Source organism: Magnetospirillum sp. WYHS-4 (genome assembly GCA_039908345.1).
In the GTDB taxonomy this organism is placed as follows: domain Bacteria; phylum Pseudomonadota; class Alphaproteobacteria; order Rhodospirillales; family GLO-3; genus JAMOBD01.
The window spans coordinates 54,510-100,027 of record JAMOBD010000004.1 but is presented as its reverse complement, the minus strand read 5'-3'; the positions used below and the strand labels follow the sequence as shown (position 1 = coordinate 100,027).

At 65.8% G+C, this 45,518-nt stretch carries 27 protein-coding genes and 3 pseudogenes (1 of these 30 only partly in view); 18 read left to right on the top strand and 12 right to left on the bottom strand.

Going from position 1 to position 45,518, the window contains the following annotated elements:
* Positions 1-200, bottom strand: a 200-nt coding sequence (locus H7841_02970) for a hypothetical protein (GenBank protein MEO5335843.1), incomplete at its 3' end; no start/stop codon positions are given.
* A 1,311-nt stretch (positions 201-1,511) separates the two neighbouring features.
* Between H7841_02970 and H7841_02965 the strand changes: the two are divergent.
* The 4 genes and pseudogenes from H7841_02965 to H7841_02950 all read left to right on the top strand — a co-directional run bounded on the left by H7841_02965 (position 1,512) and on the right by H7841_02950 (position 18,731).
* Positions 1,512-1,691, top strand: a pseudogene (locus tag H7841_02965) (hypothetical protein).
* An 891-nt stretch (positions 1,692-2,582) separates the two neighbouring features.
* Positions 2,583-11,411, top strand: a pseudogene (locus H7841_02960) (pre-peptidase C-terminal domain-containing protein).
* Between the two features lie 4,632 nt (positions 11,412-16,043).
* Positions 16,044-16,142 (top strand): annotated as a pseudogene (locus H7841_02955) (calcium-binding protein).
* On the top strand, positions 16,128-18,731 hold the full coding sequence (locus H7841_02950; protein MEO5335842.1) for an FG-GAP-like repeat-containing protein: 2,604 nt from the start codon (positions 16,128-16,130) through the stop codon (positions 18,729-18,731). The pseudogene H7841_02955 and the gene H7841_02950 overlap by 15 nt, the downstream one beginning before the upstream one ends.
* Before the next feature lie 88 nt (positions 18,732-18,819).
* Here the strand turns inward: H7841_02950 and rnhA are convergent, their stop codons facing one another.
* Positions 18,820-19,272: a ribonuclease HI gene (gene rnhA, locus H7841_02945; protein ID MEO5335841.1), complete on the bottom strand. Its 453-nt coding sequence runs from the start codon at positions 19,270-19,272 to the stop codon at positions 18,820-18,822.
* On the bottom strand, positions 19,272-20,234 hold the full coding sequence (gene thrB / locus H7841_02940) for a homoserine kinase (protein ID MEO5335840.1): 963 nt from the start codon (positions 20,232-20,234) through the stop codon (positions 19,272-19,274). Before thrB ends, rnhA begins: the two co-directional genes overlap by 1 nt.
* Before the next feature lie 58 nt (positions 20,235-20,292).
* Between thrB and H7841_02935 the strand changes: the two genes are divergently transcribed.
* The 4 genes from H7841_02935 (at position 20,293) to H7841_02920 (ending at position 23,745) form a co-directional block, all read left to right on the top strand.
* Positions 20,293-22,017 carry a peptidoglycan-binding protein gene (locus H7841_02935; GenBank protein ID MEO5335839.1) on the top strand — a complete coding sequence of 575 codons (1,725 nt, stop codon included), beginning with the start codon at positions 20,293-20,295 and terminating at the stop codon, positions 22,015-22,017.
* 55 nt (positions 22,018-22,072) lie between these two features.
* A complete protein-coding gene (locus H7841_02930; protein MEO5335838.1) occupies positions 22,073-22,294 on the top strand; it encodes a CDGSH iron-sulfur domain-containing protein in 222 nt (73 codons plus the stop codon).
* Complete coding sequence (locus tag H7841_02925) at positions 22,291-22,872, top strand: hypothetical protein (protein MEO5335837.1); 582 nt, start codon at positions 22,291-22,293, stop codon at positions 22,870-22,872. The genes H7841_02930 and H7841_02925 overlap by 4 nt, the downstream gene beginning before the upstream one ends.
* A 384-nt stretch (positions 22,873-23,256) precedes the next feature.
* Positions 23,257-23,745: a nucleoside deaminase gene (locus H7841_02920; protein MEO5335836.1), complete on the top strand. Its 489-nt coding sequence runs from the start codon at positions 23,257-23,259 to the stop codon at positions 23,743-23,745.
* Between the two features lie 56 nt (positions 23,746-23,801).
* Here H7841_02920 and H7841_02915 read toward each other — a convergent pair whose 3' ends face one another.
* The 8 genes from H7841_02915 to H7841_02880 form a co-directional block, all read right to left on the bottom strand.
* The gene (locus tag H7841_02915) at positions 23,802-24,953 is read right to left on the bottom strand and encodes a glycosyltransferase (GenBank protein ID MEO5335835.1); all 1,152 of its coding nucleotides are present in this window, start codon (positions 24,951-24,953) and stop codon (positions 23,802-23,804) included.
* Between the two features lie 10 nt (positions 24,954-24,963).
* On the bottom strand, positions 24,964-26,367 hold the full coding sequence (locus tag H7841_02910; GenBank protein ID MEO5335834.1) for a hypothetical protein: 1,404 nt from the start codon (positions 26,365-26,367) through the stop codon (positions 24,964-24,966).
* 34 nt (positions 26,368-26,401) lie between these two features.
* Positions 26,402-28,588, bottom strand: coding sequence for a flagellar hook-associated protein FlgK (gene flgK, locus H7841_02905; GenBank protein MEO5335833.1), 2,187 nt, complete (start codon positions 28,586-28,588; stop codon positions 26,402-26,404).
* A gap of 28 nt (positions 28,589-28,616) precedes the next feature.
* Positions 28,617-29,066, bottom strand: coding sequence for a hypothetical protein (locus tag H7841_02900; protein MEO5335832.1), 450 nt, complete (start codon positions 29,064-29,066; stop codon positions 28,617-28,619).
* The gene (locus H7841_02895; protein ID MEO5335831.1) at positions 29,053-29,385 is read right to left on the bottom strand and encodes a rod-binding protein; all 333 of its coding nucleotides are present in this window, start codon (positions 29,383-29,385) and stop codon (positions 29,053-29,055) included. Before H7841_02895 ends, H7841_02900 begins: the two co-directional genes overlap by 14 nt.
* Entirely contained in the window at positions 29,385-30,509 is a 1,125-nt protein-coding gene (locus H7841_02890) for a flagellar basal body P-ring protein FlgI (protein MEO5335830.1), read from the bottom strand. The genes H7841_02895 and H7841_02890 overlap by 1 nt, the downstream gene beginning before the upstream one ends.
* 260 nt (positions 30,510-30,769) lie before the next feature.
* The gene (locus H7841_02885; GenBank protein ID MEO5335829.1) at positions 30,770-32,059 is read right to left on the bottom strand and encodes a flagellar hook-basal body complex protein; all 1,290 of its coding nucleotides are present in this window, start codon (positions 32,057-32,059) and stop codon (positions 30,770-30,772) included.
* A 14-nt stretch (positions 32,060-32,073) separates the two neighbouring features.
* Positions 32,074-33,627 (bottom strand): flagellar hook-basal body complex protein, encoded by a 1,554-nt coding sequence (locus H7841_02880; GenBank protein MEO5335828.1) that lies wholly within the window; start codon positions 33,625-33,627, stop codon positions 32,074-32,076.
* Positions 33,628-34,176: 549 nt separating this feature from the next.
* Here H7841_02880 and gcvT point away from each other — a divergent pair.
* From gcvT to H7841_02835, 9 genes are all read left to right on the top strand, one after another.
* Positions 34,177-35,217 (top strand): glycine cleavage system aminomethyltransferase GcvT, encoded by a 1,041-nt coding sequence (gcvT, locus tag H7841_02875; GenBank protein ID MEO5335827.1) that lies wholly within the window; start codon positions 34,177-34,179, stop codon positions 35,215-35,217.
* Between the two features lie 18 nt (positions 35,218-35,235).
* Entirely contained in the window at positions 35,236-35,604 is a 369-nt protein-coding gene (gcvH, locus tag H7841_02870) for a glycine cleavage system protein GcvH (protein MEO5335826.1), read from the top strand.
* Entirely contained in the window at positions 35,604-36,938 is a 1,335-nt protein-coding gene (gene gcvPA, locus H7841_02865) for an aminomethyl-transferring glycine dehydrogenase subunit GcvPA (GenBank protein ID MEO5335825.1), read from the top strand. Before gcvH ends, gcvPA begins: the two co-directional genes overlap by 1 nt.
* Complete coding sequence (gene gcvPB / locus H7841_02860) at positions 36,938-38,431, top strand: aminomethyl-transferring glycine dehydrogenase subunit GcvPB (protein MEO5335824.1); 1,494 nt, start codon at positions 36,938-36,940, stop codon at positions 38,429-38,431. Before gcvPA ends, gcvPB begins: the two co-directional genes overlap by 1 nt.
* Before the next feature lie 121 nt (positions 38,432-38,552).
* Positions 38,553-40,085 carry an ATP-binding protein gene (locus tag H7841_02855; protein MEO5335823.1) on the top strand — a complete coding sequence of 511 codons (1,533 nt, stop codon included), beginning with the start codon at positions 38,553-38,555 and terminating at the stop codon, positions 40,083-40,085.
* Between the two features lies 1 nt (position 40,086).
* Complete coding sequence (locus H7841_02850) at positions 40,087-40,683, top strand: response regulator (protein MEO5335822.1); 597 nt, start codon at positions 40,087-40,089, stop codon at positions 40,681-40,683.
* Positions 40,684-40,759: 76 nt separating this feature from the next.
* Positions 40,760-42,577: a SulP family inorganic anion transporter gene (locus H7841_02845; GenBank protein MEO5335821.1), complete on the top strand. Its 1,818-nt coding sequence runs from the start codon at positions 40,760-40,762 to the stop codon at positions 42,575-42,577.
* Positions 42,574-43,080 carry a universal stress protein gene (locus H7841_02840; protein ID MEO5335820.1) on the top strand — a complete coding sequence of 169 codons (507 nt, stop codon included), beginning with the start codon at positions 42,574-42,576 and terminating at the stop codon, positions 43,078-43,080. The genes H7841_02845 and H7841_02840 overlap by 4 nt, the downstream gene beginning before the upstream one ends.
* A gap of 167 nt (positions 43,081-43,247) precedes the next feature.
* The gene (locus H7841_02835) at positions 43,248-44,522 is read left to right on the top strand and encodes a TolC family outer membrane protein (GenBank protein ID MEO5335819.1); all 1,275 of its coding nucleotides are present in this window, start codon (positions 43,248-43,250) and stop codon (positions 44,520-44,522) included.
* Between the two features lie 8 nt (positions 44,523-44,530).
* Here H7841_02835 and ubiA read toward each other — a convergent pair whose 3' ends face one another.
* Positions 44,531-45,439 carry a 4-hydroxybenzoate octaprenyltransferase gene (gene ubiA / locus H7841_02830; GenBank protein ID MEO5335818.1) on the bottom strand — a complete coding sequence of 303 codons (909 nt, stop codon included), beginning with the start codon at positions 45,437-45,439 and terminating at the stop codon, positions 44,531-44,533.
* A 19-nt stretch (positions 45,440-45,458) separates the two neighbouring features.
* Between ubiA and H7841_02825 the strand changes: the two genes are divergently transcribed.
* A protein-coding gene (locus H7841_02825) for a 16S rRNA (uracil(1498)-N(3))-methyltransferase (protein MEO5335817.1) crosses the window boundary here: on the top strand, positions 45,459-45,518 show its start. The gene runs 693 nt beyond the window's last position; only the first 60 of its 753 coding nucleotides appear in the window; its start codon is at positions 45,459-45,461; its stop codon lies off the right edge, out of view.

Genomic DNA, 45,518 nt, shown 5'->3' with positions numbered 1-45,518 from the left:
CCGTGACGGTCGACCTGGCCCAGGGAACCGCCAGTGGCGGGGCCGGAACCGATAGCCTGTCGAACATCGAGGATATCGAAGGATCGGCCCATGCCGATACCCTGATCGGCGATGCCGGCAACAACAATTTCCATCTGGCGGCCGGACACGTCCAGGCGGGGGAGGTCATCGACGGTGGGGCGGGCTACAACAACCTGCATATCGCCGGGGACAACGACCTGCGCGGCGCCTCGCTTGCCAATCTCCAGGGGTTCGGCTTCCAGGGGGAGAATACCCAGGGAACCGTCAATCTGTCCCAATTGACCGCGCTGGGCGGGAATCTAACCATCGGTTCGCTGGACGGTGCCGCCGGGCAGAAGCTGGTGGTCAAGCTGGATGGCGAGGGCTGGGAATCCGCCTTTGCCTCTGGCGACGGAATCGCCTCGATCATCCTGGATGGGTCGGAGCGCGGCGACGACCTCACCCTCGATCCGTATTCATACTATTGGTGGGGCAATACGAACCTGATCGGCGGGACGGGAAACGATACCCTCATCGCCCAGGATGCATTGCCCGTCATGCTGGGCGGCGCGGGGAACGATATCCTTCAGATCTCGGGAACCTCCACCGCCACCCAGACTCTCGACGGCGGCAGCGGCACCGATACGCTCCTGGCCTCGGGCTGGGCGGACATCCGGAACGTCGGCTCCTTCTCGGGAGTCGAGCAGATCGCCTTCACGGGAAGCAGCGCCACCCTTTATGCCACGGCGGCGCAACTCGCCGGCATCGCCATCGATGGGGCGGGAAGCGCGGTGACGCTTGGCGTCAACGACCTGTCGGGACTGAATCTGGTCAACTGGGGAACGGACGACACGATCATCCTGGCCGGGGGCGGCGGCGACGACACGATCACCGGCACCACGGGCGACGACACCTTGCAGGGCGGCGCCGGCAACGACGTTCTCAACGGCGGCGTGGGCTATGACCATGCCTATTACGTCGGCCATTCCGGGTACGCGGATGTCGATCTGGCGGCGGGAACCGCCAGCGGCAGCGGCGGCAACGACACCTTGTCGGGCATCGAGGGCATCGTCGCGGACGGCAATGTGCGGAGCATCACCGGCGATGGCGGCGACAACATCTTTGTCCTCCGGAATGGCAGTCCTCAGACGCTGGTGGGCGGCGCCGGCACCGATACCGTGCTCGTCCGGGACAGCTTCGACCTGACCCCGGCGACGACCTTCGATACCATCGAACAGCTGAAGATCGATGCTCCTTCCACCAGTTCGTCACCCATGGTGACCCTGTCGAAGGCCCAGTTCGACGCCCTGACGACCATCGATGCCGGTGGCGACATGACCGGCACAAGTTCCTGGATTGACTTCGACGGCGGCAGCGTGTTCAACCAGGGCGCGGTCATCAAGGTGAAAGGCTTTACCGATACCTACACGGGCCTGACCCTGGATGCCTCCAGCGGCAAGACCTACCTGGATTGGGGCGACGGTCCCGGCTGGACCGGTGGCCATGGCGCCATGCTGTGGCTGTATGGCACCTACGCTTCCACGGCGGTGAATTTCACCGGTTCGAGCGTCGCCGATGTGCTGAGCGGCGGCTCCGGGGCCGATATCCTGGCGGGCGGCGCCGGCAACGACGTGCTGTCCGGCAACGCCGGCATCGATACCCTCAGCGGCGGAGCGGGAACGGATCGGCTGCTCGGCGGTGACGGCAACGACATCTTCCTGTTCAACACGGGCGATGTGGCGGCGGGCGAGACCATCATCGGCGGCACCGGCATCGACACGCTCCGCGTCACCGCCGATACCGATTTCCGGAATACCACCGTGTCCGGCATCGAGCGGATCGAATTGCAGGGCCATACCGTCGATATGACCCTTTCCCAGGCGGACTCGGGCGAGACCGGCGGCGGCTATTTGACCCTGGTGGGCGGAACCGGTAGCGACGTCCTGCGCATTCATGCCGACTCGGTGAACGAGGACTTCCGCGCCCAGATCGGGGGCATGCTCTCTCCCGCCACCCTCGACGGCACCTCGGGAATTGACCGCGTCGAGCTGATCGGAAGCTCCGGCAACGACACGATGCGGGACTTCTACAACATTTACAGCGTCCTGGACGGCGGCGCGGGCAACGACCTGTTGCAGGCCACCTACGGCAACGGCGTCTACCTGGGCGGAGCCGGCGACGACGTCTTCGATTTTTCCATGGCCCTGGCCGCCGTGTCCGGCACGGTGGATGGCGGCGACGGCTACGACCGCATCGCGATGACCTCGGGGACCCTGACCAGCCTCGGTGGCGCCGATGTCCTCAACGTCGAACAGGTTGATTACGGCGACTCCACGACCCTGCGGGCCTATGGCTACAATGCCGGGGACTTCGGCGGCACCGCGACCCAGTTCAACGGCCTGGCCGCGGTGAACTCCCTTACCTTCCAGGCGACCACGGGTGGCACCTTCGACCTGTCGACCCTGGTGTTCACGGGCGTCCTTCCTCCCTCCGTAACGATCAACGACGGCGGCATAAACACCACGTCCTCGCGCGACATCGTCGGTACCGCCTTCCGCGATACCATCACCGGCAGCACCGCCATGGACTGGATCGAGGGCGGGGCGGGCAACGACATCCTGAACGGCGGCAACGGCCTCGACATCGTCTCCTACGCCCATGCCGGGTCCGGGGTGAGTGTTACCCTCACCGAGGGCGCCGCCACGGCCTATACCCCTTCTGGCACCGTGGTCAGTTCACAGGGCACCGATAGTCTTGTCGGCTTCGAGGGGGTGTTGGGCTCGCTTCACGACGACACCTTCACCATGGTCGGCACCAACAACTATTACGCCGGCATGAACATGCTGGATTACTCCAACGCCACCGCCTCGGTAACCGTGAATCTGGCGTCCGGTACGTCCAGCGGCGGCGCGGGCAACGATACCTTCTCGGGCTTCGAGATGGTCGCGGGCTCGGCTTTTGACGACGTCTTCACCGGAAGCACCGGCACCAACTGGCTGTTCTACGGTCATGCCGAGAGCGGCGTCACCGTCGACCTGGGTCTGGGTGCCGCCACGGGCGGCGGCGAAGGCAGCGACAGCTTCACCGGCTTCGAGGCCATCTGGGGCTCGCAGTATGACGACACCCTCATCGGTGGCACTGGCAACGATAGCTTCCTGGGCGGCTACGGCAATGATGTCATCGATGGCGGCACGGGCACCAACACCGTTGATTACAGTTTGCAGCCAACCATTAACGCCATTACCGCCAACCTGACCACGGGCGTTGTCGATGCCGGTGTCTACGGCACGGATACCCTCATCAACATCCAGTCCATCAAGGGCACCGGCACCGCCGACTCCATTACCGGCAGCGCCGGCAACGACACCATCGTAAGCTCGGGGGGCCAAGATCGCATTTATTCCGGCGCTGGCGACGACACCATCGTCTTCGGCATGAGTGGGGGAACCGGCGGCACCATCGATGGCGGGGCCGGATTGGATATCCTCGATCTGAGGACGGTCACCACCTATGTCTACCTGCATCTGTACGGAGATGCGGGCAATAACGAGCTGTACTTTGGCACCTATGCCCGTCTCTTCGGCATCGAGGCGGTGTACGGCCCCAATGCCGGAAGCCTTCTTTTCGCCAGCATGAATGCGGACACCATCGTCGGCGGGACGGGAGGCGACTACATCGCCGGCCTGGGCGGAGACGACTTCCTGGACGGTGGCGCCGGCACGGACCTGTTGTGCTACTCCGCGCCCAATAGCAATGCGGCCAGCACCTCGGTGCCGACGTCCTACTGGGCGACCGCCTCCATCACGGTCGATCTCTCCCTGGGGACGGCCTCGGGCGGCGCCGGCAACGATGTCCTGGCAAATTTCGAAAATGTCCAGGGATCGGCCTACAACGACACCCTGATCGGCAATTCCGGCGTGAACCTCATCAAGGGCGCCTCCGGGGACGATACGATCATCGGCGGAGCCGGGAGCGACACCCTTGAAGGCGGCACCGGCAACGACACGCTTGTCCATGACGCGGCCGACGTCTCGGTCGCGGGCGGCTCGGGCACCGATCTGCTGAGCGTCACCACGGCCACCAGCCTGAACCTGGCCACTGCCACGGGCCTTTCCGGAATTGAAAAGATCGCGCTGGAGACGGCCGGTGGGGCCACTCTCGGCGTCAATGCCGCATCGATCGTGGCCCTGTCCGACAACGACACCCTGATCGTCACCGGCTCGGCCGACGACACGGTGACCTTGGCCTCGGGCACCGCCGCCGATTGGACAGCCGGAGCCGACCAGACCATCGACGGCACCCTGTTCCGGGTCTACACCAGCGGCACCGCGACCCTGAAGATCGCCTCGACCGTCAATCAGACGGGCATGTTCCCCTCCGTCACCCTGACCGGGACCGCGGGCAACGACACCCTGACCGGCGGGATGGGCGACGATATCCTGACCGGCGGCGCTGGCAACGACGTCGCCGTGTTCTCGGGAAACCGCGCCGACTACACCGTCGCTACCGACGCCGCCACCTGTGTGACGACGGTGACCGGCGCCGACGGCACCGACATCCTGTCCGGCGTGGAGAAGCTGCGCTTCGCCGACCAGGACTTGGCGGTGGTCACCCCCGTCTCCTGGATCGGCGGCTCGGGGAGCTATTACACGGCCGCCAACTGGGACTCGGGCTATGTCCCCAACTTCATGAACGACGTGACGATTTCCAGCGGCAGCGTGACCTATCCGTCTAATTGGATGTCGTGGACGGTCCACTCCCTGGCCCTGTCGGGCGCGGGCACCTCGCTCACCCTCGGCCTCGGCGGCAGCCTGACCGTAAATAATGAAGCGACCGTCGGGGCCGGCAGCACGCTCACGGTCGGCAGCAGCGGAGTCCTGGCGGGCACGCTTGCCAACAGCGGGACATTGTCCCTGGGAAGTTACAGCGACAGTCCCGACTTGGTCCTGACCAACCTTGCCGGCGGGTCCGTAACCACCTCGGGATTCAATATCCAGGTTGGAAGCTTCGCCTCCAATGCCGGCACGGTGACCGTCAGTGCGGCCGCGACGACGGTCAACGTGTCAACCCTGATCGTCGCCGGCGACATGGTCAACACGGGAACCATTCACCTGAGCGCGGGAGGCTCCAATTCCACCCTGGAGATGTCGACCGGGACCCTGACCAATGCGGAGGGGGCCACCATTTCCTCCTCGGGGGCCTCCGGTACGGCGGGCCTGATCGGCCAGTTCGTCAATCAGGGGACGATGACCCTCGATTGCCAGTCCGACTATCTCTATGGCGCGTCGACAGGCATGGTCAACAGCGGCCAGATAAGCGGGGGCCTTTGGATCAGCAACTCGACGCTGACGCTGGCCGCCGGAGGGACGGCGACCTATTACTTGAGTAGCGGCGGAACGCTGAATGTGGCGGATGGGGCGACGCTCGGCAGCGTGGGCCAGACGTATTCGGGAAGCTTCATCGATGTCGTCGGCGCCATCGACCCGGGCGGGGCGGGAGCCACGGCGACGCTGAGCGCGTCATCGGCCGTCACCTTCCTGGATGGCGGCGACCTGGCCATCGACGTTTCCGCCTCCGGCAACGACCGCCTGACGGCGTCGGGCGCCCTGAACCTGAGTGCGGCCGGCAACGTGCTCAGCCTCAACTTCCTGAACGGCCACGTTCCCACCGACGGCCAAGTCATCACGGTGGCCAGCGGCGGCAGCGTTACCGGCACCTTCGAGTCCATCACCCACAACCTGGGGGCTGGCTACGATCTGAGCACGGCCTATACGGCGACCGCCGTCACCGTCACCTTCGACGTCGTCGGTCTCGTGCTGACGGGGACCGCCGCCAACGACACCCTGACCGGCGGCACGGGCGACGATACCCTGACCGGCGGCCTGGGCAGCGATTCGCTGGACGGCGGCGCCGGAATCGACACGGCCGTCTTCGCCGGCAACGCGAGCAACTACCTGATCGGCGCCAGCGGCGGCGCCGTCACGGTCACCAGCGCGACTTACCCCAGCAGCGAGGGGGACGACACGCTGTCCAACATCGAGAACCTGCAATTCGCGGACGTTACCTTCGGTGTTCATGTCGCCGCCGGGCAGGTTTCCCTTGCCGGCACCGCCGGGAACGACATCCTGCAGATGCAGGAAGGCATCGCGGCGGTTCTCGGTGGCGCCGGCAACGACGTCCTGTCCGCCACCGGAGAGGGCATGTACCTCTCGGGCGGCGACGGCAACGACCACCTGAGCGGCTGGTCCTGGGGGCAGACCCTGGACGGCGGCGCGGGATTCGACATCGTCGACTATTCGGTCTTCTCCAATACGATCGTCAACCTGCAGACCGGCGTCGCCGAGAACAACGGCACCTATTATGGCGAGCATGCCCTTGTCGGCATCGAGGGCGTGATCGGCGGCGATTCCTTCGATACCTTCATCGGCACCGGGGCGGACGAATTCTTCCAGGGTGGTTTTGGTGGCGACGACATCACCGGTGGCGGAGGCAACGACGTCTTCGCCATCCGGGCCGGGGATTCCGACATCGCCTCGGACTTGATCACCGATTTCACCACCGGCCAGGACAAGATCAGCTTCGTCGGCATGACGGGCATCGAATACGACGCGGCTCAGGCGCCGATCTCGGGCCCGACGGTGGAGACGGTGACCGCCCAGATCGACACTGCGGGCGTCGACAACCGCCTGCATTTTATCACGGTGGGGACGGACGGCTACCTCTACGTCAAGGACGGCGATAATTCCTCCGGCTTCAACCAGACCCTGGTCAAGCTGGCCGGCGTCACCGCCGCGCCGGCCATGAGCGACATCCTTGGCGTCACTGGCGTCGGCGGCCTGACCCTGACGGGCACGACCGGGAACGATTCCCTGGTCGGCGGCGACGGCGAGGACGTGGCGATCTTCGCCGGGGATTCCGCCGGCTACCGGATTTCCGTCTCGGGAGGCGCCCTCACGGTAACCGACATCGACTCCGCCGACGGGAACGAGGGTACCGATACTCTGCGTTCCGTCGAGGTCCTGCGTTTCGCCGACGGCGACATGCGCGCGGCACCGATCCTCACCGGCGGAACCCTGGTCAATTCCTACACCGATAGCAATCAGGACCAGCCCTCGATCATCGCTCTGGAGGACGGGGGCTACCTGGCCACCTGGGTCTCTTCCGGACAGGATGGGGAATACGGCGGCATCTTCGCCCAGTTCTACGATGCCGATGGGCAGGCGGCGGGCACTGAGTTCTGGATCAACTCCAGCACGGCCGGGGACCAGACGGCCCCCGTGGCGACGGCCCTTGCGGACGGCAATATCGCCATCGTCTGGGAGACCGACGCCTACGGCGAACGCGAGGTCAAGGGGTGCATCTACAACCAGAACTATGGACGCGTGAAGGACGAGTTCACCATCAATACAACAACGACCGGCATCCAGAACAAGCCGGCGCTGTCGGCGCTGTCGGACGGCGGCTTCGTCGTCACCTGGACCTCCGGCAGCACCTACGAGGTCTTTGCCCAGCGCTTCGACGGCACCGGCGATCCGGTGAGCCGGGATGGGGCGACGCCGGGCGCCGACGAATTCCAGGTCAACGCCACGACCGGCGACAGCCAGAGCCAGTCCTCGGTGACGAGCCTCGCGGACGGCGGTTTCCTGGTGGTCTGGCGCTCCTACGCCCAGGCGGGCGACGGCAGCTACGGTGGCATCTTCGGCCGGCGCTACGACGCCGACGGCGTCGCGCAGGGCGGCGAATTCCAGGTCAACAACCTCGTCACCCAGAACGACCAATCCGGACCGCAGGTGACGGGCCTGGCCGGTGGCGGCTTCGTCGTCACCTGGACCTCGCCCGACGGGCCCGGCGTGGGAGCCGATGGAAGCATCCGGGGTCGTTGCTACGATGCTTCGGGGGTGGCGCTGGGTGACGAGTTCCAGGTCAGCACCGCCGACGCCGGGCAAGGGGACGTCTCGGTGGCGGCCCTGGACGGCGGTGGCTTTGTCGCGGTCTGGTGCGACGATGCCGACGGCGACGGAAATGGCGACGTCCAGGCCCAACTCTACTCGGCCGCCGGAAGCCCGGTCGGCGATCCCATCCTCGTCGATGTGCCGGGTTCCGCCTGGGGAATGCAGCCTTCGGTGGCCGCCCTGGCGAATGGCGGATTCACGGTGACCTGGGCCGCCTGGACCGACAGCATGTCCGATGTCTACCTGGCCCGCTACGACGCCGACGGCAACGCGCTCGACGTGGTGGGCGTGGCCCTGACGGGTGGCAGCCAGGCCGATGCCATGAACGCCGGCGCCGGAGACGATATCCTGACCGGTGGCGCCGGCGACGATACCCTGGCGGGCGGCGCCGGCGAAGACGCGGCGGTCTTCGCCGGCGACATGGCCGGCTACCGGATTTCCCTCGTGGACGAGGCGCTGACGGTCGAGGATATCGATACCCAGAACGGTGACGAAGGCACGGATACCCTGCGGTTCGTCGAGACTCTCAGCTTCGCCGATACCAATATCGCGGTGTCGAGAAGCGGGGAATTCCGGGTGAATGCCACCGTCGCCAACAGTCAGTACGAAGCCTCGATGACGGCGCTTTCCGGAGGGGGCTTCATCGTCACCTGGACTTCCTACGATCAGGACGGCAGCAGCGCCGGCATCTACGGCCAGCGCTATGGCGCCGACGGCGCGGCCATCGGCGGGGAATTCCGGGTCAACACCACCACCTTCGACGAGCAATCCGAACCCACGGTGGCCGCGCTGGCCGACGGCGGCTTCGTGGTCGCCTGGACTTCCTTCGATCCGGACTCTAAGGATATCTACGGCCAGCGCTATGGCGCCGACGGCGTGGCGCAGGGCGGTGAATTCCAGGTCAACACCACCTGGAGCGGCGATCTGAATGTGCCCTCGGTGGCCGCGCTCTCCGACGGCGGCTTCGTGGTCGCCTGGGGGGATTACCATTACGATATCGAGACCGATACCGATGTGTATACCTCCCATGGACAGCGGTTCGACGCGACGGGAATCGCGGTCGGCGACGAATTCGAGATCACTTCTTCGGATGAACCCGCGGTGGCCGGATTGAAGGGCCAGGATGGCGGATTCGTGGTCACCTGGACGTCCTATGAGACGGACATGGAAGGCATTTACGGCCAGCGATACGCCGCCGACGGAACGACGGTGGGCGACGCGTTCCAGGTCAGCACCGATCATCCCGACGCCGAACAGGCCCATCCGGTGGCGGCGGCGCTGGCGGACGGCGGCTTCGTGGCCGTCTGGCGATCGTACAATCAGGACGGCGAGGTCGGGGGGATCTACGGCCAGCGTTTCGATGCCGCCGGGGCGGCGGCCGGAAGCGAATTCCGGATCAACACCTATGTGACGGACGACCAATACCAGCCCACGGTGGCGGCGCTGGCCGATGGCGGCTTCGTGGTCGCCTGGGCGTCCTGGTACCAGGACGGCGAGGCGGGAGGCATATACGGGCAGCGCTACGATGCCGCCGGGGCGGCCGTGGGCGGCGAGTTCCGGGTCGCCGGGGCCACTGCCGGCGATCAATCCGAACCCACGGTGACGGCGCTGGCGGACGGCGGCTTCGTGGTGGCATGGATGTCGTACCTCCAGGACCGCCAAGAGGGCGACATTTATTGCCAGCGTTTCGATGCCCACGGCGAAGCCTTGGGAACCCTGACCCTGACCGGCGGGCCCGGCGACGACACCATCATGGTCGGCGACGGCGACCAGATCCTCATTGGCGGCGAGGGTTTCGACACCGTCGGCTATGATTCAGCGACATCCGGCGTGGCGGCGGACCTGGCGGCGGGGACCGCCAGCCATGGCGGCGACACCGATACCCTGGTCGGCATCGAGGCGATCGTCGGTTCCGGCCACGCCGACAGCCTGCTGGGCAACAACGACGACAACGAATTCAATGGCGGCGCGGGCAACGACGTTCTGGTCGGCAACGGCGGCAACGACAGGCTGAAGGGCGGAGACGGCAACGACGTGCTTCAGGGCGATGCCCGCCTGGCGCCTGAAACCGCCGTCGAGACGGAAGCCGCCTACCAGTCCGGCCTCAACGACACCCCGTCCGGGGCCCTGGATCTGGGCGTCCTGACGGCGGCCGGGCCCATCGCGGTGGGCGGCGCCATCAATCCGGACGACTGGAACGACGTGGACTTCTACAGCTTCACGCTGGAGGCGGACGCGACCCTGTTCCTCGATACCGACGGCTTGGAGATCGACACCGTGCTTTCGGTCTTCGACGCCGAGGGACGCCTGATCGCCTACGGCGACGACGATCAGAGGTTCAGTACGTACGACGAATACAATTACGAATCCTTCATCGGCCCGTTGAACCTCGCCGCCGGCACCTATCGGCTGGGGGTATCCGGCTTCGGGAACGATCCCGTCGGGCTGCAATATGCCTTCGAGGGCGAGGGCGGGGGCGGGGGTCTCATCGGCGGCGAGGTGGTGGACGTCGGTGAGATCGATACGTCGTTCCTGGGAGGTTCGAATTGGGGCGGCGACTACCGCCTGGTCCTGCGGGCCGGCTACGACGGCATCGACAGCGAAGGCGAGGCCGGCACCGGAACCGGCAACGATACCCTGGCGACCGCTCAGGCGGCCGGCACCCTGGGGGCCCACGCGGCGGATACGCTTTGGCTGCAAGGCTGGGTGGATACGTCCCAGGACGTGGACTTCTACAGCTTCACCCTGGAGCAGACGTCCGACCTGTGGCTCCAAGCCGGCCAGTTGGGAAGCAGCCTGGACACCGGGCTTTCGGTCTTCGACGCCTCGGGCCACCTGCTCTTCCATTCCTATGACGGTGGCCTTTCGGTCACCGACGCGGCGATCGGCGGCGAGTATTACGATCAGGGCGCGGATGAATACCTCGGAGCGACCCTGGATGCCGGGACCTACTACGTGGCGGTGTCGGATAACGGTATCTATCCGGCCGAGTTGTCCCAGATGTCGGCGTCCTGGGAAAACCTGTCCCTGGCCGGTCAAGTGATCCTGAACGCCGGATCGAACGCCACCTTCGCCCAGGACACCTATGCGACGCCGACCACCGGCGACTACTGGCTGATGATCCGCAGCAGCCTGCCATGGGCCAGCCTTCGCGGGTACGACATCCTGGTGGGCGGCGCCGGCGACGATACCCTTCTCGGCGGCCGGGACGAGGATGAGGCGCACTTTTCCGGCGCCATGGGCGGCTACCGGATTTCCACCGATGGCATTGTCGTGACGGTCACCGACATTGATGCCGGCGACGGCGCCGACGGCACCGACACCCTGCATGACGTCGAATACCTGTGGTTTACCGCGAGCGATGAGTACCTCAACCTCTATTACGACAACGGCTGGGTCCTGGAGGGGGGCGACGAGTCCAACACCATCCATGCCGGGGCGGGCGACCAGACCCTCAACGGCATGGCGGGCAACGACGTCCTGGACGGCGGCGCCGGCAGCGACACCGCCGTCTACTGGTATGCCGACGAGGGCATCACCGTCAGCCTGGCGGGTGGCACGGCGAGCGACGGCCAGGGCGGCACCGACAGCTTGGTCTCCATCGAGAACCTGGTCGGCGGCGACTGGGACGATACCCTGACCGGCGATTCCGGCGACAACGTCATCGAGGGCGGTTGGGGCAGCGACACCCTGGACGGCGGCGCGGGGACCGATACGGTGTCCTTCCGGGGCGCCGGCGAGGGCGTCGTCGTCAGCCTGGCGGACGGCACGGCCGACGAGGGCGGCGCGATCGACACCCTGAGCGGCTTCGAGAGCGTGATCGGCTCCGATTACGGCGACGACCTGACCGGTGATTCCGGCGACAACGTCCTCACCGGCGGCTTGGGCAGCGACACCCTGCACGGCGGGGACGGCGAAGACGTCGCCGTCTTCTCCGGCGCCATGGCGGGGTACAGCATCGCGATGGGCGAGGGGACCCTGACGGTCACCGATATCAATCCCGGCGATGGAGATGATGGCGCCGACCTCCTTTACGACTTCGAGTCTCTGCGCTTCGCCGATGGCGATGTCACCTTCGACCTCCTGGCCGGCACCATGGCCGGCGGCGCCGGCAACGACGTCCTGCCCATGGCCGCCGGCATCACCCTGCACGGCGGGGCGGGCGACGATGTGCTGCGCGGCGCGTCGGACGTGGATTGGCTCCGTGGCGACGGCGGGAACGATACCCTTTTCGTCGATGCCTACGACGACGTGGATGGCGGCGTGGGCACCGATACCGTGGGTCTCGACGGCGACTGGTTGCAGGGCGTCGATCTGGGCGCCGTGTCCTGGTCCGGCATCGAGATCGTCAAGCTGGGCGACAGCAACGCCAGCGTGACCGCGGCGGCAGTGGCGGCCGTCTCGGACGGCGGGGCCCTGACCCTCCTGGGCGGGGGAGAGGTGATCTTGGCCGACCTGGGCTGGGTCCGCCAGGCCGACCAGGCTCTCGACGGCCGGGCCCTGCTGGTCTTCGAGAACGACGGCAAGACCTTGCGGGTGGATGCCGAGACGAACATCGCGGCGAATTACAACGAGGCGGTGATGGCGACCCAGGCCTCGGTCGACACCGACGAGGACACCGCCAAGGCCATCACCCTGTCAGGGAATGACGCCGACGGCGACTGGCTGAGCTTCGGCATTGAGGGGCTGCCGGCCCACGGCACCCTCTACCAGTACGCCGCAGGGGGGAGCCTCGGCGCCCTCGTCGACTGGGATGTCACCGACCCCGGCGGCCGGGTGATCTATGTGCCGGACGCCAACTATAACGGCCCCGACTCCTTCGCCATCATGGCCTGGGACGGCAAGGGCTACTGGTCGGACGTGGCGGTCGTCGACGTGACCGTCAATCCGGTCGCCGACGTGGCCAGCTTCGACGGAGCCAGCGCCGACCATGCCATTTCCGTGGTCGCCGGCAAGGTCGTGGTCACGGACGGCGAGGGTGCGGCCACGACGCTGGATCATGTCGATGTCCTGGATTTCACCGACCGCGATTTTGCCGTGACGGGGGACGACGGCCAGGTCAATACCTACACCACCGATTCCCAGGACGAACCCGCCATCGCTGTCCTGGCCGGCGGCGGCCATGTCGTCATCTGGAGTTCCCGTGGGCAGGACGGAAGCTACGAGGGCGTCTTCGGCCAGCGCCATGACATTCATGGCCGGCCGGTGGGCGACGGATTCCAGGTCAACACCACCGCGACAAACGACCAGAACCAGCCTGCAGTCGCCGCCCTGGCCGACGGCGGCTTCGTGGTCACCTGGACAAGCGACTATGTTTCGGGCAGCGGATACGCATACAACAATCTTTGCGGGCAGCGTTTCGATGCCGATGGCGCGCCCGTCGAGGATCAGTTCAACATCACGGCGAACGGCACCGGCTGGCAGGACAACTCCATGGTCGTCGGGCTGGACGACGGCGGGTTCATCGTTACCTGGCGAAACATCAAGGTCGTAAGCGGCGGGAGCACCTCCTACGACGTTTACGGAAAGCGCTACGATGCCGATGGCGCGGTCGTCGGCGATCCGTTCAATGTCACGGAGGGCAGCGGGTTCGGGTATTCCCCGGCGATCACGCTTCTGTCCGACGGCGGTTTCCTGATCGCCTGGACGAGTTCATCCGGATCGGCCGTCCGTGGCCGGCGCTACGATGCCGACGGCATCGCCTCGGGCGAGCCCTTCCAGATCAGCACCACGACGACGGGCAACGAGGGCGTGCCCACACTGGCGGCGCTGGCGGACGGCGGCTTCGTGGCGATCTGGACATCCCGGGGCGAGGACATCAACGGCCCCAGGAGCGTCCATGGCCAACGTTTCGAGGGCTCGGGCGCGGCGGTGGGTGGCGAATTCCTTGTCAGTGCGTCCTCCTCCTGGAGCCAACCTGTCGTGGCGGCGCTGGCCGACGGTGGCTTCATGGTGGCCTGGACCGCCTGGGACGGCGGGGAGTCCTATGACATCTTCGGCCGGCGGTTCGACGCCGACGGGGTTGCCGCGGGCGACGCGTTCCGGATCAATACCTATGCGGGCGGTGACCAGTTGGAACCCACGATGGCCGCCTTGCCGGATGGCGGCTTCGTGGTGACCTGGACCAGCTATGGGCAGGACGGCTCTTATGGGGGCATCTATTCCCGCCGCTTCGACGCCGACGGTAACCCGCTGGACCTGACGCTCGTGGGCACGTCCCTCGACGACACCCTGAAGGTCGGCGCCAGCCTCGGGCTCGTCGACGGCGGCGCGGGGACCGACACTGTGGTTCTGGCGGACGACGGGGGTGTCGCCAATGTCGTGAATGTCGAGGCGGTGACCGGCGGCGCCGGCGACGATATCGTGATCGCGAACGGGGCCGATCTGGATACCGGCGGCGCCGGACGGGCCTTCACCGGCAGCGGCGGCACCGACGCCCTGATCCTCGGCGGTCCCGGCGCCCTGACCCTGACTGCTGCCGAGACGGCTGGCCTGACCGGTTGGGAGACGCTGCGGCTGGCGTCCCACGAGGCCTATTCCCTGACGCTGGGCGACGGCAACAACACCGCCGGCCTGACGGTCGACGCCAAGGGGGCCGCGTCTCTGGTCCTCGACGGCTCGGCCGAGGCTTCTGCCGCCCTCACCGTGATCGGCGGCGCGGGCGATGATACCCTGACCGGCGGTGCCGGCGACGACACCCTGACCGGCGGCGCTGGCAACGACACCATCAACGGCGGACTTGGCAATGACGTTGCTGTGTTCTCCGGCAATTCGAGCGACTGGACCATCATCAATACAGGCAACGGCCTCACCGTATCCAATGGAATTGAGACCGACAATCTGATCGGTATCGAAACTCTCCGCTTTGATGACTCTGAAATACGAGAAATCGCTGTCAACGGCGTCGCTAGCGGCTCGCAGGGCTATGCCAGCACCGCCGGTCTGGCCAATGGCAACTTCGTTGTGACTTGGCATGACAACAGCGGTATCGGCGGCGATGCCAGCGGCGCTGGCATTAAAGGACAGATATTTGCCCCCGACGGGTCAAAAATAGATCATGAATTCCTGGTCAACAGCCTGACCGACAGCGAACAGATATGCCCCAGTGTGACGGGGCTCGGTAACGGCGGCTTTGTCGTGACCTGGACCTCCAATATCGGCGGGGATAACCTCTCTGATGTGCGCGGACAGGTCTTCACCGCCTCCGGAGCCAAAGTCGGCAACGAGTTCCTGGTCAATGCCGTAACGACAGGTCAGCAATCCGAGCCGAGCGTCGCGGCACTGGAAAATGGCGGGTTTGTCGTAACTTGGCAGGATGGCAGGAACATGAGTTCCGGCTCGCTTGCCAACGAGATCCGTGGCCAGGTATTCAACGCCAACGGCACGGCCCTTGGCGATGAGTTCATGGTCAACACCGAAAATGAAAGGGAACAATCGCAGCCCAGCGTAGTCGGCCTCGCCGATGGCGGCTTCGTTGTGACATGGCAGGACAACAGCCAGGGCGTTGGCGGAACCAGCCTTTATAATGAAGTCCGTGGACAGTTGTTCGGCGCCAGCGGCGCCAAAATCGGAACCGAGTTCCTGGTCAATACCCAAACCGACAATGAGCAGATTTACCCCAGCGTCGCGGCGCTGGCCAATGGCGGCTTCGTTGTGACATGGCAGGACAACAGTCAGCAGGTCTCCTTTAGCGCGGAACTCCGTGGGCAGTTATTCACCGCGAGCGGCACTAAGATTGATGGCGAATTCCACGTCAACACCTTGACCGGCAACGAACAGAAATATCCGTCAGCGGTCGGCCTTAGCAATGGCGGCTTCGTCGTTACTTGGCAGGACGCCAGTCGCAGTCTTGGCGGAACCAGTATCTACAATGAGATCAACGGGCAGATATTCGATGCCAACGGAGCCAAGGTTGGCGATGAATTCTATGTCAACATCGAGAGCGATAACGAGCAAATTTCCCCCAGTGTCGCCGCGCTGGAGAATGGCGGTTTCGTCATCACTTGGCAGGACAACAGCCATCAAAACACTATCGGCTCTGAAATCCGTGGACGGGTCTTCGACGCACTGGGAAATCCGACCGGTCCCGTCACCCTGACCGGCACCTCGGGCGACGATGTCCTCACCGGCGGCGTCGGCAGCGATACCCTGGACGGCGGCGCCGGCAACGACACCTTGAATGGAGGAAACGATGCATCGACGGCATCGAGCTTCCAAACAGCCGTTGCCTACGGCACGGGCGTTAATCCTGTAAAACCTGTTCTGGGAGACCTGGATGGCGACGGCGTTCTGGATTTAGTCGTTGCCAACAACAACAGCAACTCCTTCTCCGTTTTCCTTGGCAATGGCAATGGGACGTTTGCGAGCAAGACGGATTATGACGCGTCCACCCGCATTTGGGATGTAGAGCTTGCTGATCTGAACCAGGACGGCAATCTCGATGTCTTGACGTCCAGTCTGAGCGTCGGAAACGACGTCAAGGTATGGTTCGGCAATGGCGGTGGCGGATTCACCTACAACACTTCCTACAGCATGGAGGTGCCTTTTCAAATCGCAGTGGGAGATCTGAACGGTGATGGAAAAGCCGATCTCGTTACCACGAAGTATCTCGACACCAACGGTGGAGTCTGCGTCCGGCTCGGTACTGGGACCGGAACCTTCGGGGCCTCTCAGTTAATTTTAACGACCGCCGGATCGGCTCTCGAAGGTATCGCGATGGCGGATCTGAACCGCGATGGCAAGCAGGATTTGGTTGTCACCTACCTGCGCAGCAGCAATGTCGGCGTCCTGCTGGGGAATGGCGACGGCACTTTCGCCGCGCATGTCGATTATACTGCCCACGGCAGCGGCGGGACTCCAAATGAACCCTATGCCGTGAGTCTCGATGATGTAAACAACGATGGAGCCATCGATATCGTTACGGCGAATCACGAAGTTGGAACCGTTTCCGTGCTCAAAGGGAATGGGAACGGCACGTTCCAGGCCGCCACGCAGTACTCGACTGGAATTGGTTCCAATCCAATTGATGTCGCCGTCGCTGATTTCAACGGTGATGGCAAAGTCGATATTGCCGCTGTTGATTATGCGGCATCCGACGTTTCCGTGCTTCTAGGCAATGGCACCGGCGGTTTCTCGGCCGCCACGGAATATGCGGTTGGATCAGGCCCATTTGGCATCATTACTGGTGATTTGGACCAAGACAGCCGCCCTGACTTGGTCGCCGTCAATTACAACAGCAACAATGTCTCCGTTCTGCTGAACGGGTCACTTCAGAACACACTGACTGGCGGCACGGGCAATGATACCTATGTCGTCCATAACGGCCTGGACAAGATCATCGAGAATTCGGGCGGCGGCACCGACACCGTGCAGACCGATCTGGCGACCTATGCCCTCCCCGACAACGTCGAGAACCTGACCTATACCGGCAGCGGGAACTTCGTTGGTACCGCCGACGGCAAGGACGCGCTGTCGTTCACCGGCGGGGCTTCGGGCGTGACCATGCTAGCCGCCAATACCAGCGACATGACGGTGGAAACCTGGGTCAAGTTCGATAACGTCGCGGGCCTGCAGGCGATATTCTTCCGTGATTCGAACTGGGATTCCGCTACTTTTTCCCAAGGGGCCGGCAACTGGCGCTACAGCGTCCATCTTCAGGACGGACACCTGCGGGCGGGCACTTATGACGGCACCCTGGCATCGGCCACGGATCAAATCGTGGGCGCCACGGCAATCCAAGCGGACCAGTGGTACCACATAGCCTATACCGTGACGAACAGCGGCCACGAGCGCCTGTATGTGGACGGCGTCGAGGATGGTTTCCGGACGATTGGCGACGCGGCGGCTTTGGGCGCTTCCTCTGACCGGTTTGTCGTCGCCGCCGAGGCGAACTACAATTTGGGGGCGAATACAGGCCTGCAAGGCGAAGTGGCGAATTTCGCGGTCTGGAATACGGCTCGCAGCGCGGCCGAGGTTTTGGCCGACAAGGACAGTTCGCTGACGGGAGATTTAGCGGGCTCGGGGCTGGTCGGGTATTGGGATTTCGCCGACACCGCGAACGGCACCATTTCTGCCTCGGCGGGAACAGGCGCGTCGGCGGCACAGGTCAAGAACTGCACCCTGGTGGGTGATTTCCTGGAAAACCATGTCCTCATCGGAGGCGCGGGCAACGACATCCTTACTAGCAGTGCCGGTGACGACACTCTGATCGGCGGGGCCGGCAACGACAGCCTGGATGGCGGCACGGGCAACGACGTTTTCATCGGCGGCACGGGCGCCGATGCCATCAGCTTCGGCGGCGGCGCCAACCAACTGGTGATCCAGACCAGCGCGGATGGCGCAGCGGCGGGAGCCAGCACCGGCCAGGACACGGTGACCGGCTTCAACGGCGCGGCCGGCGACATGATCGTCATCGACGGTACCCTCAAGACGGCCCTGGACGACCTCGGAACCAGCGGCTCCCTGAGCTTCGCCACCGACGCCCCGGCCGATTTCACCAGCGCGGTGGAAGGCTTGGCCGTCACCGGGTTCCAGGATGCCGATCTGACCCAGGCGGGATTCAGCACCTTGGTCGCGTCCTTGAACGGCACCGGCGTCACCGCTGCGGCGGGCGACGACGGCCTGATTCTAGCCCAGGGCCAGAACCAGACGGCCGTCTATTCCTACACCGAGAGCGAAGCCTCCAATACCGCCGTCACCTCCGACGAACTGACGCTCCTGGCGGTCGTCGACTCGCATGTCAGTCATAGTCAGGTTACCGCGGGGGGCGTCTCGCAATGATATCGGACGGTGCCGCGTCCGACCCCCCGGCGCCCGATTGGGGCCAAAGGCAGAATCGAGAGCCGATCCCGCCTTCCTTGGACCGGCTCTAGTCCTCGTTGCCGTGCCGGGCCTCCGCCAAACCCTCGCGGGCCAGTTGGTCGGCGCGTTCGTTCTCGGGGTGGCCGGCATGGCCCTTGACCCAGTGCCATTCCACCCGATGGCCCTTGCGGGCTTCCTCCAGCCGCTGCCATAGATCCTGGTTCTTCACCGGCTTGTTGTCGGCGGTGCGCCAACCCTTGGCCTTCCATGAGAAGATCCACTTGGTGATGCCGTCGCGCAGATAGGTGCTGTCGGTATGCAGGTCGACCCGTGAGGGCCGCTTCAGGGACTCCAGGCCGCGGATGGCGGCCATCAGCTCCATGCGGTTGTTGGTGGTGGCGGCCTCGCCACCCTTCAACTCCTTTTCGTGGCCGCGCCAGCGCAGAACCACGCCCCAGCCCCCCGGCCCCGGATTGCCGGAACAGGCGCCGTCGGTGAACATGTCGATCCTGTCGTCCATCAGTCCAATCCATAGTCGCGGGCGTCGCCGACGCCCCGGTGGAAACGCAGCTTCGCCAGGTACTCGCGCGGGTCCTTGGGTTCGACCATGGCGCCGGGGGGGCGGTCCAGCCAGTCCTTCAGGCGGGTGAGCAGGAAGCGCAGCGCCATGCCCCGCGCCAGGACGGGCAGGGCCGCCCGTTCGTCGCTTTCGATGGGCACGATCTCGCGATAGCCGGCCAGCAGGGCTGCGCCGCGCATCCGGTCGAAGGTCCATTCTCCATCGAAGCACCAGGCGTTCAGACCGATCGCCAAGTCGACGGCCAGGGCATCGCGGCAGGCGAAGTAGAAGTCGATCACCCCGACCAGCCGCCCGTCCCGGAAGAAGGTATTGTCCGGGAACAGGTCGCCGTGAATAACGCCCAGGGGCAGGCCGGAAGGCCAGTTCCGCTCCAAGGCTTCCAGGTCTGCCTCGATCTCGATAGCCATGCCGGGTTCCAGAGAATCGGCGCGATCCGCCACCGCCTCGAAGAGGGAGCGCCAAGCGCCGATCCCCATCGTGTTGGTCCGATGGCCGTGAAAGTCCCCGGTCTTGCGGTGCAGACGGCCCAGGGCGCGGCCGGCCTCGGCGCAGTCGGCGGGCGAGGGGCTGCGGGGCCACTCGCCCTCCAGGAAGGAAACGATGGCCGCCGGCTTGCCGCAAAGACGGCCCCACTCGCCGCCGTCGCGCCGCTTCATCGGGCGCGGGCAGGGAAAGTTGCGGGCCCCGAGGTGTTCCATCAGGCCCAGGAAGAAGGGCAGATCGCACTCGTCGACCCGCCTTTCGAATAAGGTGAGGACGAATCGGCCGCGCGTCGTCTCCAGATGGAAATTGCTGTTTTCCCAGCCCTCGACGATGCCCTCGCAAGCCGTCGCCTCGCCGAGGTCATAAAGGGCCAGGAAGCGCGCCAAGTCGGGAGCGGGAACGGAAGTGAAGACGGCCATGGGTCCTTTATGGCGGTCGGCGCTTGTTTCCGCAATCGCGCCGGACGATATTGCGCCCATGAGCCGATTGACGATCCTTCTCCTGGCCTTGCTTCTGGCAGCCCCCGCCACCCAGGCGGCCAAGACGGCCCCCGCCCGGAGCAGTCCCGCCGACCGCGAGGAGGTCCGCGGCGATTCCCTGGTGACCCGTGTCCAGAAGGCCCTGGGCGAGGCGGGGCTCTATCTGGGGCCCGCCACCGGCGTGATGGACAAGGCGACCGAGGAAGCCATCCGCGCCTTCCAGAAGCGTTCCGGCATGAAGGGCGAGCCCAAGGTCACCGAGCAACTCGCCCTGCAGATCGAATCGAGCCACAAGATCCAGGCCCTGCTGGGCCGCCTGGAAGAGGTGCGCGGCAAAGCCATCGAAGCCGCCCGTAGCGCCCTGATGAGCCGCGAGGAAACCCGCAGGCTGCTGGAATCTCCACCCGACGAGACCGCCGATCCGGCCCGCGATCCCAAGCCCTGCTTCCGCAGCCCGACCCCGGCCTGTCTGCTCGAGGAGGCCGCGGAAACCGCCAAGACCATTCCTGCCGACGACCTTCGCGACTGGGCGCGTGGCGAACTGCTGGTCGCCCAGGCCAAGGCGGGCCTGATTCCCCAGGCCATGGACACGGCGCGCCGGGTCCATGATCCCCGTTTGATCTTGGTGGCGCTACGCGACATCGCCGAAGGCCAAGCCGAAGCGGGCTTGACCGGCGAGGCGGCGGCCGCCGCCGAAGCCATCCCCGATGCGTCCAAACGTATCGAAGCCCTGGCCGCCATCGCCGAAATAGAGGCGAAGCGCGGGCTGTCCGAAGGGGCCAGAGCCAGCGCCCAACGGCTGCTCGCCCTGCTGCCCGAGGTCGAGGACACGATCAAGCGCGTGGCGTTGCGCACCCGCGCCGCCGTCGTCTTGCGGCGAGCCGGCGACGCGGCAGGCGGGGACGCGGCGCTCAAGGATGCCGAGGCCGAGGCGCGGCGGGAAAAGGACGGCGCGGCGCGTGGCGCCGCCTTGCGGCACATCGCCCAGGCCCTCGCCGAATTGAGGCGGGTGGGCCCCGCGACGGCCCTGCTGGACGACATCCCCGCCGACGTCGATCGCACCCCGGTACTGATGGCCTTGACTGTCCACCATGCCAAGGCCGGCGAATTCGATCGGGCCCGCGCCCTGGCCCAGCGCATTCCGGAAGCGCGCTACCGGACGGTGGCTCTGGCCCAGGTGGCTGCCGAACTGGGGGCGGCCGGCCATGTCGAGGAGACGCTGGACCTCCTGGAAAAGGCCAAGGAGTTGTCCAAGGACATCACGCTGCCCTTCGCCCGCGATTATGCGGCCGGCCAGATGGTGGCCGCTTGGTCCCGCCTGGGGGGGCGGCGCTTCGCGGATGCCAGGGACACCCATACCTTCGACCGTACCCTCGATGCGGTGGCGCGTATCGCCGACGACCGGCTGCGCGCCCATATGCTCTGGACGGTCGCGGCCGACCGCAGGCGAGCCGGCGACGCGGCGGGCGCCAAGGCGACGGAAGACAAGGCCCGCGACGGCACCATCGAGGTGCGCAGCGCGCTCACTCGCGTTTGGCTGCATGGCGACATCGCCCTGGAACGCTCGACCGATGGCGAGAAGGAGGCGGCGATCGCCGCCTTCCGGCGCGGCCTGGAGGAAGCCGAGCCCCTGGACAACGCCTGGAGTCGCACCCGCGCCCTGGCCAAACTCGCCGCCACCCTCAACGATCTGCAGCGGGCGGGAATCTCGGTGGGACGCTAGCCTTGTGTCCGTCCGTCCGCTTGACTAAAGTTCGGGCAAGCAGGAGGCGACGTTCATGAGCAAGGGACCCTACGAGACCAAGGTCGAAGCCGGGAAGACCTATCACTGGTGCGCCTGCGGGCTCAGCGGGAAGCAGCCTTTCTGCGACGGAAGCCACAAGGGCACCGGCCTGCGGCCGCTGGCCTTCAAGGCCGACAAGGACGACACGGTCTGGTTCTGCGGCTGCAAGCGAAGCAAGCAGCCGCCTTTCTGCGACGGGACGCATAACGACCTATGACACGCATCGCCGGCCTCCTCGGAAGCGGACTCGCCCTCGCCCTGCTGGCGGGCTGCGGGTCCATGAGTTCGCTCAATCCCTTCGCCGACAAGTCCCCCAAGCCGCCCTGCCCGCGTCTCAGCGTGCCGGCCGACGCCGCCTCGGTGATCCGTTTCCGGCCCGGCCCCGGCGAGGATCTGACCGACGTCCTGGTCGACGCCAAGGTGGCCGACGTAAAGTTCTCTTGCGAGCACGACATCGACAAGGAAACCCGCGACGGTGAACTGGCCTTCGAACTGACCATGCTGATCGAGGCCAACCGCGGCCCCGCCGACACCGGACGCCAGGCGTCGTTGGAATACTTCGTCACCCTGCTCGACAAGGACCGCAACGTCTTGCAGAAGAAATCCTTCCCGGTGAAGGTCGAGTTTCCCGGCAACTTCACCCGTACCACGGTCACCGACATGCCGGTGAAGATGACGGTGCCGCTGTCGTCGGGCCAGACCGGTCGTGATTTCCTGATCTACACCGGTCTGCAGCTTTCCCAGACCGAACTGGACTACAACATTCGCAAGCGCAAGATGACGTCCGGCCGGTGACCGGTGCCCGCCTGCGCGCTGGGCAAGTGCGTGGTCTTAGCGGCCGGCGCTTGCCGTTGTCCGGCTTCCGCGTGGAGCCTATAATGGGGCGTTCGCCTGGGAATGGTGGCATGGGCCAATCGGAAGCAATCCGGCAGGGCGTTTCGGGCGGGCGCGTTTTCGAATACGTGATCCGCGGCGAGGGTAGCGGGAAGGCCGAGGAACCGACGGGTATCCATGCCGACCTGCGCACGCGCCTTTGCTGGCCGCCTCGTTCTTGCGACGATGTCGAGCGGAACGCCAGGCCACTGCGATGACTTCTTCTCACTTCACTGTGGATGCGGCGGTCCGGGGTTTTCCTGAACCGCGGCGGGCGGTCGAAGGGCCGATCGGGGATCGGCTCCCATGAAGGGGCCGGGATACATGGACCAGGCCCTGGCCGAAGCGGTCGCGGCGGCGATGCGCGGCGAGGTGCCGGTGGGGGCGGTGCTGGTGGACGGGGCCACTGGGGCGGTTCTGGCGCGGGCCGGCAACCGCACCGAGGAACTGGGCGATCCCACGGCGCATGCCGAACTACTCGCGATCCGGGCGGGCGCGGCCCAGGTCGGTGCGGCACGGCTGGAGGGCTGCGATCTCTACGTCACCCTGGAGCCCTGCGCCATGTGCGCGGCGGCGATTTCCTTCGCCCGTCTGCGCCGCCTTTACTTTGGCGCCTACGATCCCAAGGGCGGCGCCGTCGAGCACGGCCCGCGCTTCTTCGCCCAGCCCACCTGCCACCATCGGCCGGAAGTGGTGGGCGGCATCCAGGAGGGACGCTGCGGCGACCTGCTGCGGGGTTTCTTCCGCGACCGTCGCCGGATTCGGGGGGGAAATGGTGCCGCCGGACGGCATTGAACCATCGACTCCGCCCTCATCAATGGAGTCGGAAGTATCGCCGGATCAATAGCCGGTCATTCCCATTTGTTATCGACAGTCTCCCGCGGGGCGCGCCTGACGGGCGATCCCCGTTCGCCGGCCAGGAAGGCCAGGATGGCGTCGACTCTATGGTCCCAGGTGTGGCCGGCCAGGAAGATCGCCCTGCCGTCTCCGGCCGTCGCCGCCAGCCGGTCGTCGTCCGCCAGGGCGTCGGCGAGGGCGGCCGCAAGGGCTTTCGGTTCGTAGGGCAGCGACAGCAAGCCACCGGTTTCGTCCCACAGGTCGGAGGGCGTGGTCGCCGCCACGGCCCCGGATGCCATGGCCTGGAAGACCCTTTCGTGGGACTCGTAATAGGGCGGCAGAAGGTTGAGAACCAGACGGCTGCGGTCCATCAGGGCGAAGGTCTCGGGTGCCGTCCGGCTGCCCAGAAGGCGCAGGCGGCCGGACAATCCTTCCCAGCCGCGCCCGCAGACCGTCGTCGCGATACCGGCATCCGCCAGGGCGGCGATGGCCGCCACCTTGATGCGGCTGCGCAGGTAGGCGTCGGCGGCGAGAAAGAAGGGACGCAGGGCCTCGCGGTCTTCCGGCGGCCGGCCGAGAATGCGGGCGACGACGGTTTCCAGGGGCTCGCGCGGCTGGATGTCGTGGGCGGCCACGATCGCTTCCAGGGCCGCCGCCGCCCGCGCCCCGTGGGCACGCCAGCCGGCACGCTGCGCCTCCGGGTCGGCGGCCAGGGGAGAACCGCAATAAAGTACGGAAATGTCCCGCGCGGCCCATGGGGTTGGCGAGCGGAATTCCGCGGCATGCGGCAGATGCAACGCCCGCAGGGGGCGGCAGAAGGCGACGTGGGATCGGCTGGGAAAAGCGAAATGAAGGTTCGGGAGACGAACCGACAGGCGGTCCAGATGGTAGATGGGATGGTCGACGAACAGCGCGACCACCGGTTCGTCCCGCCGGTCGAAAAAGGTCCCGCCTTCGCGCGGCAGGCCGATGCCGTTCAGGCTGACGAACAGCGCGGTATCGCCAGCGGCCAGGGTGGCGCGGATGCGGTCGGGATAATCGGCGGCGGCCATGTCGAGGATCGCAGGCGAGAAACCCCGGCGACCGAACGCGGCCGCCAAGCCTTCCACCATGGTGTTCAGGCTGAGGTAATCGGAAACGCCCTTGAAGAGGACGACGCGGCCCATGGGCTGGGGATCACAAGTACTTCGTCAGACTGAGTTGCTTTATCCGGGCGAAGACCTGATAGGAAGCCTCCAGGGCGTTTTCGTTGTCCAGGATGCTGGTCATCACCTCAAGGTCGTCGATGTTCTCGATGCGGGCGGTGCGTTCATCGAGGAAGCTGATGTAGTCGTTCAGCCGGACATTGGTTTCGCTGATCTGGATGGAGTGGAACCCCAGGTCGAGTTCGAGTTGCTCGATGTTGTACTTGTTGGTCCCCGTCTGGTCGGCGGCCCCGTAGGGCGGCGTCCCGGTGTTGGTGATGTTGAGCGCCGCGGTGAGCAGCCAATAGGCCTCGTCGGCCCGGTCGCTGTTCTGGTCCAGGCCGCCATTGGTGCCGTAGACGCCCTGGGCCATGATCCCCATGGCGCGGATCGCCTTCTCGAAGGCGGCATTGGTGGCGTTTATCTCGATGTCCATGCTGGCATTCTGGGTCAGGCGGTGGGAGATCGTCTCGCGGTCCCCCGAATAGTAGCTGTTGACCGACAAGGTTACGCCGGCTTCCGCGCCGCCCGAATCGGCCACATCCTCGGGGACCGCCACGGTGAAGCTGGCCGTGCCGCCGGCCGGCGTCACCGTCCCGGCGAAACTGATGACGGTTCCCGTATTGGCGGTCACGGTCACCGTCTTGCCGTCGTTGACGCCCCCGGTGATGGTCACCAGGGAGCCGACCGGGATGGACGACAAGGTCCCCGCGGTGGCGGCCGTGATGGTGCCGGTATCGTCGGTGCCGTCGTCGGCGGTGCCGCCGTTGTTCCAGACGGTGGTGAGCGCGCCGGTCGTCGCCGCCGTCGTGGTCAGGTCGCTGTCCACGTGGGCGTCGCGGGTCCAAGGATACATGCGGCCGATGCCGTCGTAGGTGGCCTGGAAGCTGGCAAGGGAATCGGCGTTCAGATCCGTTGGCTGGGTCTGGGTGCTGGTCCCGCCGAACAGGAACTGGCCGTTGACTTCCTCGTTGAGGAAGATCTCCATGCTTTTCATGGCTTCGATGGCGCGTTCCTGGATGTTCAGCACGCGCTGTTCGTTGGTCAGCGATCCCCCCTGGAACTCCACCAACTGGGTGCGGAAATCCTGGATGATCTGCTTGATGCCGCCCGATGGCGCTTCCTCGCCGTCCAACTGGATGCCATGGACGATGGCGGTGGTGGTCTGGATGCGGACATCCATCACTTCGTTGACGGTCACGTAGCGGTCGGCCATCCGCCGCTCGTTCTCCATGTTGAGCAGACGCTGGGAATCGAGGGCGATGCCCTGATAGGTCTGCGACTTCTTTTCCGAGGCGACCTGCATCTGCTGGTCGGCCAGCGTGGCCTGCAGCTTCAGGATGCGCGCATTCAACAACTCGTTGGAAGCGCGGGTGGCGATCCGGTCGATGCCCATCGGGTACCTCCTTTCTAGACGGTCCCGTTGTCTACTATACCGCCTGATCCAGGGCGTCGAACATGCTCTGGATCACGGTGATGACGCGCGCGGCGGCGGAATAGGCCTGCTCGTATAGAATAAGCTGCGCCATTTCCTCGTCAAGGTTCACGCCGCTGATGGTGCTGGCCTTGTTGGACAGGCTTTCGGCCAGATTGGTCTGGTACTCGCCGCTGGAACTGTTCTTGTCGGCCAGTTCCGCCGCATAGGAGACGATATTGGCCGAGTACTGGGAGAAGGTGAGCGTCGTCGTCGAAAGCCCGCCGGCGGCATCGAAGGCGTTGGTCGACGTGAGTTGTTCGGCCAGGGCCTGGATGATTTCCTCGTCCGCCGCCGAAGTGAGATATTCGCCGGCGACGCCCCGGTCGGCGTCCCACTGCAAGGCGCCGCGCACCACGCGGGACGGCTGGCTGACGATGTCGTCGCGCACCGTGATGGCGGACGAGACGCGCACGTCGGCGATCTTGAGGTTGGCGCCGCTCAAGGGGTCGTTGCCCGCCGCCGTCCGGTAGATGCTGATTCCGGCCCCGTTCTCGCTGGAGATGCGCAGCCGGTAGCCGGTGCCGTCGGGAACCGCCGCTGCCACCACGTTGATGCCCAGGTTGTTGATCTTGGTCACCACGTCCTCGACGGTGTCGTTGACGGCTATGGTGACCGTCGACGCCATCTGCCCGGTGCTGTCGCGGAAGGCGTAGGTTTGGGCGGTAGAAAACTTGTAGGTACTCGCCAGGCTGTCGGTTTCCCAGATGTTGTCTGTCAGGCCATCGTCGAAGAAGTCGTTCAGGCCGAAGAAGAAGGAAAAGCCGGCGACGGTCTCGTCGGTGACACCGTCGGCATTGACGTCGAAGGTGACCGTCGAGTCCTGGTGGGTACTGCCGGCGACCGACGATGTCTCGTCGCGCAGGCCCAGGTACTTCGTGGTGTCTCCCAGGGTGATGGACAGCTTGCCGTCGGTCCCCACCTCGCAGGTGCTGCCGGCGCCGGCATTGGCCTGCAGCCAAGTCTCGATATCGGCGGCGATGTTGTCGATGGTGTCGGAGGCGCCGCCGATCAGGGTCCGCACCGTGGTGGTCGCCGTCTGGGTGCCGTTGGCGTCGGTCAGTACCAGGCGGGTGTCGGTGGTGCCGCTGAAGGTGAGGGTCGACGTCGTGGAGTCGACAAAGGTACGAGTGCCGGAGAGTTCCTGGGCGCCGGGATAGGCAACGCCGCGATTGTGGATCTGGTTGACGGTGTCGCGCAGTTCCGCGGCGAATTCGTCGAGCTGGCTCTGCAGGCCGGTGAGCACCTCGTCGCGCAGGGTGATGAGCCCCTTGATCTTGCCGTCGCGGATCTCGTTGGTGAGATCGTTCTCCGCGACTTCCGTTCCCACGTATATCCCGCCCAGGTCGCCCTCGGCATGGGTGGAGGTGGCGCTGACGACCGCCGCGGGGTCATGGCTCATGGTCGCCGGGACGTTGTCGACCAGGGTGCGTCCGCCGGAAGTGAAGACGACCACATCGCCGTCGCTGCGGGCGAAGTAGCGGATGTCGACATATCCTGACAGTTCGGTAATCGCCAGATCGCGCTTGTCGCGCAGGTCAGACACATCCAGACCGACTGCCGAATTGCGAATGATCTTGTCGTTCAGGTCGCCGACTTCGGAAATCAGGGAGTTCATGCGCTCGACCGTGTCGCTGATCGCCTTGTCGACTTGCTGGCGCAGTTCCTGGACGTCCTCGCTCATGTCGCGGAGTTGTTCGGTCAGGCGCTGGCCTTGGCGGACCACCTCGCTCTGGTCCGCGGTCTTGTCGGGCTGGGTCGACAGGGTTTCCAGCGCGGCGGCGAATTCCGCCATGGTGTGGGACAGCGAGGTATTGTCCCCCGGCGCCCCGAACAGGTCCTGCAGACGGTCGTAGTAGTCGGTCTGGACGGAATACTGCTCCATGGTGCTGGTCTCCAGGCGCAGGCTCTTCAGCAGGTATTCGTCGACGCGGCGGGTGACTTCGCCGATCTGCACGCCGGCGCCGGTGGCGTTGACCACCCGCTGTTCCATCTGCACGACCTTGCGCGAGTAGCCCTCGGAATTGACGTTGACGATGTTCTGCGACACCGCGTCCAGGGCGCTCTGGTTGACCTGCAGGCCGCTCTGGGTCGTGTGCAGGGCGAGGGTAAGGGTCGCCGACCCTGCCGATGACAACGCCATGTCGAATCTCCTTCGCGGAGCCCCTGGGTTACAGGGACTGGTTGATGGTCACTGCCGGTCCACGGGGGGCGGAGCGGCGACCGCTTTTTCGCATGGCGATGGAACCGGACGCCGCGTAGGTGCCGGCTCCGGTATCCACGGACTTCACGGCCATGGCGAAGGATTCCATCACCCGGCGGCCGACCGTGATGGCCATCTTCAGGAGACGGGCGTTCTCCGCCATCAGTTCCTCCATGCGCCGGGCCAGCAAGCGCAACCGCTCGCGCAGGTCCTCGTCGGCGCCGGCCAGGGAGGACGGGGCGTCGCGCAGGCCCTTGATACCGACCTCGTAGGCGCGCGCCAGCTTGGTCTTCTCCTCCAGCATGGCCTTGACCTCGCCGGGACGATGGGCCTTGAGAGCCGCGTTTTCCCTTTCCAGCAGGTCGGCCAAATGGCCGGTGATGACGATCATGTCCTGTACCTTTTCATTGGCGTCCATGGCTGTTCTCCTGCATCCGCACCATCTGTTCCAGTACCGCATCGGCGATTCCGACGCCGCCGCGCTTCGAGATCGCCTTGGCGTATTCGTCGACCTGCATGCTCTTCCACATCTGTTCGGCATGGCCGCCGCCGAAGGGTTCCTCGGCGTCCAGATTCTCGAACATGGGCTTCAGCGACTCGGCAAGGAAGAAGGTCTCGAAATCCTGCGCCGTCTTGCGGGCCTTTTCGAGAGTCATCTTCTGGGCCACGGACGGCGCCCCTTGGCGGCTGCGGTCCAGGGCGTTGCGGGCCTCGGCGGCGAAATTCATGTCGGCCATCACATCACCTCGATTTCAGCCTGCAGGGCGCCCGCTGCCTTGATGGCCTGCAGGATGGTGATCATGTCGCGCGGACCGATGCCCAGGGCGTTCAGGCCGTTGACCAAGTCCTGCAGGTTGACCCCGCCGTCCAGCACCGCCAGCCGCTTGTCGGCGCCTTCGTCGATCTGGATGTCGGTGCGCTGAACGGTCGTGGTGGTGCCGGCCTGGGCGAAGGGGCCGGGCTGCGAGACCTGCGGAGTCTCGGTGATGCGGATGGTCAGGTTGCCCTGGGCGATGGCGACCGTCGAGATGCGCACGTTCTCGCCCATGACGATGGTGCCGCTGTGTTCATCGATGACCACGCGGGCCAACTGGTCGGGTTCGACCTTGAGCTGTTCGATATCGGTGATCAGGGCGACCAGATTGCTGCGATAGTGTTCGGGAACCCGGATGCTCACCGTCGACAGGTCGTTGGGCACCGAGGCCGGCACGCCCAGGAAGGCGTTGATCGCCTGGGAAACGCGCCGGGCGGTGGTGAAGTCGGGGTTGCGCAGGTTCAGCTTCACCATCTGCATGTCGGACATCTTGAAGGGAACCTCGCGCTCGACGATGGCCCCACTGGCGATGCGGGCGTTGGTCGGCACGCCCTTGGTGACCGTCTCGGCCTGACCGGTGGCCTTGAAGCCGCTGACCGCGACCTGGCCCTGGGCGACCGCATAGACCTCGCCGTCCGCGCCCATCAGGGGGGTGACCAGCAGGGTGCCGCCCAAAAGGCTCTTGGCATCGCCGAGCGCGCTGACGGTCACGTCGATGCGCGCACCCTGGCGGGCGAAGGCGGGTAGCTTGGCGGTGACCATCACCGCTGCGACGTTCTTGGAATCCAGTCCGCCGTCGGTGGGCTTGACGCCCAGGCGGTTCAGCATGGCTTGCAGGCTCTGCTTGGTGAAATGGCCGGTCTTCAGGGTATCGCCGGTGCCGTCCAGGCCCACCACCAAGCCGTAGCCGACCAGTTGGTTCTCGCGCACGCCTTCGATGTCGACGATGTCCTTGAGCCGCGAGGCGGCCTGGGCGGCGGCGGCCGTCAGCAGCAGGACGGCGAGGAGAAGCGAGGCGGTCAAGGTCTGGCGTGGTGTCCCGAACATGGCTTTGAGCTTTCTTTTCCGTTCTTTCCGGATGGCCCGGAGAGGTTCGTCCGGCCCAAGCGGTGCGATTTCCATGCCAAGCGAAGCGAGGCGATAACCAGTTGACCAGAAAAGGTTTTACACCTGGTTAACCATATGGGGGGCACCCCATGGCCGGCAAAGGGGGGAGGGATGGCGGGCAGAACTTGCCGGGTAGGAAGCGGAAACGTAAAAGGCCGGCCCCGCCGGGACCGGCCCATGGACTGGGAGTCCGGGCTTCCCTACTTGAGCGCCTTCGCGTCCTGCATCATTTCGTCCATGGTCTTGAAGGCGGTGGCGGACGAGTTGTAGGCCGTCTGGGTCAGCATCAACTTGGTGAACTGGTCGGCCAAGTCGACATTGGACAGTTCGTGGGCGTTGGGGGTGAAGGAGGCCCGCCCGTCGGACGAAGCGGCGAAGACCGTGGCGTCGCCGGAATCCTCGGTCACCTTGAAGGTCATGCCCGGCATGGCCTGGAGCTGGTCCGGATTGACGAAGGAAGCCAGGGCGACCTTGTAGACCCTGCGGTGTGAATCGTCTTCGAAGGTACCCACCACATGGCCTTCGGTATCGAAGTTGATACCTGTCATGTCGGCCGCGACATAGCCGTCCTTCCAGTAGCTGACCGGATTGTAGGCGCCGGCATACTGGGTGCACTCGGACAGGTCCAGGCTGACCAGGCTGGTGGCGCCGTCCGACCAGGCGATATCAATGGAGAAGGGGCTGCCGGCGGTGAGTTGGCCGAAGGAATCGAAGGTCATGGTCGTCGCCACCGAATTCACGGTGTCCAGCGCGTTCCCGGTGGATGCGCTCGCCGTCCATTGGTTGACCGTCGCATCCTTGGTGAAGGTCATGGCGACCGAACGCTTATCGCCTTCCGAATCGAAGATGTCGACGTTGTAGGTGAAAGTGCCGCCGGTATCGTCTGCGGCGTCCAGGTTGATGTTGAGGCGGGCCTCGGTGCTGGCCATGCCGGTATCGGTGAAGGCGAACTGATCCACCCGGAGGGCGGTCAGGCTGCCTGTATCGCTGAAGGTTCCGTCGGCATCCGGTTCCCAGCCCATCACGTAGTAGCCGTTCTTGTCGACCAGATAGCCCGTGCTGACGTTTATCGTACTGCCGTCGTCGGCGGTGGCCGAGGACGTACCGTTGATCTTGGTCTCGAAGGCGCCGTCGCGGCTGTAGTAGGTGGTCCCCGACCCGTCGACATCCGTGTTGAGGATGAAGAATCCGTCGCCGTTGATCGCCAGGTCCAGGTTGTTGTCCGTGGCGGTGATAAGGCCCTGGGTGCTGATGCGCATGTAGTCCTTGGGCCGCGTCCCGTTGATGTCGGACTGGACGTTGCCGGACTTGCGTTCCTCGCTGTAGCCGGTCGAGCGGTAGCTGTCGCTGAGCACCGTCTCGAAGCGCACGTCGGTCCGTTTGTAGCCGCCCGTGTTGACGTTGGCGACGTTGTTGCCGATCACGTCCAGGGCATAGGCTTGGCTCTGCATGCCGTAGGTGGGGATGGAGAAGCCGCCGTAGATGGTCATGGTATCCCTCCTGCCTACCGCACCAGATCGCGGGCGGTGAGCGTCGTCTCGTCCACCGTCCGGAAGACCCGGGACGAGGCGTTGTAGGCCGTCTGCGTCATAATCATGCGAGTGAACTGTTCGCTGATGTCGACGTTGGAAAATTCGACGGTACCCGGATTGAGCACCGATTCGCCGTCCGCGCCGGGCAGGACTACCGTGGCAAAGCCCGAGGCGTCGGTTTCGGCGAAGGTCATGCCGTTCTTCGCTTCCAGGCCATCGGGGTTGGAGAACACGGCCAAGGGCAGGCGATAGAGGGCGCGGTGGGTATCGTCCTCGAAGGAGCCGACGATATGGCCGGTGGCATCGAACTTGAACCCTACCATGTCGCCCGCCGCGTAGCCGTTCTTGATATAGGAGACCGGGTTGTAGAGGCCGCCGAACTGGGTCATCTCCGAAATGTCGAGGCTCACGTCGCTGGTGGCGCCATCGTCCCAGGTCACCGTGTAGGTCAGTGGCGAGGTGCTGGTCAGCGCGCCGTAGGTGTCGAAGGTCAGCGTGTTGGTGGTGGTCGCCAGGGTGTAGTCGATGTCGGCCGTATCGGTGGCGCTGGTCCCCAGAAGGGGCGTCCGCTCGTCCAGGATCAACTGCGAGCCGTCCGCCGAGACCGACCCGATCCGGTAGATGCCGTCGTTGTCGCCCGATCCGGAAATGGTGATGTATTCCTGCCCCGCCGGGAAGAAGCCGGCGACGGTCGCGCCCCCGCCGGCGGCGCGAGCGGTCAGGGTGCCGTTGAGGGCATCGAAGACCATTTCCGTCGCCGCGCCGGCGCCGCTGGTCAGCGGCGTCGTGTTCGTCGTGCCCGGCGTCAAACTATGGTCGGTGGCCGAAGGCACGACCAAGTCCATTTCCCAGGTGTTGACCGCGTTCTGCTTGGTGAACTGGAATTGCAGGGTTCGCCGGGCGCCGTTGGAATCGTAGACATCCACGTCGTAGGTGTATTCGTCTCCCAAGGGAGCGACGGCATCGAGGTTCAGGTTGAGGCTGGCGTCGGTGGTGCCCTGGCCGGCGTTGTTGAAGGCATAGGTATCGACCCGGATGGCCGAGGTGGCGCCGGTGGTGGTGAAGGTGCCGTCGGCATTCGCCGCCCATCCCTGGACATAGTAGCCGTTCTTGTCGGTCAGGTAGCCGGTGGGCACGGTGATGGTGCTGCCGTCTTCGGCGGTGGTGGTGGTGGTGCCGGTGACCGTGACGTCGAAGCTGCCGTCACGGGTGTAGAGGGTCTCGCCCGAACCGTCGAGGGCCGTGTTCAGGACGAAGAAGCCCCGGCCGCTGATCGACACGTCGTGATCGCGGTCCGTCGCCTGGGTAAGGCCCGAAAGGCTGATCCGCATCACGTCGTCGGGTTTGACGCCGCCGTAGGCTTGGCCGCCGGCGCTGGTCCGGCCGATCAGGGAGGAGAAGTTCACATCCGTGCGCTTGTGGCCGCCGCTGCGCATGTTGGCAATATTGTCGCCCAGGACGTTCAACGCATGACTCTGGGCTTTCATGCCCAGGGTGCTGGCGTTGAAGGCTCCATACATGCTCATCGCAACCTCCTTTGCGGTCACCTGTCTTCAAGCAAGAGGGATGCCAGTCGATCTTTCCGGCAACCCGTTGAAATAACGTCGTTCCAGCATGGCGCCAGGCGGCCGCTTTTGCCGCCCGGCCGGCACCGCCGGGCAAATCCTGCCCAGCGCCTCGGGCCGGAAGACCCTGTCGAAAACAATTGGAATGGAGATGCTGAGGAGCCGCAAGATCGGTCGCGGCGAAGGCGGGGGCATCCATGGCGTCGTGCAGGATGCGGACCACGAAGATGCCCGACACCTCGATCGGATAGTAGATCCGGTCGCCGGCTCTTTCCTTCCCCGGGCCTTTCCTCGGCCGTTGACCTACGAGGCGGAGTCGTTAAACTGTGGACCCGAGGGAGGCGCCGATCCCCTTTCCCCTGGGCCGCCGTAGGGGTTTGCGCCGCTGGGCTCCCTGCCGAACGAGTGACCCGATCCGGGGCGATTCGCCCCCTTCATGCCTGGGAGAGCCCCTTGTCCGACGTCCTGCGCACCCCGCTGCACGCCCTTCATGTGGAACTGGGGGCCCGCATGACGCCTTTCGCCGGCTACGACATGCCGCTGCAGTACGCGGGCATCATCGCCGAGCATCGGCATTGCCGGGCGCGGGCCGCCCTGTTCGACGTCTCCCACATGGGCCAGGCCGAACTGACCGGCCCGGACGCCGCCGCCGCCCTGGAAACCCTGGTGCCCGGCGACCTGCTGGGCTTGGCCGACGGGGCCATCCGCTACACCCTGTTCACCAACGAGGCGGGCGGAATCCTGGACGACCTGATGGTCACCCGCCGGGGCGACGGTCTGTTCCTGGTGGTCAACGCCGCCTGCAAGGATCAGGACTTCGCCCACATGGCGCACCGGCTGGAAGGGCGGGCGACGCTGAAGATCCTGTCCGACCGCGCCCTGCTGGCCCTGCAGGGGCCGGAAGCGGCCACGGTGCTGGGCCGCTTGGCGCCCGAGGCCATCCCGATGGGTTTCATGACCGCCCGCGACCTGACTGTGGACGGAATCCCCTGCCAAGTGTCGCGTTCCGGCTACACGGGCGAGGACGGCTACGAGATTTCGGTGCCGGCCGACAGGGCCGAAGCCCTGGCCCGCCGCCTGCTGGCCCAGCCCGAGGTGGCCCCGGTGGGCCTGGGCGCCCGCGACACCTTGCGCCTGGAGGCGGGGCTCTGCCTCTACGGCTCCGACATCGACACCACGACGACTCCCATCGAGGCGGCGCTCGCCTGGACCATCGGCAAGCGGCGGCGGGAACAGGGCGGCTTTCCCGGTGCCGCGGTCATCCTGGACCAGTTGAAGACCGGCCCCGCCCGCAAGCGGGTGGGTCTGCGCCCCGAAGGCAAGGCCCCGGCCCGCGCCCATACCGAGGTCACCGACGCGGCAGGGCGCCGGATCGGCGAGATCACCAGCGGCGGCTACGGCCCCACCGTGGGCGGCCCCGTCGCCATGGGCTACGTCGAGACCGGAGCGGCCGGAGATGGAAGCGAAGTCCGGTTCGTGGTGCGGGGCAGCGCCCTGCCCGGACGCGTCGTCAAGCTGCCGTTCGCGCCGCACCGTTATCATAGAGCCTGAGCAAGGAGGGTCCGGACCATGATCCGCTTCACCAAGGAACACGAATGGATCCGCGTCGACGGCAAGGTCGGCACGGTCGGCATCACCGACTACGCCCAGGGCCAGTTGGGCGACGTGGTCTTCGTCGAGGTCGGCTCGGTCGGCAAGTCGCTGAAGCAAGGAGATGAGGCCGCTGTCGTCGAATCGGTCAAGGCGGCCAGCGAGGTCTACGCGCCGGTCTCCGGCCGGGTCCTGGAAGGCAATCCGGCCCTGGCCGATGATCCTGCCAAGGTCAACGCCGATCCGCTCGGGGGGGGCTGGTTCTTCAAGATCGAACTGGCCAATCCTGCCGAACTGGACGGCATGATGGACGAACCCGCCTACCAGGCCTACGTCGGAACCCTCTGATGCGCTACCTGCCTTTGACCGGCGCCGATCGCGCCGCAATGCTGGGCGCCATCGGCGCGGCCGGCGTGGATGACCTGTTTTGCGACGTCCCGGCCGCCGCACGCCTGGCCGGGCCCCTCGACCTGCCGGCCCACCAGGGCGAGATGGAAGTCGAACGGGCCTTCGCCACCCTGGCCCAGAAGAACCTGACGCCGGCCTGCGCCCCCAGCTTCCTGGGCGCCGGGGCCTATCGCCACCACATCCCGGCGGCGGTGGACCATCTGATCCAGCGGGGCGAGTTCCTCACCTCCTATACGCCCTATCAACCCGAGGTCTCCCAGGGGACCCTGCAGTACCTGTTCGAGTTCCAGACCCAGGTGGCCCTGCTGACCGGCATGGAGGTCGCCAACGCCTCGCTCTACGATGGCGCCACCGCTTGCGCCGAAGCGATGACCATGGCGGCACGCATCGCCAAGCGGAACAAGGTCGTCGTTTCCGGCGGCCTGCATCCCCACTGGCGCGAGACGATGGCGACCAACGGCCGCTTCATCGGCCTCGTCCTCGATGCCGCCCCGCCCGACTGGCAGGGCGCCGAGGACCTGGCGGGGCGCATCGACGAGACCACCGCCTGCGTGGTGGTGCAGTATCCTTCCTTCTTCGGCCACATCCGCGACTATGCGGCCCTGGCCGAAGCCTGCCACGCCCGGGGAGCGCTGCTGGTGGTGGCGGTGGCCGAGATCGTCGCCCTGGGGGCCTTGGAACCGCCGGGCGCCATGGGCGCCGACATCGTGGTCGCCGAGGGCCAGTCGCTGGGCAATCCCTTGAACTTCGGCGGTCCTTACGTGGGCCTGATGGCGACCCGGGAATCCTATGTGCGCCAGATGCCCGGCCGCCTGGTCGGCCAGACGGCGGACTCCGACGGCCGGCGCGGCTACGTGCTGACGCTGTCCACCCGCGAACAGCACATCCGGCGCGAGAAGGCGACCAGCAACATCTGCACCAACTCGGGGCTTTGCGCGCTCGCCTTCACCATGCACCTGACCCTCCTGGGCGAAGCGGGCCTGGCCCGCCTGGCCCGCCTGAACCATGCCGCCGCCATCGCCCTGGCCGACCGGCTGGCGGCCGTGCCGGGCGTCCAGGTGGTCAACCGGACCTTCTTCAACGAATTCACCCTCCGCCTGCCCAGGCCCGCGGCGCCGGCGGTCGAGGCCCTGGCGGCCAGGGGAATCCTGGGCGGCGTGCCCGTGTCCCGTCTGCTGCCCGGCCTGGACGACCTGCTGCTGGTGGCCGCCACGGAAACCAATTCGGAAGCCGACATGGACGCCTTCGCCGCCGCCTTGAAGGAGGTGCTGTGATGCCCGGAACTTTGACCGGCAACCGCGGCCTCCAGATGGAAGAGCCGCTGATCTTCGAGCAAGGCCACGAAGGCCGCACCGGAGTCGACCTGCCCGAGCCGCCCGCCATCGCCGACCGCTTAGGCGGCAAGGCCCGCAAGGCCCCCGTCGGCCTGCCCGGCCTGTCCGAGCCGCAGGCGGTGCGCCATTACACCCGCCTGTCGCAGAAGAACTATGCCATCGATGCCGGCTTCTATCCGCTGGGGTCCTGCACCATGAAGCACAACCCGCGGATGGGCGAGAAGCTGGCCCGCCTGCCGGGCCTCGCCCAGCTTCATCCCCTGCAGCCGCAAAGCACCGTACAGGGCGCCTTGGAACTGTTGGAGACCGGGGCGCGCTGGCTGGCGGCGATCGTGGGCCTGCCCGGCCTCTGCCTGTCGCCGGCGGCCGGCGCGCATGGCGAACTGGCCGGCCTGATGACCATCCGCGCCGCGCAGGAAGCGCGCGGCGACGCCCGCCGCCGGGTGCTGGTGCCGGAATCGGCCCACGGCACCAATCCGTCCAGCGCCCATCTTTGCGGCTACGGCATCCAGTCGATTCCGGCCAACGCGCGGGGCCGCGTCGACCTGGCCGCCCTGAAGGCCGAACTGGACGAAGGGGTGGCCGCCATCATGGTCACCAATCCCAACACCTGCGGCCTGTTCGAAGACGAGATCCTGGAAATCGCCGCGGCCACCCATGGGGCCGGCGCCTTCTTCTATTGCGACGGCGCCAACATGAACGCCATCGTCGGCAAGGTGCGGCCGGGCGACCTGGGCGTCGACTGCATGCACCTCAATCTGCATAAGACCTTCTCGACGCCTCACGGCGGCGGCGGTCCGGGGGCCGGACCGGTGGCGCTGTCGGCCGAACTGGCGCCCTTCGCGCCGCTGCCCCACGTGGTGCGCCAAGCGGACGGCAGTTATCGCCTGATCGAGCGGGCGGAAGACGCCGCCGGCGCGCCGCTCGGCCGGGTGAAGGGCTTTCACGGCCAGTTCGGGGTGATCGTCCGCGCGCTCGCCTACATGATGAGCATGGGCGGCGACGGCCTGAAGCAGGTGGCGGAAGACGCGGTGCTGAACGCCAACTACCTGCTGGCGCTGCTGAAAGACGACCTGTCGCCGTCCTTCGCGGGGCCCTGCATGCACGAGGCCCTGTTCGACGACCGGTTCCTCAAGGACACCGGAGTTTCCACCCTCGATTTCGCCAAGGCGTTGATCGACGAGGGCTTCCATCCCATGACCATGTACTTCCCCCTGGTGGTGCACGGCGCCCTGCTGATGGAGCCTACCGAGACCGAGACCAAGGAAGGCATCGACCAGTTCGCCGGGGTGGTGAAGGAACTGGCCCGCCGCGCCAGGAAGGGCGAGACTCAGGCCTTCAAGGATTCCCCCCGCCTGGCGCCCCGCCGCCGCCTGGACGAAATCGCCGCCGCGAGGAATCCGGTGCTGCGGTGGCGGGAAGCGGCAGGTTAGATATCTGCGTTCCGGCCATGAACGGACAACCCGGCGGCTGGCGGTTCTGGATCGACCGGGGCGGTACCTTCACCGACGCCATCTGGCGCCGGCCCGACGGCCGCTTCGGGGAGGCGTTGCGATGAAGCGGAACGACTTGGTCGGCAGTGCCATTTTCCTCGCCATCTATCTTTTGGCCGCCGGCATCGGTTCCTCGCCGGCCGCGCCGTGGAGCCTGTTGCCCGCCCTGGTTCTGGCCGCAACGCATCGCCTGGGCACGATGGTCCTGCCCATCGCCTTGGCGGCCCCCTTCCTGGCGAACTTGGTCGGGCTGGGAGGAGCCTCGGCGGAAGGGGCCTTGCAGGCCCTGTCGTTCGGTGCCGCGGGACTCGCGATGCGGCGCCGCCGCTTCAACGGCGGCCTCGACCGCCCTCGCGACGTGCTGACGCTGTTTGGAATCGTCGCGAGCGCCTCCGCATTGGCGGCGCTTGCCCAGGGCCTCTTTCTCCTGCCGGCGGACCGCATGGCGGCCATGACGGGCCTGTTCTTTTCCCAGACGGTGGCCGGAGTAGCGGTGTTCCCGCTGATCCCGATCCTCCTGCGCCAGGGCATCGCCCCCTGGCGGAGATGGCCGTCCCTGGAGACGGTGGCCCAGGTAGCCAGCCTGGTGTTGCTCGGATGGGAAGTCTTCGGCCAATTCGTCAACGAGGAGATCCGCTTCTTCTACCTGCTGTTCCTGCCTTTCGCCTGGATCGCCGCTCGTCACGGCGTGGCAGGTGCCGCAGCCGCCTTGGCTGCAACTTTCGTCGGATTGATGGTGTCCCATCTGATCGTCGTGCACCGGGCTGATGCGATCATCGAACTGCAGGTGCGGATGCTCGCCCTGGCGGCCACCGGCCTTGCCCTGGGTGCCATCGTCAGCGAGCGACGGGCCACCGAGGAGAAGTTGAAGGCCCGCCAGACCGAACTGGCCCATGTGCTCCGGCTGAACATTGGCTGGGAGATGGCCTCCGGTCTTGCTCACGAACTCAATCAACCCCTGACCGCGGCTATGAGTTATGGCGAGGCGGGCCTGCGGCTGTTGGGCGGCGCCAAGCCCAACACCGACAAGGCCGTCGTCGCGTTCACCAAGGGCCTGGACCAAATCGAGCAAGCCGGGGATATCATTCGCCGCCTGCGGGATTTCATGAAGAAGGGCGATATCCGGGTCGAGACGGTGGCGGTGGAGGAACTGGTAGACGACGCGATCCGTCTGGCCGGCGCCGAGATCACGGCCAGTGGCGTGGTCATCCACGCCCTGGTGCCGCCGGCCCTGCCTCGGGTACTCTGCGACAAGACCCAGATCGTCCAGGTGATCCTCAACCTGCTGCGCAATGCCCACCAGGCGATCCTGGGATCGGGTGTCGCCGGTGGAATGATCGAGGTCTCGGCGGCACCGGCCGGCGACCGGATCGAATTCGGCCTGCGCGACAATGGTCCCGGAATCGCTCCGGAAATCCTGCCGCATCTCTTCAAACCCTTCGTCACCACCAAGGCGGCCGGCATGGGACTGGGGTTGTCGCTGAGCAAGTCAATAATCGAGGCCCATGACGGACGCCTTTGGGCCGAATCCAACCCGCACCGCGGGGCTATCTTCAAGTTCACACTGCCGCAGGCGGAAGGAAAGGAAGATTGACATGCCGGCCGAGGAGATGATCTTCGTCATCGACGACAACGAGGCGGTCCGCGACGCCCTGGACATGCAACTGAGCGCAGCCGGCTACTTGGTGTCCACTTTCGCGTCGGCGCTGGCTTTCCTGGAAGCCTACGAGCCGGCTTGGCGAGGCTGCATCGTCGCCGACGTCCGCATGCCGGGCATGAGTGGCATCGAACTCCAGCATGAACTGGCCCGGCGCGGCATTCCCCTGCCAGTGGTCATCATCACCGGACATGCCGACGTTCCCATGGCGGTGGCGGCGTTGAAGGCGGGCGCCGTCGATTTCATCGAGAAGCCTTTCCGCGACGAGGTGCTGATAGCCAGCCTTGGGGATGCCCTGGCCCGCGGCCCCGCCACCCTGGCACGCTTCTCGTCGCAGGGTGCGCGTTTCACCGCCTTGACGGCGCGTGAGCGGGAAATCCTGGACCTGCTGGTCGCCGGCCATTCCAGCAAGGCCATCGGCGCCATCCTGGACATCAGTCCGCGCACCGTGGACGTCCATCGTGCCCACATCATGGACAAGGCCAAGGCGAACAGCATCGTCGATCTGGTGCGACTGGCTTGCGAGACGGAGTAAGCAAATCTACCAATATCGGCCTCGGGCCCGACGAGTCCAGACTCAGGGACATGCAAGCCCAGCTCCGCGAGGACCGATGACGATACCGCTGCTGCCCAGGGCCGGCTCCCCCGGCCTTGACCTCCCCTCCCTCAATTTCCGCATGCCCTTTCCCGCTTGGTTGCCGCTGGTCGGCCGCCGTACCCTGGCGGCCGACGCCGTGGCCGGGCTGACCGGCGCCGTCGTCGCCCTACCTCAAGGCGTCGCCTTCGCTACCATCGCCGGCATGCCTCCCGAATATGGGCTCTACGCCGGCATCGTGCCGGCCATCATCGCCGCGCTCTGCGGATCGTCCTGGCACTTGGTTTCCGGACCGACGACCGCAGCTTCCATCGTGCTGCTCTCGGCTCTCAGCCCGTTTGCCGAACCGGGCAGCGCCCACTATGTCCAACTCGCTCTGACACTAACCTTCATGGTCGGCCTACTGCAGTTGACGATGGGTGCCTTCCGCCTTGGAACGCTGGTCGATTTCATTTCCCATTCGGTGGTGATCGGCTTCACTGCCGGCGCCGCGGTGTTGATCGCCGCCAACCAAGTGACGAACTTCTTCGGCTTACCTATTCCGCGTGGGAGCCATTTTCACGAAGTGGTGGTCCACCTAGTCACCCGCATCCCCGAGATCGATCCGGCAATCACCGGAGTGGCGCTCCTTACCCTTTTGACCGGCGTGCTGGTGAAACGCTTCGTGCCTAAGATTCCCTACATGATCGTGGCGATCCTGGCTGGCAGCGGCGCCGCCTATGCCGCCAACCGGCTGGGCGCTTCGGTTCCGGCCATCGGTGCCCTGCCGTCCGCGCTGCCGCCCCTGTCGGCGCCGTCCTTGTCGTTCGATACCTTTCGGCAGTTGGCGCCCGGCGCGCTGGCCATGACTCTCTTCGCCCTGACCGAGGCGGTATCTATCTCCCGAGCGCTCGCGGTACGTAGCGGCCAGCAGATCAACGGCAACCGAGAATTCATCGGCCAGGGACTGTCGAATATCGTAGGAAGCTTCTTTTCCGCCTACGTGGCCACCGGCTCGTTCAATCGCAGCGGGCTCAACTATCAGGCCGGCGCAAAGACGCCGCTGGCCGCCGTGTTCGCCGGCCTGTTGCTGGCGGTGGCCGTTGTGCTGCTTACCCCCCTCGCAGCCTATCTTCCCACCGCAGCAATGGCCGGCGTTCTTTTCCTTGTAGCCTGGGGCCTAATCGACTTTCATCACATCCGCCAGATACTGAAAAGCAGCCGCGCCGAGACGGCGATCCTCGCCGTGACTTTCTTCGGCGCCATCCTCGCCGAACTGGAGGTCGCCATCCTGGCTGGCGTCATCCTGTCCTTGCTGCTTTACCTCAATCGCACCTCGCGCCCGCAGATCTTGGCGCGCGTTCCCGATCCGGCCAATCCAAAGCGCAAGTTCACCACCGACCCGCTGCTGCCTGAATGCCCGCAGATCAAGATCGTCCGTCTCGACGGCTCCCTGTTCTTCGGAGCGGTGCCTTATGTTCTTGCGCGCCTGAGAAGCGTTGATCCGGGGCAGAAGCATTTGGCGATGGTGGCGTCGGGAATCAACTTCATCGATATCGCCGGCGCCGAGGCCCTTGTCCAGGAAGCCCGGCGGCGACGCGACGCGGGCGGCGGACTCTATCTGATCGGACTCAAGGAAGCGGCCCGCCATTCCCTGCACCGCGGCGGGCATCTCGAAGAAATCGGGGACAACAACGCATTCCGTTCGAAAACCGAGGCTCTGGCCGCCATCCAGGCCCGCTTCGAGCGGAGCATCTGCAAGACCTGTGATCGCAGTGTGTTTCTTGAATGCGATGCCCTGCGCGGCTGCATCGCTTGTCCTTCCAACGCCGCCGAGGGGGCGGGGACCCGATGAAGGTCTATCGACGCATCCTGGCGGCCATCGATATCGACCGGTTCGGAAGCGACGTGGCGCGCGAGGCCGCCAAGTTGGCCCGCGCCCAGGGAGCTGCCTTGGCCCTGGCCCATGTCATCGACTACGGCCGTGGGCTGGACTGCGACCACGCCCCCTTCCTGACACCGGACGAGACGGAAAAAAGGCTGCGTGCCGAGGTCAATCTCCGCATGGCGCAGTTGGCTTTGGGACTGGGGATTCCGGACGCCTCCCGCCTCATCGCCTGTGGCCGGCCTTGCCAGGAGGTCTTCACCTTGGCGCTCGGTTGGCAACCCGAACTCATCGTGGTTGGCGATCGAGCGGCCCATGGTCTGGGTGAAGGCGGTACCTTCTTCGCCGCCAACGCCTTCTCCCGGGTGCGAGCCGACATCAGGGTGATTCCCCAGCCCCGGCAACGGGCCCTTCGGGAAATGCTGGACCTACTTGCCTGGCCGACACGAGTGATCGATCCCAGGACTTCCTGAGCGTCAATCCGCTGCGAGACTCGCGAATCCCCACCACAACATCTTGTGAAACCTTGACCGGAGTCGGGCCCGCCGTTAGACTCGGCCGAGATTCGGTTAAATGGTGGGATTCTGTGAGTCATCGGAGGTTCCGGCGGTTCGGCAAAGGTTTGGCGGTCGGCGCGGCCGTGTGCCTGCATGCGCTGGCGGCATCGGCCGAACTGGTGCTGATGGACGAACTGACCGGCCTGCTCAAGACCCATCCCCAGATCCAGGCCGCCGAGAAATCCCGCGCCGCCCAGAACAAGGCCGTCGACAGGGCCGAATCCAAGTTCTGGCCGACCGTGTCCGCCACCGGCGACGCCGGTCCCGAGTATGTCAGCAATCCTACCACCCGCACGGACGCCCAGCTCGACAGGGAATGGCGGCGGACCCGCAATGTGGCGGGAGTGACGGTGAGCAAGAACCTGTTCGACGGCGGCGTGGTGGCATCGGCCGTCAAATCGGCACGCCTGAACCACGAGGTCGCCGACCTGACACTGGAAGCGACCCGGCAGGCCACCCTTTTCGAAGGCACCAACGCCTATATCAACGTTCTTCGGCAACGCCGGCTGATCCAGCTTTCGCGCCAAGCCGAGGACAACGTCCAGAAGCAGCTCCAGTTGGAAGACGAACGAGTGCAGCGCGGTTCGGGCGTCGCGGTGGACGTCCTGGAAGCCAAGCGCCGGTTGCAGACCGCCAAGGAGCGCCGGGTCACCTACGAAGGCGCTCTGGCCGATGCCGTCAGCAAGTACAATCAGATATTCGCCCATTCTCCCGATGTCGAGGCGATGGTCGACCCGACGCCGCCCATCGAACTGCTGCCGTCGGACCTCGACAAGGCCATCGAAATCGCCTTGAGGGAGAACCCGGCGGTGGATAACGCCGCGGTGGCTGTCGAAGTGGCGCGCGAGGCCCGCGAAGTGGTGGACGCCCAGTACCTGCCGACTATCGATCTGGTGGGCAAGGCCAATTACGAGAAGCATAAGAACGCCACCCTGGGGACAAGGCGCGACTATTTCGTCGGCGTCCAGGCCACCTGGGACATGTTCACGGGCTTTTCGACCCAACATGCGGCGAGCCAGGCGGCTTTCAGCTACGGGGCCAGCAAGGACACGGCCCTGCACATGGGCCGCAAGGTGACCGAACAGACGCGGCTGGCATGGCAGGCCCTGCTGACCGCCCGCGAACGCGTCCAGTTGCTGGAAAATGCGGTCAACATCGCCCACGAAGTCTGGATTTCACGCCAGAAGCTGCGCGAGTCGGGCAAGGAGACCGTGATCAACGTGCTGGACGCCGAGAACGAAGTCAGCAACGCTCAGATCAACTACACGGCCGCCGCCTACGACGAACGCGTCGCCGTGTTCCAGGTCCTGCTGGCCATGGGCCGCCTCAGTCCCCGTTTCCTCGGCATCGTCGAATAGTCGGACCGTCACCCGGCCAACACCGCCCCCAGCAGGAGCCAGCCGAAATAGCGGTTGGACTTGAATTTGTCGAGGCAGTCGCGAGGATCGTCGGTGTCGACCTTGGCGGCCTGCCAACCCAAATGAAGGCCGGCCACGGCGAGACCCAGGTAGAAGGGCCAAGCGAGGCCGGCCAAGCCTCCGGCCAGCCCGAAGAAGGCGAGCGCCGCACCGTAGAAACCGTACAGCCAAGTCCGGGTCGCGGCGCCCAGGCGTAGCGCGGTGGACTTCACGCCGATCAGGATGTCGTCTTCCTTGTCCTGGTGGGCGTAGATGGTGTCGTAGCCCAGCGTCCAGAAGATGCCGCCCGCATAGAGCGCCAGGGCCGGCCAGTCCAGTTCGCCCCGCACCGCAGCCCAGCCCAGCAGGGCGCCCCAGTTGAAGGCCAGCCCCAGCACCGCCTGCGGCCAGTAGGTGACGCGCTTCATCAAGGGATAGACGGCGATCAGCACCAGGGACGAGCCGCCGACCATGATGGCGATCGGATTGAATTGAAGCAGCACCGCCAAGCCGACGGAACATAGGACGACCAGGAACAGCAAGGCCTGGAATACCGTCACCTCGCCGGCCGGAATGGGGCGGGTGGCGGTGCGGGCCACCCGGCCGTCCACGTCGCGGTCGGCGATGTCGTTGACCGTGCAACCGGCGCCGCGCATGACCAGCGCCCCCAAGGCGAACAGGCCGAACAGCCGCAGGTCGGGGCGGCCGTCGGCAGCCAGGGCCAAACTCCACCAGCCGGGGAAAAGCAGCAGCCAGGTGCCGATGGGCCTATCGACGCGCGCCAAGCGCAGATAGGGCCGCAGGGGACGCGGCACCAGGCGGTCCACCCAGTGGCCGCTTGGAATATCGCTCGCCGCACTCTTGACCGCTTCCGTCATGGCTGAACTAATACCATCCATGGCTTCCGACACCAAGGCACGGCTGTTCGTCTCCGCCCCGCTGGCCGAAGGCGCCGAA

Bases quoted from the DNA above. Each gene is read 5' to 3' on its own strand.
- rnhA (MEO5335841.1), bottom strand. From the start codon at position 19,272: ATGGACGACAGGATCGACATGTTCACCGACGGCGCCTGTTCCGGCAAT.
- thrB (MEO5335840.1), bottom strand. From the start codon at position 20,234: ATGGCCGTCTTCACTTCCGTTCCCGCTCCCGACTTGGCGCGCTTCCTG.
- H7841_02935 (MEO5335839.1), top strand. From the start codon at position 20,293: ATGAGCCGATTGACGATCCTTCTCCTGGCCTTGCTTCTGGCAGCCCCC.
- H7841_02930 (MEO5335838.1), top strand. From the start codon at position 22,073: ATGAGCAAGGGACCCTACGAGACCAAGGTCGAAGCCGGGAAGACCTAT.
- H7841_02925 (MEO5335837.1), top strand. From the start codon at position 22,291: ATGACACGCATCGCCGGCCTCCTCGGAAGCGGACTCGCCCTCGCCCTG.
- H7841_02920 (MEO5335836.1), top strand. From the start codon at position 23,257: ATGAAGGGGCCGGGATACATGGACCAGGCCCTGGCCGAAGCGGTCGCG.
- H7841_02915 (MEO5335835.1), bottom strand. From the start codon at position 24,953: ATGGGCCGCGTCGTCCTCTTCAAGGGCGTTTCCGATTACCTCAGCCTG.
- H7841_02910 (MEO5335834.1), bottom strand. From the start codon at position 26,367: ATGGGCATCGACCGGATCGCCACCCGCGCTTCCAACGAGTTGTTGAAT.
- flgK (MEO5335833.1), bottom strand. From the start codon at position 28,588: ATGGCGTTGTCATCGGCAGGGTCGGCGACCCTTACCCTCGCCCTGCAC.
- H7841_02900 (MEO5335832.1), bottom strand. From the start codon at position 29,066: ATGGACGCCAATGAAAAGGTACAGGACATGATCGTCATCACCGGCCAT.
- H7841_02895 (MEO5335831.1), bottom strand. From the start codon at position 29,385: ATGGCCGACATGAATTTCGCCGCCGAGGCCCGCAACGCCCTGGACCGC.
- H7841_02890 (MEO5335830.1), bottom strand. From the start codon at position 30,509: ATGTTCGGGACACCACGCCAGACCTTGACCGCCTCGCTTCTCCTCGCC.
- H7841_02885 (MEO5335829.1), bottom strand. From the start codon at position 32,059: ATGACCATCTACGGCGGCTTCTCCATCCCCACCTACGGCATGCAGAGC.
- H7841_02880 (MEO5335828.1), bottom strand. From the start codon at position 33,627: ATGAGCATGTATGGAGCCTTCAACGCCAGCACCCTGGGCATGAAAGCC.
- gcvT (MEO5335827.1), top strand. From the start codon at position 34,177: ATGACGCCTTTCGCCGGCTACGACATGCCGCTGCAGTACGCGGGCATC.
- gcvH (MEO5335826.1), top strand. From the start codon at position 35,236: ATGATCCGCTTCACCAAGGAACACGAATGGATCCGCGTCGACGGCAAG.
- gcvPA (MEO5335825.1), top strand. From the start codon at position 35,604: ATGCGCTACCTGCCTTTGACCGGCGCCGATCGCGCCGCAATGCTGGGC.
- gcvPB (MEO5335824.1), top strand. From the start codon at position 36,938: ATGCCCGGAACTTTGACCGGCAACCGCGGCCTCCAGATGGAAGAGCCG.
- H7841_02855 (MEO5335823.1), top strand. From the start codon at position 38,553: ATGAAGCGGAACGACTTGGTCGGCAGTGCCATTTTCCTCGCCATCTAT.
- H7841_02850 (MEO5335822.1), top strand. From the start codon at position 40,087: ATGCCGGCCGAGGAGATGATCTTCGTCATCGACGACAACGAGGCGGTC.
- H7841_02845 (MEO5335821.1), top strand. From the start codon at position 40,760: ATGACGATACCGCTGCTGCCCAGGGCCGGCTCCCCCGGCCTTGACCTC.
- H7841_02840 (MEO5335820.1), top strand. From the start codon at position 42,574: ATGAAGGTCTATCGACGCATCCTGGCGGCCATCGATATCGACCGGTTC.
- ubiA (MEO5335818.1), bottom strand. From the start codon at position 45,439: ATGACGGAAGCGGTCAAGAGTGCGGCGAGCGATATTCCAAGCGGCCAC.